The organism is Paenibacillus turpanensis (assembly GCF_011421635.1).
Taxonomy (GTDB): domain Bacteria; phylum Bacillota; class Bacilli; order Paenibacillales; family YIM-B00363; genus Paenibacillus_AK; species Paenibacillus_AK turpanensis.
This window is the reverse complement of sequence record NZ_WTLI01000020.1, coordinates 57672-109383: the sequence shown is the minus strand read 5'-3', so window position 1 is coordinate 109383 and position 51712 is coordinate 57672. Positions and strand designations below refer to the sequence as shown.

Genomic DNA, 51712 nt, shown 5'->3' with positions numbered 1-51712 from the left:
CCGCCGTTTCGCGGCCGGAATTACAATATATCAAATTTACTCATGCAATGCAACAGCATTTTTTTCCAAGAAGCAATTCATTCAATCATGAACTGCTTGGCCTCCAATCAATGAGGCCGGTTTGATTCGCCGTCTTGGCGGCGGAAAGCTATAATAACACGGCCCCCGAATCCAAGCAACGCATACATTTTTCCAGTCCAAGTTCCTTGCTCATTTTACTTGCCGTTAAGTATGCACCGCTTTGAACCGCCGTATTCGCACAAAAGCTCATGCCTGAATCACGCACTCAAACGCCTACTTAAACTTCCGCCAATCGTTTGAAGAATTGTTTAGAAGATATTCAAAGTCATTGTCGAGACGCTTTTGCTCTTCTTTCCGCTTTTTCTCCGCTTCAAGCCGCTTTTGTTCTTTCTCGCGAGCTTCCCGCTCCTTTATGTCATCCGCCTGTGACTTCAGCTTTTGGAGAACATCCGGACGCAGCAAATCTTTAAGTGTTGTTGGTTTTGGCTGCTGTTCCGCTGCGGGCTGCTGTCTCACTTTCTTTTTAGCCATTCTTCTATCACCTCATCCGCTTATTATAACAAGCCAACGTTCTTTTTCCTACAACTGTACCCCCAGCCTAAAATACCTGCCCAGATAAATGCCACGTCAAAAGCCGGAAAAGCCGAGAAGAGATCGTACCTCTTCCCGGCCGGCTTCAACCTTAATTATAAGATCCATTGCACAACATCTTCGTATTCCTTACGTGTTTTCGGGCGAGGCTCTTTGGATCGGTAACCGAAGGCTACCATTACAGCCGGAGCAAGATGTCCGTCTTCAAGCAGTCCCTCTTCTTCGAGAACCCGGTGAACCTCTTTATACTGGAAGCCTTCAATCGGACACGAATCGATACCGATTTGCGCTGCGGCGGTCATCATATTGCCGAGAGCGATGTAAGTCTGCTTCACCGCCCAATCGAACATCGTCCGGTCATTCTCAAGAAGGTTCAAATCGTCCTCCATGAACGTCTTGTAACGCTGCAGCGCACCCTCGAAAATCTCGTCCGGCCATTTTTTAACGGTCTTCATATGATTCGCCAAATATTCGGTGTTATACTTCGTATCTTTAATCGTGCGGGCAAGGATCACAACATAGTGGCTAGCCGTCGGCAGCTGGCCTCTAGCACCCCAACTCACTTCACGCAGCTTTTCTCGCAGCTCGGGGTTTTGCACAACAACGAATTTCCAAGGCTCTAATCCAATAGAGCTTGGGGATAACCTAGCTGTTTCTAATATAAAACGAAAATCATCGTCTGAAATTTTCTTCGTGGGATCAAACTCTTTGGTGGCATGGCGAAAATGAAATGCCTCCAAAATCGCTTGTTTTGTTGCCTCTTTATCCATTTTCCACTACTCCTTTATCAAAAAATTAATATATATCTTTACCTCCTAGGGCCATTTAGCCGCTTAAGAGTAAGAAAACGACTAAGTGTTACTGAAAATGTAACAGTTTGACCATAGAAAAAGCTGCTCCCTTGTGATATTAACCAAGCTGAGCCGCTTTTTTAAAGAAGTCACGAAGCGTTTCGCATTTCACTATTCTTTGCAATGCTTAATCCGCTGCAAAATCGAGCTGACGGTATGTCCATTTAAATACGTCTCCAACTGCGTCTCTGCATCTAGAAATACTTCATCCATCACATGTTTTATGTTGGATGAAATCATACAAGCCTGTTCGGAATCCCCCGAGCACCAGCCGGGCTTTAGGGTACCGCATGACACAGCCCGGTATACTTGCCCTAAGGTCACTTCGTCCGGATTGCAATCCAAAATATAGCCGCCGCCAATTCCTTCTTTGGTTTTGACAAATCCGTTCTTCCGTAAGCAGCTCATTACTTTCCGGATCCGTGCGGGATGCGTGCAGACATTTTCGGCAATCGTTTCGCTGGTAGCCATTTGACCAGGAATATAAGTCAGAAAAACGAGGCTATGGACTGCAATTATAAATTCACTGTTCACTGCGTTCAGTATCCTCTCGGCAAGGTTACTGTAATTTTATTCTATACAGTTAATGAAGTCAACCTCGTCACTGAATAAAAACCTCATTTTGTACCACGACGGGTACGGAATAGAAATGCTCCCCACGAGTCAAATTAAGCCAATATAAGACAAAGGAGGATCGAAGGTGGAATCTGCATCAACCGTTAAGCAATTCACAAATGTGCTGCAGGCCAATGTGGACAGCATCGCCTCCGCGTTTCATCATCCCTTAAATCAGGACTTTGTAGTAAGGAATTTTCATATTCCTGCTTTAGGTATCCAGGCATCTGCTCTATATTTGATCGGAATGGCGGACACTAAACAGCTTGAAAAGCAAGTGATTAGGCCGCTGCTGGATGCTTCCACTATAAAGCATCATGAACGTTCCGATTCATTAACGATGCTGAAAACCAAGCTTCTTACTGCGGCTTCTGTACATAGGATCACCGATTCGGAGCAGGCGGTTGATCAAATTATTAAAGGAAACACGCTGCTTTTGATCGAGGGCACGCCGGAGGCGCTCTATATCGAAACTACAGGCTTCGAGCATCGAGCCGTGGAAAAGCCAATTAATGAAAACGTACTGAAAGGTCCCCAAGAGGGATTTATTGAATCCGGCACCGTAAACCGTTCCTTAATCCGCAAACAGCTGCGCGATGCCAGTCTTGTCACCGAATACGTGAACATCGGCGATCGGTCAATGACCCAAGTATCCGTATTGTATATAAAAGATTTGGCGGACGATAAAATTGTGGAGAAGGTCAAGGGTCGAATTCGGCAAATCCAAGCGGATAGCATCCAGTCTTTATCCATCCTGGAGCAGCATATTGAGGATCGGCCCTATTCGCTTATTCCGACTGTACTTTGGACGGAACGCCCGGATCGGGCAGCCTCCTTCTTGCTTGAAGGGCATGTCGTGCTGATCATGGACAGCTCCCCAGCCTGCTTAGTTGCACCCGTGACCTTCTGGTCGTTCTTTCATACCGCAGAGGATATGTATGAACGATGGGCTTTCGGTAATTTTATACGCTTTATCCGTTTAGTCGCCTTCTTTGTTGCGATGCTGACACCGTCCATCTATGTGGCTGTGACAAACTATCACATTGAAATGCTGCCTACCGACCTGCTCTTGGCGATTGCGGCTACAAGAGAAAAGGTTCCGTTTCCGGCAATTATAGAGGTTTTCTTCATGGAGCTTTCGTTCGAGCTTCTCCGGGAGGCGGGAGTACGTGTACCCACCCCGATTGGTCCGACGATCGGCATCGTCGGCGCCTTAATCCTAGGACAAGCAGCTGTAGACGCCAATATCATTAGCCCGATTCTTGTTATCGTAGTTGCATTGACCGGACTTTCTTCCTTCGCGATCCCAAACATCAGCTTTAGCTTTCTTATTCGCATTACCCGTTTCATTTTTCTAGGATTCGCAGCACTAATGGGTTTTTTCGGAATTACACTCTTTTTAACAGCAGCCATCGCCTATATGAGCACAATCAAATCATTCGGTGTTCCTTTCCTGTCACCGCTAGCGCCGCACGAGCGCTCCTCCAAGGACTTAATCGCACGACCTCAGGTTTGGCGTCACTGGATTCGGTCGATGTCTACCCATCCTAAGGACCCGTTTAGGAAAAAGAAACCATAGGAGGACCTTGCTGTTTATGAAGCTGAGCGACGGCAAAATCGGCATTCGTGAATGTACGACGGTCATTATAATGATGATGGGAATCAAATTTTCCGATACAACCCCGGCACTCTTGTTTCAAGAGGGGAAAAATGCAGCATGGACCATACCGCTTATAAACGGGGCTGTCATGCTGCTCCCTCTCTTATGCTTACTCCAGCTCGTAAAAAAGCACAAGGATAAAGGGCTGATCGACATCATCTATCAGTTGACCGGTAAATACTGCGGATTCTTGATTAGCGCCGCCTTGTTTATCGTTTCTCTTATCGCTACCGCATTTAACAGCCGAAGCTACGCAGACATCATGGGCACGTTATTTTATCCGACCACGCCGCTCATTTTAATATACGTCCTTATTATCGGCTTCAGCTGCTACGTTGCTGTAACCGGAATCGAAGGAATTAGCCGTACCGCTTATATTACAATTCCATATATTTTGTTAACTACATTCGTATTGATTTTTTCTTTAGTGGACGAGCTGGAATGGAAATACTTGTTTCCACTGGCAGGACCGGGTATCCCCGTGCTGCTCAAAGAAGGTATCATGAAAAGCTCCCTCTTCGGAGATATCCTATACGTGGCGGTATTATTTCCGTTTGTAAGGAATTACCGGGATTTTAAGATTTCAAGCTACATCAGTTTTCTTTTTTCCATTGGAGCACTTGCGTTATTTTTAGCCGTTTACATTATGGTGTTTGATACACCGGGAGTGGAATTGATCGCATTTCATTATCAGGAAATAACGAGGTTTGTCAAAATCGGCGAGTTTTTCACAAACACGGAAGCTTTTTTCCTTATTTTTTGGGTCGTTGCCTCGATTGTTCATTTCGCCGTATATCTATTTATTACAACGATCATCTTTTCTCAAATGATTGGAGTCCATAAGTACAAGCCGCTCTTGGCTCCTATAGCTGGCCTAGTGGTCGCAATCGGTTTAGTTCCGGAAAATTATGTCCAAGCCATATTCATTGGAAGAAGCACTCTTCTCGATGTAAGCTCATTCTTTTTAATCATGCTTCCTCCACTTTTATGGATTCTTAGCCTATTAAGAAGGGGGACGAGCCCGTGAAAAGAATACGAGCGATGGCCACCGTTTTCCTTGCGTTATCCGCGATCGTAAGCGGCTGCTACGATCAAGCTCAGATGGAAGAGCAGGCTTTTGCAATGTCCATCGGAATTGACAAAGGAAAGAACGGAACGGTGCTTGTTACTTATCAAATCGGGAATCCCCAGGTCGGCTCCTCGGATAAAGCTCAGGCTGAAGGAGAGCCCGCATCGGAAATTGTATCCCTGCCTGCTCCGGATGTGTTAACCGCGCGAGATCTTGCAAATATTTCGGTTGCTCGCAACATTACCTTTTCACATACTAAGGTTCTTGTGATCAGCGAAGAGCTGGCTTCCAGTGATCATTTCTTAAATATTATGAAATCAGTCATACGCGATCGGCAAATTCGCAGAGAGATGGTCCTGATCATTTCAAAAGAAAAGGCATCCGAGTTTATAAGAGGCGTGAACCCCGCATTGGAGACGAGGCCGCATAAATTTTATGACTTAATGCAAAAACGGTGGAGACAAACAGGACTTGTTCCCATTTCGACCCTAAGCAATTTCTATACCTATACACAGGCCGACGCAGAGCTTTACCTGGCTATTTATGCCACAACGAAAACCGATCCTAAGAAGCCTCGCCAAGAGGATGAATATATAGCAGGCGAGGTCCAGATGAAGCAGCCTAACCCGGTGCAGGCGATTGGCTCCGCTGTGATTAAAGAGGGTAAAATGGTCGGAACGATGACCGGTGAGGAAACTCGAGCCGCTATGCTGCTGCAGCCGAACTCGAAGGTGGAGCAAATGTTTGTCACCTACAGTGACCCGCTGCATCCGGACTTTCTCGTGTCCGCCCGATTGCTAAAACAGGACCCGACCAAGGTTCGAATTAACGTAAATAGTGAGCCGATGGAAATCAAAGCAGAGGTGCCTGTCGTAATGGAGATCATCTCGATCCCCAGCTTTGAAAATTACGTAACCGATTTTAGTAAGCAAAAGCTGCTGAAAGAGCATATCGAAACACAGTTGGAAAAGAAAGCGGAAGGCTATGTGCGCCGCAGCCAAAAGGAATTTCAAGGCGAGCCCTATCATTGGTCGCTGGAGGCGCGCCGGCAGTTTTGGACCCTACAGCAGTACAAGCAATTTGATTGGATGGAAAAATACAGCTCTGCTCATGTAACGATCTCTTATGATGTTACTTTACAGCGGTTTGGCAAGCAGCTTCACCCGCTTAATCCTGCAAAGATAAAGGATTGATAAGGACCAATGTCACTCTTCTATTTGCTTGGCTACGTTGTCCTATTTCTTTACACCGTTAAGCATGGATGGTCCGTTTGGAAACAAGAATCGAGGCTCGCAGGCGCTTCCATCATCATGCTGGCGGGCTGCATTCTTCTGCTGCCGATTTGGCTGTATTTAGCGAAATGATCGCCATTGATGGTTTTAGCTGGAATCAGGGGAATGACAAAACCGGCCTTCAAGAGAAGGCCGGCCATCGATGCATCGTTTCGTTTTGTTTATGCCGCAAACGCCCGGCATTCTTGCGCGCAATGCAGGCAAACTTGGCTGCAGTGCTGTGAGTGCTGATCCCGGAAGCGCGCGCACTCTCTGCCGCACATTTCACAAATGTAGGCGCATACCCCTGCGATCATTTTGGCAAATCCACTGTTGCGGGATAGGAAGCACGCTGTTTCAGCACAGATAGAAGCGCAATCACGAAGCAATTGGATTTGTGTCGTGCGTGCCTGAACGTCAGGGTAAGAAAGCAGCATGGTGATCATTTGTTCACAAGTAGCGGCGCAATCATTGACGGTTTGCAGCAAGCTCGGCTCCATAGCCGTCTTTGGAGTGTAATACATATGGGGCACTCGGATTCCTCCCGAAATAAGTATGATCACCCCAGCATACGCCTAGATCACCGCAATAATGCCAGTACCTAAATTATTTTCCAGTTTCTACAAACCGTTCGATGCGTGAGCGAATGGAATCTCGAACCTCACGGAACTTTGCACTAATTTCTTCCTCCGTACCGGTCGCCTTCGCCGGATCGTCAAAGCCCCAATGCCACTTGATTGCCTTCGGATTGATAACGGCAGGACAGTGCTCATCGGCATGTCCGCAAAGGGTAATGACATAGTCCGCACGATTCAGCAGCTCCGGATCAATCACATCGGAAGTATGGCCGGAAATATCAACTCCCGCTTCCTTCATGATTTGCACCGCCCGCGGGTTCAGTCCATGAGCCTCAAGACCGGCGCTCCGGACTTCGTACCGGTCCCCGCCAAATTTTTTCAGAAACCCGTCGGCAATCTGGCTCCGGCAAGAGTTCCCTGTACAAAGAAAATAAACAAGCTTTTTTTCCATGGAAGAAGCTCTCCTTTTGTTATGAAATGATCGTTAACCATACATAAAGTCCTGTTAATGTAATGATCAGTGTAGGAACCGTTAATACAATTCCCATTTTAAAATAGTACCCCCAGCCGATCTTCACGCCTTTCTTTACCAGAACATGAAGCCATAGCAGGGTAGCCAGCGAGCCGATCGGAGTAATTTTCGGACCCAAATCAGAACCGATTACATTAGCGTATATCAAAGCCTCTTTGGTAACGCCTTGAATCCCGCTCGCATCGATCGCCAGCGCATCGATCATCACGGTGGGCATATTGTTCATAACGGACGACAGCAGCGCAGCGATAAAGCCCATGCCCATCGTTGCGGCGTATAATCCTCCCCCCGACACCTCGCGGATCAGATCGCCCAGCACATCCGTCAAGCCCGCGTTGCGCAGACCATAAACGACCACGTACATGCCAATGGAAAACACGACGACTGCCCATGGAGCATCCTGAATGACACGCTTTGTATCGATGACACCGGTTGCTTTCGCAGCAACCACAAAGATAATCGCAGCTAGACCGGCGATTAAAGAAATAGGCAGCGACAGCCACTCACTTGTAAAATAAGCAGCGAGCAATAGGGCTAAAATTACCCACGACAGACGGAACAGCCGCATATCCTTGATCGCTTCTTTCGGTTCGCGGACCTTGCGATCATCGTATCGCACCGGAATCTTTTTTCTAAAGAACAAATAAAGAACCGCTAAGCTTGCCAATAAGGAAAATAAATTCGGTACGAGCATCCGGCTTGCGTACTCGGCAAACCCAATGCCGAAATAGTCCGCAGATACGATGTTTACAAGATTGCTAATGACAAAGGGCAGCGAGGTGGTGTCTGCGATAAAACCGCTCGCCATAATAAAGGGCAGCACCATTTGTTCTTCAAAACGCAGGGCGCGCACCATGGCCAAGACAATTGGCGTTAAAATAAGGGCGGCCCCGTCATTTGCAAATAAAGCCGATACAGCAGCTCCGAGGAGAATCACATAAACAAACATAAGGACTCCGCTGCCCTTGGCAAGTCTGGCCATATGCAGTGCAGACCACTCAAAGAAACCGACCTCGTCCAAAATTAACGAGATGAGAATAATGCCGACGAACGCAATCGTTGCATTCCAAACGATTCCGGTTACGGTCCACACATCCCCCCAAGATACTACGCCGAAAAGCAGCGCAAGCAAGGCCCCGCCCATCGCGGAGTAACCGATGCCCAGCCCTTTCGGCTGCCAAATTACAAACGTTAATGTGACGATAAAAATCGCCGCGGCTAATGCAGCCATACATCCTCCTTCATGCTTCTCTTATTGACAACAATCATTTTTCAGCTGCTCCACCTGCTGCTGCATGGACGGCGCAAATTCCAAGGCGGCTTTAATATGCGGTTTATCTTCTAATGTCAACGAATAATAAACCCATTGGCCTTTGCGTGTTTCTGTAACGAGGCCGGCTGCCTTTAATTTTCGCAAATGCTGGCTGACACCCGGCTGTGATATGCCCAGAATGTCCACTAAATCGTACACGCACAGCTCCCTGACCTTAAGGCTTGCCAAAATGGTAAGCCTCGACTTATCGCCAAGCATCTTATACTGCTCCGACATGTCGGCAAGCTTCTCTCCCTTTGCTTGATTTTCTTCGATGCCTTTCTCCTCCGTTCTCCACAATATTCATACTGAATGATATTATCATATAATTATTTGATTATATGTCAAGAAGTAAAACACCCCGAAGCTTACTGCTTTGGGGTGGCCTGCTTTACGTTAATAACAATTTCATCCCCGTGATGGTACACTTCGTCTAATCCTGCGTGCACAACCCAGTGGCTGCTGCTCATTTCCACGGTATAATGAATTTCTTTTCCTTGATACTGAACGTTTACGATGCGTCCTCGCAGACCGTCAGCTCCAGGTTCCATCTCGTCCAGCCTGCTTATCCGCAGCTGATCGGGCCTCGCGGGGAACAGCCCCTTCTCTCTCAGCAGCGGCGAAACGTCGCCTCCATACCATACGGGCTGTGCTCCGTCCACCGCTTTTGGCCGAAAGAGCGAACCCTCCCACTGGCCCTCCACCATATTCGCTTTACCGACAAACTGAGCTACAAATTCTGTGGCGGGTGTTAAATAGACGTCCCGTGGAGTACCAACCTGCTCGATCCTTCCGTTGTTCATGACGACGACCTGATCGGCCATCGCCATCGCTTCGGATTGATCATGTGTAACATAAACGATCGATGCTCCGCTTAGTCGATGCAGGTTCTGGATCTCGCGGCGCATGTCGTGACGCAGCATGGCGTCAAGGCTCGACAGCGGCTCATCCATAAGCAGCAGCGATGGCTCGGCGGCTACTGCGCGGGCAAAGGCGACGCGCTGCTTTTGACCGCCCGACAGCTCATGCGGCATTCGATTTTCCAAATGGGCGAGTCCGACCATCTCCAGCACTTCCGCAATGCGCTGCTGATCGGAAGCGCCGGAGCCTCCGCCGGCGGCCATCCGTTTGCGCTGATGGCGAAGCGGATAACGCACATGCTCGCCCACGCACAAATGCGGCCAAAGTGCAAACGATTGAAACACCATACCGATATGTCTTTGTTCCGGCGGAACAAGCTGTCCCGCCTTTCCAACCGTTATTCCGCCAATTCGGATTTCTCCGCTTGTCGGTTCGTCAAAGCCGGCCAGCAAGCGGAGAAGTGTTGTTTTTCCGCAACCTGACGGACCCAAAATCGCAACAAATTGTCCCTCTTCAATCGTCAGCTGAATTCCTTTCAAGACTTCAACTGCGTCATACCGCTTCGTCACTTGGATCATTTCAGTGCTCATGACGTCCCTCTCTTTTCTTTGCCGCCTGTTCAATCCGCTCAAAAATAATCAGTCCCAGCAAAATCATACCAACGATTACACTGGAGAGCGCTGCGGAATGTGTCGTGTTGCCGGCCTGCTCAAAATTGAAAATAACGACCCCGATCGTCTCCGTGCCGGAAGACCAAAGCAAGGACGAGACCGTTAATTCTGTAAGCGCAGTTAGAAAGACCAGTACTGCACCTGCAGCTAAACCCGGCAGCGTCAACGGAATGAGGATCCGGCGCCAAGTGGTGAGGCGTCCGGCGCCGCTTATCCTTGAAGCCTCCTCAACCGAACGGTCCACCTGCATAAAAGCAGACATACTGCTGCGTACCTGCAAAATCATGAACCGGATTACATAGGCGATAAACAAAATGCTCATACTGCCATAGATTCCCGGATTCCAGCCCGGAATCGGCTCAATCCAAGTTAAAATCATGGCGAGGCTAAAGACGATACCCGGCAGCGCGTAGGGCAAGCTGATGGCAAGCTCAAGAAAACGCGAAGCCGCCCCGGGACGCTTTAACCGGTAATACGCAAACAAAGTTCCGGCCGCCAAGCAGATCACGACGGTTACCAGCGATAAAGTCAGACTGTTGGCGATAGCCTGCTTCGCTTTCATGTTGTCCAGCAGCACGAAGCGATAATGCTCCAAGGTCATATTGCTGTAAGAAAACGGAAGGCCGTACGCCCGCTTTAACGAAGTCATGACCATAGACACCAGCGGCAAAAACGTGATAACCGCTAAAAACCCCCATACGGCCGACGTATAAAGCTTCGCTCGCTTTCCGAGCGTGAAACGCGGCGCCATATCCTCGGCGGCCGTTTCCGAAGCCTTCGACCTGCGGACAAGCAGCCACTGCACGAAGGTTCCGCCGATGGCGATGATGCCGAGCACCACAGAGAGCGCCGAGCTTCGGGCAAACGCCGAAGGCCCGAAGCCGACGATCTGCTCGTAAATGAACGTGCTGAGCACTGTAATGTTAGCCGGGATTCCTAGAAACGCGGGAATCCCGAAATTATCGAGGCTGGCCAGGAAGGCAAGCAGCCCTCCCGCCGCAATTCCCGGCAGCGCAAGCGGCAGCGTCACCTCGCGAAAGGTCGCCCAGCGGGATGCTCCGCTCGCCCGGCTCGCCCATTCCAGCTCGCGGGGAATGCGGCGCAGCACGCCGACCGTGAGCAAATACACTAATGGGAAGTGATGGATTCCCATAACAAATATAATGCCGCCATAGCTGTACATGCTCCAGGGCATCGCCTCTTCCGAAAACAATCGCAGAATCGACGCAACCGGTCCCTGCGAGCCCATAAATGATGTCCAAGCGAGTGTAACCACATAAGAAGGAAGAATGAACGAGAGCAGCACAACCAAATGCAGCCATGATTTCCGCTTCATATCGCTGTATGCCATCAACCATGCTGCCCCAATACCAAGCAGCAGCGAAACAAGGGTAGAACCGGCTACAATCCATACCGTAGATAGCAGCGTCCTCCACGTTCGCGGCTCCCGCAGTAAATCGGCGTAATGCTTTAGTCCAAGCCCCGCTTCCGTTTGAAAGCTCATAACCATTAATTTAAAAATCGGAACGAGAAACAGTGCTGCAATAGAAAGCCCTGCAATTCCCAGCAGCACTTTGTTCAGCGGATGGCCGGAGGATAAAGAAAGGGCGCGGGAGAACGCCCCCGCCCCTTTTCTTTGAACCTCGTTCCTTTGGAGATTCATATTGGATTGCTTCATCGTCGTCTATACGCGTCCTAACTAAGATTATTGGCCGAACACATCGGTAAACTGCTTCTTGTCCTGCTCGCGTGCTTCCACAAGCTTCGTAATATCCCCTTCAAGCACCTTCATATCCGAGATCGACTTCAAGCCTTGCGGAGGCTGAACACCTTTGCGGATCGGAGTGTAACCAATCTCTGCAGCAAGCTTTTGGCCTTCTTCCGACAGCACATAGTCTACAAATGCTTTAGCCGCCGCCTCATTATCCGTGCCGTTCAAGATCCCTACCGGCTCGGTAATAAGCGGAACGCCTTCCTTCGGATACACAAGCTCCACCGGAGAACCCTTCGCCTTTTCACGCGGAACAAGGAAGTCGACAACCATTGCATATGATTTTTCACCGGAAGCAACCGCCTTGAGCACAGCCCCGTTTCCTTTTACGACAGACATTTCATTGGATTTCAGACCTTTGAAGAAGTCCCAGCCGAAGCCGTCCGTGCGAGTCATAACGCCCACATTATATGCTGCAGCACCGGAATAAAGCGGGCTTGGCATAATGCTCTTTCCCTTGCTTTCCGCCTCCGTCAACACCTTCCAAGAATCCGGGAGTGCTTTTACCTTCTGTGTATTCACCGCAAGAACTGTAGCCATCACCTTCGTTCCGGTGTACATTCCGTCCGGATCGGCAAGGTTTGCAGGGATGCTCGCCAATTCCGGCGATTTATACGAAAGCAGCAGCTTCTGCTGCTTCAATGATTCAAACGTAACCGAATCCGCTACCAGAAGAACGTCGGCCTGCACGCTGCCCGCCTGCTTCTCCGCCTGCAGCTTTGCAATGACCTCCTCCGTTCCAGAACGGAACGTTTCTACCTTTACATCCGGGTATTTCTTATTAAATGCGGTTACCAGCTTGGTCGCATCCTCTTCCGGCTGCGAAGTATAGAACGATAAAGTTCCTTTCACGCTCGCTTTCGCATCCGCAGGAGCGTTTGACTTCTCCGTTTGCGCTGCATTAGCGCCGCCTGCCGTCCCTTGTGCGTCTTTCGGGCTGACCGTCGTTTCCGATGTGCCGCAGCCACCAAGCATTACCGCTACAATACAAGCCATTGAAAAGGGAACCCATTTTTGATTGCGCATGAAATATTCCTCCGTCTACTAGGTTTCGTCCTATGAACTAGGGACATTGTAACCCTAGTCTATTAACACTATGTAAATCGAGGTTCATGGTTTTGTAAAAAAAGTAGAAGCTTCTAATCAAAGTTAACTATCCTATGGAAGCTCTAATTGTAATCCCGTTGAATTTAAGTTGAAAAGAGAACAAACGAATGCCCCTTCTATTTGTAAACCGGATACCAATTATCCAATATTAACAAAAAACAAACAACAAGTTGATGCTCTTTTAACAATTTGTTGTTAGTTTTTAAGTGAAGATGTCTATATCTTAAGGAAGATAATTAAGAATTTCACATCCTTTATCTATTTAAGCTCCAATGAACTCTAGACATCAAGAGAGAAATAAACATCCATGGATAGTAAAAAAATGATCTTTCGGTAGAGTCCAAACGAGAGAGGCTATTTGTTGGAATATGGATGTTCTTCAAGCTGGCGCCGCTTGATCAACATAAATCTAATTACACGTCAGGTGGGATTGTATTGTTTAAGAGAGCTTGTTTGCTTGTCGCTATCGTTGCTATGTTTGTCACTTCCTTCGCCGGCACTTCCTCTGCATACAACAGCAATAACTGGATGGGCTCGCTCAGCAACAGCACTTCTCTAACCGCTCTTTCGATTCCCGGAACACATGATTCCGGTGCCTTGTACGAGTCGATTTACGGTACAGCCAAAAATCAGGACCTCACGATCGCTCAGCAGCTGTCTATCGGCGTACGCTATCTTGATATTCGCACGAGACACTACCAGAACGCCTTCACCATTCACCATGGCGCAGTTTATCAAAATCAGAACTTTGACGACGTACTGAATGCGGTAATTTCGTTCCTGAACGCGAATCCAACGGAAACTGTCATTATGAGCGTGAAAGAAGAACACACTGCAGCGGAAAATACACGTTCGTACGAAGAGACCTTTAATTCGTATGTAAACAAAAATCCGAGCAAATGGTTCATGTCGAACCGGGTCCCTACCCTTGGCGAAGCCAGAGGAAAAATCGTTCTTCTTCGCAGATTTGATGCTGCCCAGCTTCCCAAAGGCATCGACGCTACTGCATGGAAGGAAAATACCACTTTCACTATCCAAAACGCAGCAAGCCTTAAAATCCAAGATTATTACAAAGTGACGGATAAGAACAAAAAGTGGACCGACATTCAGAACATGTACAACGAAGCCAATTCCGCGAACCCTACCTGGCTGTACATTAACTACACCAGCGGCTATAGCCCAGGCTTGTTCGGAATTCCTAACATTCGCACCATTAAGGATGAGATCAATCCGAAGGTAAGCCAATTCTTTACCGTGAATACGCGCGGTCGTTTTGGCATCTCTGCAATGGACTTTATTACGAGCGAGCATGCTTCGAAGATCATAGCAACCAACTTTTAATATGGTTCGTAAAAAAAGAACGCAGGAGACGGTGATTCAAATCACTATCTCCTGTGTTTCTGCCGTGACATATGAAATTTCATATCTTGTGTTACTCTATACTTTTTAAGGATTCGATCATATTAATTTTGGCTACCTTGTTTCGAAGCAGCAAGTTACATAATAGAGTAAGCACATATGCAAGTATGATAGCCACCGATATTACGGATATATGGAGTTGATCCGGGATTTGTTGATGCGAGCTCGACAACACGCTTGTTATCAGCTCAAAAACATAAAGGCTGATCGGTAAAGCGACGATGACCGCAAATGTGGTTAAGATGAAGTTTTCAGAAAAGATAAGTCTGTTTATTTTATGTTTTGGATAGCCTAACACCTTAAGTGTCGCAAGCTCGCGATTCCTTTCGTACATGTTTATGGAAGAGATCGTATAGATGGCGCCAAAAGAGAGAATGACGGCACTAATGATGAACATTATAAAAATAAAGCTATTTTGTTTAAGAATATATTCTGCTGATCGCTTTAGGTCATTCTTATCTGCAATGGTATCTACTCGATGATCTTGTTCGAAGAAATGACGGAGGCCTGGTATGTCTTCGGAGGATTTTGCTTCCACTACCAGCGAGGTTGGACTCTCGTTGATGCCTAAGCTCTTTATATACTCCGGTGTGCAATAGAACGATGGATTCGAATACTGAGTCGAGATGTGCAGCACCTTCATTGCTGCCGTTTTTTGTTCAAGCTCCGGTGCGGTGAATTGGATTTGGATCGTATCCCCTATTACAACATCATACTTATCGGCGTAAGACTTGGGCACCAGCACACCATGTTTCTCCAACGGTATTCGCTTGCCATACTCGTCAAAAAAATGAATGAGATGGTTTTCTTTTTCGGTCACAACCAAAGCGGCATTTTCTTTTTGTCCATCTTTGATGAATTCAATCGGATACGTCGTTAAAAAATAACTGTTTTTCATGCCTGTGGGTAGTTTCATCTGATCTGCTGTTGTTCCCATCGAATAATCTACTCTTAAGTCGTAGTGATGAACCTCTTCAATTTGATCTGCTACTTTGATCAAAGCCGTCTGCGTGCCAAAAGCAGTGATCAATAAAACGGCGCTAACCACTACGCCAACGGAACTCGCCAACGCTTTTTGCTTGTTCAACCCTATATTTCTCAAAATAAGTTTGGTGCTGTAAGGCAGACGACTCCATAACCCCGGAACTCTTTCAATAAATAGCTTTTTCATCGACTTGGGCGGTTTGGGACGCATAGCCTGAGCCGCATTTTCTCTTATGATGGCTCTGCCGCTTACGTAACAGGATAGGATTCCAAAAGCACTGGAGAAAAGCATAGGAGGAATGACGGAATAGACAGATAGAGAGAAGGTAATGTCCGGAACCGAGTAGGACCTTGCACTCGATGCCGTTACGAAAGGTACAAACACAAGATTGGCAATTACAAAGCCTAGGATGGAGCCGATCATACTCACCAGCACAGGGTACCCCATATAATGAAGCATGATGGCTCTATTTTTCACACCCAATGCTTTCATAATCCCTACTTGCTTTCTTTGCGAATCAATCATTCGCGACATAGCAAGAAATAAGATAATCGCTTCAATCACAAAAAGAACGAAAGGAATCACTTTACTCATCAGCTTGTTATTATAAATGGTTTCATTGATTTTCGAATAACTGAATGTCCGTTCTTTACTCACTTGGCTTACATAAGCAAGCTGCTTTTGTTTGGATTGTTCCTCTATGCTTTTTCCTAAGCTGTCAATATTGTAACCTTCCTTCGCATCGATCATCGTTTCATTATAGAAAAAGCCGCCTGCGATTTCAGGAATGGTCTCTTCGGCCATATAGGCGAAGCCATCATTTTTATGGTCTTGAATGTCGTTCTTTTTTACATACTCTACATTCTCAGCTAATCCGCTGACGGTAAACGTAATGTTCCGTTCGTCCATGCCGATAAGGATTTGATCACCGACGTCAATCTGATGTGCTGCTGCATAATGAGAATCTAGAATGATCTCATTCTTTTTTGTGGGGAGCTTGCCCTCAATGATCGTCGGCGTATTGATGTCATTTTGTACGGGGATCGAATGAATGTTTAGGGAGGCCTTACCACTTCCAAAGGCATGCGTAGCATCGAAAGTATAACGCCCTTCGATTTTCTTTATCCCTTCGATCTTACCTAAACCAGCCACGTCATTTTTAGAAATTTGATCGTAATACACAGTTAAGTCACTTAAATTATGTTTTTTAAAGTAATCCTCTGAGTACGCACTTAGATTATCACTGTATGTGACGAGCCCCGCATAGAAAAAAGCGCCCACTGCAATAACAAGAACAAAGGCGACAAATTGACCGATGGAATGTCTGATATCCCTTATGAGTTTTATGAATAGCTTCATCTCACCATTCAATCCCTTCAACACTCTGCTTTCGCTCATTCCTCGTTACGCTTTCAATTTTTCCGCTTTTCACCTTAATCACTTTATCCGCCATAGGAGAAATCGCAGAATTATGAGTGACCAAGATGACGCATTTTTTCGTATCCAAGTTTACATCCTGGAGCAGCTTTAAGACGGACTTTCCTGTCACATAGTCAAGCGCCCCTGTCGGTTCATCACAAAGTAAAAGCAGCGGATTTTTTGCAACGGCTCTAGCTATGGCTACCCGCTGCTGCTCTCCCCCTGACAGCTGGGAAGGGAAATTTTTGATCCGGTTCGTTAATCCCACCTTGTGCAATATTTTCTTGGCATTCAAGTGGTTTTTACAGACTTCTGTAGCAAATTCAACGTTTTCCAACGCATTCAAATTCGGAATTAAGTTATAAAATTGGAAAACAAAGCCTACCTTCTCGCCGCGATATGCGGTGAATTGCTTTTCGTTAAAACGTGTTATGTCCCGGCCGCCAACATACACTTGACCGGAGGTCGCCGTATCCATGCCGCCTAGTATGTTCAAAATCGTACTTTTTCCGGCGCCGCTTGCACCTAAGATTACAACGAATTCCCCCTCCGATATGGAGAAATCAACGCCATCAAGCGCCTTAATGGGCACTTCTCCAATTTGGTATTGTTTCGTTACGTTCTTGAATTCAATTAATGTGTTCACCTCTTACCTCTCCTCGTATCGTAATGGTTGAATTCCCTCTAGTTCCAAAATTTGTTTATTTTCTGCAGTCACATTGATTATACGAGGGCATGAGAAAACGAACACCATCCTGTAGACCAAATAAAAGCTGGACTAAGGTCGAGTTTAAATTCAGGGAAGAGATTGCTGTTTCTTTTGCGCAAAAAAACGACCGGAGCTATACTCTCGGTCGCCACGATTTGTACTCTTTCTTTTGTAATGCTTTTTCTACCCAATAAAAACTTGAACCCATTCGCCATTATAATAGGCAACTCCGATTTCGGAAAAACTGCCATTCAGGATGTTCGCGCGGTGACCTTGACTGTTCATCCATGAGTTCATGACCTCGGTCGCGCTTCTTTGGCCTTTGGCGATGTTCTCCGCTGCCGTGTTATACCTAATCCCGTATGAATTCATCATATCGAACGGGGACCCATAGGTCGGAGAGTTGTGATCGAAATAATTGTTGTTGTACATATCCTGCGCTTTATCCATGGCCATTCTCGAAAGCTCACTATTCATACTCAGGGAACTCAAGCCTGCTTTCGCTCTTTCCTGGTTCACCAAATCCAACACCTGCTGTGGAAATTGAGATGCATCCGCGGCCGGCTGTGGATTCGTGTTTCGAACTGGAGCCGGCTGCGGATTCGTGTTTCGAACCGGGGCCGGCTGCGGATTCGTGTTTCGAACCGGGGCCGGCTGCGGATTCGTGTTCTTAACCGGAGCCTGCTGAGGATTCGTTGTTTGAACCGGGGGCTGATTCGGATAAGCCACCCGCTCCTGTGGGGCACTTTGGAACCTATCACCGAGGTTAAACCAATCAAACCAATGGGTACCTTCATTTGAGGCCTGCTGCATTTGCATCGACGACTTTTTCAAATCTTCTGTAGATATGGATGACGCTTGTGTTAAGGTTGACCCCGTACTTTGGGCCTGCGCTCCCGCATTCGATTCGTTGGGAGCCGCTTGACGATTTGTGTCAGGAGCATTCGAACAACCGGCGGCGAGCAGCAATACGGTTAAAAGGATCCATTTTTTTGTTTTCATACAAACCACCTAACGGATTGAAATCATTACTTATCAGTCAAATGATTTGAAAAAACAGATCCGTTTATACATAATGGGACGCTGCAAAATGGCACGCCCGCTTCCCGTAATGAAAACGCAATAATGAGGAAAACCTGAGGGAAGACGTATAAGGAGGATGCACACCATGAGACAGCTGCTTGCGACAGTGATTGTCATCAGTATCGTATTCGTTATGACAGCTTGTGCGCGCGATCATACAGATGAGCTCCGGAATCAGGTTCAAACGGAAAACAGCACCGACAACAGACTTATCGATCCACAAATTGCTAACATGGACGTTCTTTTGAAGCAGGGCGATCTTGGAATGGGAAGGATGGATATTCATAACCGCTCGGCTCGCCCCTTTACTGCGCATTCGACCCTGCAGCAGGTCTTCCCTAACCCGGCGGTCCCCCCGATCAACGGCAGCTATGCGGAAAACGCCATCGCCACAGCTAAACAGTTTATTGGCGCTCCGTATCAATACGGTTCTGAGCGGGACAATCCGTCCTCATTCGACTGCTCGGATTTTACCCGCTGGGCCTTCTTATCCGGGATTGGCATGGATCTTCCGCTTGATTCACGCAGTCAAGCCCGGTACGTGCAAGCTTATTCCAATCGGCTTTATTACAATTTAAACGAAGCACGTCGCGGCGATCTGCTATTTTTCACTCCATTTATCGGCGTTGACCCCGATCAATACGAGCATGTTACGAAATCGGTTAACGCGGTCTCCCATTGCGGCTTGTACCTTGGGGATGGAAAAATGATTCACACCGCGTCGGCCCGGACTGGCGGCGTTCGCATCGACAACGTTTTTGGAAATCATCTGCAGTGGAGATTTTTCATGGGCGGCTCCGTGCTTGAGCAGAAGTAAGATGGTGTGGGGGGGCTGAAACGGTTAAATCCCCCTACCTTCCGTCTTCGGCATTCTAATCGGCGATATGTACACTAATGCGGCATAATCACGTACCCATTTGCCTTCCGAATTTCAAGAAATGAAATCAGCTGCTTCTGCAGTGAAGCATCACAGGACACCTCTACCATAACCTCACTTTTACGGCTCGAAGACCCTTTTATTTTCTTTTTACTAACAGCAAATTCAATTATTAATCCCAACAAAAACCCGCCTACTAAGCCAATCAGCCCCCAAATGATCGGTCCCCATTGCCATACAAATCCGTAGATAGCTCCTAAAACCGCAAAGATACTTCCGCCCATCATGGCCCCGTCCAAAACACTTCTGCCATCAACCCGATGAATCGAGTCAATCATATGAATTTTTGCATCCAAATTCTCCATAGGCAGTGCAACGATATTCCGTGACGGCACACCCAGCTTTTCAAGATCATGAAGCAGCATCTCTACAAAAGGCGAATGATCAAACGTAGCGATGATATGCACTGTATTGCTTTCGATTGTGTTTGTATGTCCCAAGTTTTCAGCCCTCACTCTTAGGTATCGTATTTGCTCAATATCGTATAACGTATTACTTTCATTTACCGCTGCATAGGCCTGATAAATCGCAAAAACATACATAGAGGGCAAGAAAAGAAACCACTGCCAATCCACAATTGCAGCCACGCTGCTAAAATCCCCTATAAATGAATAAAGCAGAGCACGAACGGCATTGGCTTTATAACAAACAAAGATCCACCATGCCAAAACAAAAGTTCCAACAATCGTACTTCCGCCATACAATTGCCCCAAGCCAGGGGATAATGCCGACCACGCCATCCCCACCCACGGATTTTTTTTCTCAAGGATGACCACATCAAAAAAGCTCACGTCGGAGGGTGGGATCGGCGCGTCTTCAACTTCAGACAACATGTGGCTTTTTTTAATCTCAACTGCACATCGATAGCTGTCCCAAATACTGTATACATATACAGCAATATAAAGCAGAGCCCAATCCTGGTTCAGGTGAGCCTTTGCCTCATCGAACCTGCCAAGAAAGGATAACGCAATTCCCATATTTAAACTGGATTTCCCGTTGACCACAATTTCCCATATGATCAGTATAAATCCATGCAGATATTTACCAATAAACATGTGCCCAAAACCTGGAAAAGCAGCCGACCACCAAGCTGTAACCCAAGGAATGCGGGGATATACCGAGTTAATCCCAAATACGGATATCTTCCCTTTGGGATAGCGGGGTTTTATGTCAGAGGACTGGAACCTTTGATGTGGCATAAGTTATATTCTCCTGGAGATTGATCTCACAGAAGTAATATTTCCAGCAAATTACTTTACTATTTACAAAAAGGAAATAAAAACAGCCGAACATTTTGCCCGGCTGCATTGTTTCTTTTTATTTTAGGATTGATTGGATTGTGTCGTCTCGTTCATGCCTCCTCTTAAGTAAGAGGTTCAATCGTTCCGAGAACAGCAGCATGGCGGAAGCCATAATGACGATGTAGATCGGGAATATACCTATACTTGAGAACCCCGCCAGCATCCCAAGCAGCGGAGGCATCAACGTACTTCCTGTATAGGCAACGGCCATCTGATAGCCCATAATCCGCTGCGCGTGCGCCTCGCCGAAACGAACAGGCGTCTCATGCAGCATGCTAGGAAAAATCGGCGCTAGCCCCAGTCCCGTAATGAGCAATCCGCTGAGTGTGAAGCCGGTCGGGAGCGGCAGCAGAAGAAGCAGCGCACCGGCAAGCGCCGTGATCTGTCCAGCACGGATCAACGGTTGATTGCCTATTTTGAATGTGACAAATCCGGTGATCAATCTTCCGATCGTTATTCCCGCAAAATAAATCGAAACCCAGAATGCGGCTTCATCGGCGGGCAGTCCTTTTATTCTTACCAGATAAGTACTGCCCCACAAGCCCACCGTTGTTTCGACCCCGCAGTAGAATAAAAACGATGCCAAGGCATATTTAACACCCTTCGCGTGCTGCGGTTTACGCGCCCCTGCGTCATCTCGCAATGGTTGCGCCTCCGCTTGCTCTCCACCTAAGCCAGCGTTGTGTTTCCCATCGACGCGCCCCCACAGCGGAAGTGTGACGAAAAGCAGTAGAACTAACGCGAACTGCATTCCGGCTACGGCTAGATATCCGCCCCTCCATGAGGCGTTTCCGGACAAGAACGCGGCCATAATGATCGGACCAGCCGTCGCTCCGACACCCCAAAAGCAATGGAGCCAACTCATGTGATGAGCTTTGTAACGGGCTGCTACATAATGGTTGAGCCCGGCATCCACTGCTCCTCCGCCAAGTCCGAGCGGGATGGCACACACGATCAGCCAAATTATCGATGGCGCATAGGAAAAACCTAGTAGAGCGCCGGCGGTCATGATGCAACTAACCAGGGTAACGCGTCCCGTACCAAACCGGCGAATAATGGCTCCGCTTACTAAACTGGAAGCAATCGTGCCAACGGTAATCGTCATCGACAACAACCCCGCCGTTCCCATTGCTGCTCCCAGGTCCGTCCGCATGACAGGCCAGGATGCACCGAGCAAGGAATCGGGTAAGCCTAGGCTGATAAAGGCCAAATAAATGATTAATAACAAAATTGTACTCATCCGTGTGCACTCAACTATCGTTCAAATTTTACAATCCTAAATTTTGAATTCGATTAATCAAGCTCGTGATATCGTTAATCGTTGAAATGATGGGTGAGTTCTCCAGTTGATCCAATGCTAAATGACCATCTGCCAATACATTATTGATCTCTTGCAGCAATTCTTTATTTTTATCTACCAATTGTTGATGCAGATCCTTTGCAATCTGAGGAGCGTTAATCAAATTAAACTGTTCGATATCCTTTTTCAACTGTATCAACTGAGCTTCAAGCTTCTGCTTCGCCTCGGGATTCGTTAAAGCTTCTTCAATCATTTGCGGTGCTTGTTCTGCGAAATTCGTCAATTTATTAAGATGTTCCTTTGCCTGCTCTGCGTATTGTAAGGATTGGTTGGCCCCTTCTAGAAAAGAACAGGCACTCAATGACATGGACGAAAGAATTAGCAACAAGATCATCATTTTTTTCATTCCATTATCTCTTCCTTCCATCATTAATCATAACGTTTATAATACGCAGGCCGGGATTTAAGGTTCCAAATGCATGAGGAGCAAAAAAACGCCGCAGCCCGGAAACGATCCCTCCTCGTTTCACGAAGCCGCAGCGGCCTTCACTCTATTTTTCTATTTCTGTTCCTCCAGCCAAAGAATGCTGGTTACTCCGCGCGGATAGTATTTGCTGCCCGCAATTTCACCCGAAATAATCTGATCGCTCCAGCTCCAGATGGAAAGCGTCGGGTGCGTGAGCCATTTGACGTGTGCGGCATCCGCCGCAGCTCCGCGCTCATCCCACTCCAGACCAAGGATGTGCCTAGCGATAAATTGGCACAAATAAATTTTGCTCAGCCAGGAATTGTTGCTGGTTGAGGAGATTTTCCAGCCGCCATCCGCAAACAAGCAGATTCCGTCCTGCAGCACCGTATCCAAATGACGTTTAAGAGCGGCAATATAATCGGCATAAGCTCCATTCGGATCAAGCGCTTCACGGCAATCGGTGAAATAAGGGAATACGAGTCCCTCGATGGCCGGAATAATTTTCGAATCGTTGCCCTCGCCGATGACAGCTGGAATATAGCCGCCTTCCGTCACATGGCTGACCATCGTATTCGCGCATTTGCGGGCCTGCTCGCCGGCAGACTCCGCTAAGGCGTCAAGGCCCTGCCCGCGGAACAGCTTTTCCAGTGCTACATACGCAGCCCAGCATTTGCCCGCGAGATAAATATTGTTGCGCGCCTGTCCCAAGGACACATCCAGACTGTCGTAGGTGGTGATTTCCGCTCCGCCCATGACGCGGCTGCTGTCCAAGCCCATGATGCCATTTCGCTGCGCCGGATCGGGATGATCGCGGTTCAGCATGCTTTCGAAGCAGCGCTCAAAGATGGATACGTTCGACTTAAGCCAAGTCTGATCCCCCGTCTGCGTCACATACACTGCTCCGCACAGGATCCAGTTGACCAGCTGCTCATGAGTCATATGCGAAAAGCAGCCGTCGATGCCGTACAGCTCATAGGAAGAATAATGCTTGCGGGACAGCGTATTCGCTACGCCCATATCATGCGTGAAGCTTAGTCCGCCTGGATATTCCGTTTCATCTCCCGGGAAGCGGACCTTATCCTCGTAACTGTACCGCTCAACGAACATATCCAGCTCGTTTTTCACCGTCCACGGGTTCACCTTCAGCTCATAAAACAGCTGATCGACGGTTAAATCGAACGTGTTCATCATGCGGTACTCGCCTTCATTAACAATCCAGAACGGCTTACCCTCAGCTTCAAGCAGCTGAGTAGAGCCGTAGTAGCTGCGTATTGAATGAGCCAGCATAAATTTTTGGTCTTCCGATAGTCCGGAATCGTCGACGAGAGCATTGGACTGCTCCGCCAGAGCTTTGATCTCATCGAATCGCTCAAGCGAATACGTCAGTACCTCTTCGATATTGCGGAAGTAACGCGTGTAGTAATACGACGCGTCCATGCCGGCCGTCACGTAGCCCGAGCGGTGGAAACCGATCGCGAAGCGGTAAGTACGGCACTCTCCGGCAGGCACATCCATCACCAGCGCGCCGACGGCGCCCAAGCCAAAGGTCCAATTCTCCTTGAGCGGGGTCAGCAGTATGTTTTCCAGGCTGAAATGCAGAGCCGAAGCCGTCTCGCCGCTCGAAGCTGCAATGCCGGTGAGACGGCCTTGCCCTACCCCGCTAAGCGCTTCGCTGGTGTCATCGAGCCGACGCATCGAGCTGTAAGGATCGCTGCCCTGATAGCCAAAGAACGCCCGGCGGCTCGCAGTACCGCCCGTATTATCGATCGTTAGCTCGGCAAGCACCGCAGGCACAATCGCGAGCTTGAGCTCCTCATCGGATGCGGAAGCCGGATTGGGTACTCCTTGTACCTTGGAGTAAATCGTAAAGATAACGTCTCCGGCTTTCCATGTGTCCGTGCCAAGCCGGAAGTCACGCTGAACGTCATCCTTGGCAAAAGGCAGGATGATCTTTGGTTTGTTGGGCTCCGGATCGGGATTCTCGATGTCGTAGCGCTTGCTCTCATCCTCGACATATTCAAAGAACGGCAGCGCTTCATAAATTCCCGCTTGATCCTTCGACTCTACGCCGATATATACATTTTGCTTCGGCGAGCGTCCCAGCTCGAGGTCAAGCCCACCCCCATTGCCGGGAAAGCCCAACGTAAAGCTGCTGAATGCTCCGATTGGAGCGTGATGCGCGTTAAAAAAACGATTGGCTGGCATAACTCCATCTCCTTTATAAGCATAATACGAGGCGCGCTCTGGCCTCCCAGGTTTTTATCCCTTGACCGAGCCTGCGGCAATGCCTTCCACGATCCGGTTGCTGAGCAGCAGGAACGCTGCAAGAATCGGAATGATGCTGATCATCAGCGTGGCGCCGATGGCTCCCCAATCCGTCGTATACTGGCCGATGAAGTTTTGGATGCCAACCGTCAAGGTCTTGTAGCTGTCAGAGCTGATAAACGTGTTTACAAAAATAAACTCGTTCCAGTTGTAAATCATATTGATGATCACGGCTGTAGAAATGACCGAAGCCGTGATCGGCAGCGTGATGCTAAAAAACATGCGGTTTATCGAGCAGCCGTCCATGACCGCCGCCTCCTCGACCTCGCGCGGAAGCGTATAATAAAAACCGAGCATAATCATCATCGTAATCGGCAAATTGAAGGCAATGTAAGTCAGAATGACGGAAAGCGGATGGTTAATGAGCTGAAGCTTATTAAACAAGCTGAACAGCGGAATGAGCGTGGAATGCACCGGAATCATCAACCCGATCATAAACAGCCCCAGCACCAGCGGCTGCAGCTTCCAGCGCATACGCGTCACCGCGAAGGTAACAAAGCTGCCCAGCAGCACGGTCAGCAGCACCGAAGCCGCCGTCATCCATACACTATTAAAAAAGTAAAGGCTAATATTCCCGGAGGTCCAAACCTTCGCGTAATTTTCCCAACGGAATTGTTCCGGCAATGCAAAGGGCGCCAAATTAAAAATTTCTTGATTATTTTTAAGCGAAAACAGCATGAGCCAAACAATCGGCAGCACCTGCAGCAAAGCAACTGCCGTCAGTATGATGTACAAGACGCCGTAGCCAAGCCGCCCGGGTTGCTTCTGCTTCGAAACCCCCGCTGCCGTTCTATTCCCAATTTGCTGCGTTACCATGCCCAGCCTCCTCCCTTCCATTTACGAATATTGAATATTGTCCTTCGTTGCGGTTGCTTTGCGAATGAGCCAGGTCACCACCAAACAAATCAGCAGCAGGAAAAAGCCGATTGCACTTGCATAGCCGAAGTCGTAGCCGCTAAAGGCCTTACGGTACATATAAGAGGCCATCACCTCACTGGCGCCGTTCGGTCCTCCACCCGTCATCACATAGATGAGGTCAAAATACTTTAAGGAGCCGACGACCGCTAAGACAATCGTTACCTTGATAACCTCCATGATCAAAGGGACTCGGATGGAAAATGCAATGCGCCACGGCCCCGCACCGTCAATTCGCGCCGCCTCAACCAGGGAGGTAGGCACATTTTTCAGAGCCGCATAATAAATCAAAATATAAAAGCCCGCATACTGCCAAAGCACCGGAATAAAAATGGCGTACAGCACAATGGAAGGATCCGCCAGCCATGCGGGAGTATTTTCAAACCCCAGAGCCGATAGCGTATGATTCAGCACACCGTTTGTCGGATGGAAAATTTTCAACCATAATTGTGCAATCGCTACCGACGAAAGCAGCATCGGAATCAAATAAATTTTACGGAACGTATTTGCACCGCGGATTTGCCCGGAAAGCACGAGAGCGACAAGCAAATACAGACCGAGGCTGAGCGTCGAAAAGACCGCTAACAGAAACGAATGCTTCACGCTATTCCAGAACAATTCGTCCTGAATGAGATTTTTGTAATTTTCAAGACCGATAAAGGTCATCGGACTGACCCCGTCCCATTTCATGAGACCGTAATAACCCGTTAACACAATGGGCATATAGATCAGGGCCAGGACAAGCAGTAAAGCCGGCAGTACATATAAGGCGATAATCCCTTTGTTGGACATCACTTTATCCATGGGTAGTCTCTCCCCTCTCTCCGCTATTCCAATATTCTCCGATATAAGAAACGGACATATCGCGTTGGTTGATATGCCCGTTCCCCCTATGTTTCTGCGACCACCCGCACAGCCCACTGCAGCCGGCGGTTTGCCGCTAATCCGCTTGCTTCAGGTTACTTCGCGTCTTTGGCTAGAGCCTCTTCATGCTTCTGAACAAAGTCCTCCGGAGTGACGGCTTTGCCGTACAGCGCTTGAATCATGTTCAGATGCACTTCTGCGGAAGCCGGCTTCATTTGCACATCGGCGAACAACGTAATGTTGCTTGCCTTATTCAGCTCATTCAGCAAATCGATATACATTTTTGGCAGCTGTACCTTGGACGTATCCACCTTCGTAGCAGGAATTACACCCGCTTCGGTAATCGCATGCTCGCCCCACTTCTGGACAAAGAAGCTGACGAATTTTTTCGCTTCTTCCTTTACCTTCGAATTGTTGGAAACGAACAAGCCTACGCCCGGACCGCCAACCCAGCTTTCAATGTTTCCTTTACCGCCATCCACTGTCGGGAACTTGAAGAATCCGATTTGGTCCTTAAAGTCCTGAGGAACGTCCTTATTCGTCGTATAGTTCGGCAGCTCCCACGTGCCCATCATATACATCGCAGCTTTGCCGTTCATGAATTCCGCTTTTCCTTCATCATTCGAAAGACCGTTAAAGCCTTTGTTAAAAGCGTTCGTGTCGACAAGCCACTGGATTTCCTGAGCGGCTTTAATCAAGCTCGGATCATTAAAGGAGCCGCTGCGGTCAATCGCTTTCTTCAGCGTTTCCGGTCCGCCGATCCGGTCGGCCAGATACATATACCAGAGCGATCCGGTCCAGCGGTCCTTATTGCCGAGGGCAATCGCCGTCACCTTGTTGTCACTCAGCGTCTTCACGACATTTTTAAATTCCTCGTAGGTTTTCGGTACCTCCAGGTTGTACTTCGCGAAAATACCCTTGTTGTAATAAACCGGAACGATATTCAGCTCAACCGGCAGCGAGTACGTTTTTCCGCTAAACGCGTATGCATCCGTTGTACCCTTCACGAACTTGTCCTTGAGGTCGCCCTGCAGCAAATCGTCAAGCGGGGCAAACATATCCCCTTTTACATAAGGCTCCATGTAACCGGCTGCCCACGTAAAGCCGACATCCGGAAGCTGATTCGAGGTGGAGAGGACCTTCATTTTGTTTTTGTACTGCTCGTTTTCCAATACCTCTTGCTCCACCGTCACACCGGGATTTGCCGCGGTGTATTCCTTGATAATGTCATTTACGATTTTATTTTGTGTCGCCGAGCTGCCCTGCGGCCATAGATGCATCATCTTGATCGTTGTTTTCTGCGCCGGCTGGGCACCGCCTGTTTGACCGCCAGTTTCTCCGCCCGTCTGACCGGATTCCTTACCGCCACAGCCCGCCAATACGGAAGCCATGCCCAATGTTAGGGCAAGCAGTGTTGTAACCGCTTTTTTTGACATTTTCTAATTCCCCCTAAGCGCTTTATTGTAACCGTTTTTATTGTAGCGCTTTCATCAATCGGAAATAAGGTAACGACCATCGGGTAAAGTTCCACAATTTTTAGATTTCGTCGTCCTCCTGCTTCAGCTCCTTGCGAAACTGGCTCGGGCTTTTCCCCTCGTATTCCTTAAACAGCTTTATAAAATATTTCGGCGTCTGATACCCGACCTGCTCCGCAATATCGCTGATCGGCAGCCTTGTCTGAAGCAGCAGCTCCTTGGCCCGCTGCAGGCGGCTACGCGTAACATACTCACTGAAGGTGAATCCCGTCTGCTCCTTAAACAGAGCACTGAAATAGCTTGGATTCAGATGAATGTGCATGGCTACCTCACGCATGCCCAGCGGCTCCTGCAAATGCTGCTCAACATAACGCACGGCCTGCTGCACCGGCTCGCTGTATTGCTGGGATTCCAGCTTCGCCTGAAGAAGCTGCGGATCGGCCATTCTCTCGAGCGTCTCTACACGCTCCCACTCCTCTTCAATCTGCAGCGCCCCTTCCACTGCTTCCAGTAGCTTTCGCTTTTGGATCGGCTTCACCAAATAATTCACGACACCCAGCTGGAGCGCCGATTGGGCATAATGAAAGTCGGCGTGCCCGGAAATGACGATCACTACCGGCTTCTGCCCCCTCTTCTGCATCGATTCAACCAGCTGAAGTCCGGTAATTTCGGGCATTCGGATATCGGTTATCAGCAGGTTTATGACCTGGCTGCGGATGATCTCAAGCGCTTCGGCCCCGTTATCGGTCGATAATATCTTGTATTTTCCTGCTGACCATGTCTCCAGCGTCTTGTGAATGCCGCTGCGTGTTAACGGCTCGTCATCCACGATTAGAATCGTTTTTCCTGTCCCCAGCATACGTATCCTCCTCTGTAACCGCGATATGGAAACTCACCATCGTGCCTTCACCGGCGCGGCTCTCTATGCGTAAACCCGAAGCCTGCTCCGCCAAGGAAGGGTAAGATAGCTGCACCCGCCGATGTACATTCGTAATTCCCATGCCGGTGCCTTTGGCAGACTCGGCTGCACTTTTATGTTCCAAGCAAGCTTGAAGCGCTTGAAGCTTTTCCGGAGTCATCCCCGGTCCATTATCCCGTACCCGCACCCGCAGGCAGTTCCCCGCCCCCTCTTCGGTTACCGGTTCAATGCGAATTTCAATCGTACCGCCCCCCATTTTGCCTTCGACTCCATGAAGGATCGCATTTTCAACAAGCGGCTGGATCAAAAGCTTAGGGATACCGATCATCCGGTATTCATCCGGCGCGTGAATCGACCACGAAAGCCGTTTGCCGAACCGCACGCTCATGATTCGCAAATAGCGCTCAATATGCTCAAGCTCCTTGCCGAGAGCGACCCATTCCTCCTCTTTGCCCGGCCGGCTTATGACGTACCGGAACAGCTCGGACATCGCGATTACGAGCTCCGCCAGCTCCTCCTGGTCACGCACCTGCAGCGACCAGTAAAGAGCCTCCAAAGTGTTGTATAAAAAATGAGGATTGATTTGCGCCTGCAGGGCCTGCATTTCCGACCGGCTTCGCAAAACCTCTTCTTCGTACACTTGTTTAATGAGACCGTTCATATGATCAACCATCTGGTTGTAGGTCGTATTCAGATCATTCAGCTCCGCTGTAAAGGACGGATGCGGATTCGGCGTGAGGACGCCCTGCCTTGTATTCCGCATCGCTCGCATCAGCCGCAGTATCGGCCGCGTGATCATCGTAGAAAGCAAAAACGTTAATATAAACGACAGCAGCATCCCCAAGCCGCCCGAAGCAAGCACCGCCGAGCGGAGCACCGTTATGCCGTCGGTGATAGCGCTTACCGGATACAAAATCATGAGTGTCCAGCCCGTCCGCTCGGATGCCTGCCTAACGACAACATACTGCTGCTCTCCCAGCGTTACCGTTTGAGATTCCGCATGCAGCAGCTCGTCCAAATGATAAGCATGGCCATCCCCGGTTAAGATAGGATTGGAATCGCGGTCCACCAGCAGCATCATCTCCGGATGGTCCGCACTCGAGGCTAGCGGAGATTGAAGATTAAAGTACGATGGATTCAAACGGACAAGCAAGTAGCCGCCATTGTTAAACCAGCGGTCGACCAGATTGATCCGCCGAATCGCCAGCACCGAATCCGGGTCTTTGGGATCGATCCCGATCCACACCAGCCTTCCCTTTTCCCGGTCAGCCACGTCAATCCATTCCCGTTCCAGCCGATCCGTCAGGCGCTGCTCATCGAGAGGAAAAAGCCGCCTAAAATCACTCGTAAACAGCTCCACACTGCTCACCCCATGTGAATAAGCTTGGATATTATTCGCAAGCTGCAGCAGCGCTTGGCGTTGATTAAAGCTTTCCGGGTTTCCGTTCGCAATGGATAGCAGCAGCTGCTGCAGATAGGAGTCGTTAACCGCTTGTGTCGTTAACGTTTCGATCTGATTGAGCAGGGCTTCCAGCCGCCCGTTGGCTTGCACCGCCGTTTGCCTCATCTGCTTCTCCGCTTTATCTTTCAGCAAATTCGAGACGGAGCTGAAGGTGACCACCCCGACGCTCAGCAAAACAACCATCATCACAGCCACAAACCCAAACAAAATTTGATTGCGCAGCGTGTTCCACTGGAGAATTTTGTTCCACATAGGATGCCCTCCACCTCGCCTTTTGGAAATAAAAACGATTACATAAATGCCACACCACTATAATCGCCCTGCGTTTTTCCGTCAACTAGAAATGATTTCGAATGGAATGATACCGAAAAAAAAGATGAAACTCCTTCTTTCACCTTGAAGCTTAATAAAATTTATAAAAACAAAAAAACCGGCGGTGATTCACCGGCGGCTTAGCTGAGCAATTTTCATGATCACTTACAATAATTGTTCCACGATACGTTCAAGCACCAACGTCTCTCTTAGAATTGAAAACCCCATACTCGCTTCCTGTTTCCGCATCACTTCTTGATTATGGCGAAGCGCTTCGTGAATATTGATCCACACCGCACTCATCCCGTTGGCCACCTCATAATCCTCCAGCGCCGCATTCGCGAAATCCGCCTTGATTCTGCAAACATAATAATATGAAAGCATATGAATGAGCTCATAGTCCGGCTTATGGTGAGGCCGATATTCGTCGATATACCCGAACTCCTGCAGAACCTGGATCTCCTTCGCTCCAGTTTCCTCCTCCAGCTCCCGTTTCAGTCCCTCGATAAGGTCCTCGTTTGGCTCCACTCCTCCACCCGGAAAACTATAATCGTTATAACGTTTCGTATAAAGAAGCAGAATGTTGTCTCCGTCTAAAATGACTCCTCTTGCGGATCTCCGTTCAAAGGTTCTCCCCTGCACCCCTTCGGCTGCCGGATGCGTTAGCTTCGCGATTAACTGCATACTTGCCCCTCTTTCTTTTGTCTATTTTTTTCTGCCGGCAAAAGAACCTGGTATTTTAATTCTTTCGAAACGGCCGAACAAGTAAGGCAGAACGTAAACGAAGGCGACTGCCAATATCGAATAGCTCAGCGTCAAAACGTATGGATTGTCCGTGAGTACCCTAAGGGCTTCGACTTCCCGGAAAAGGAACCCGATCAGCAAAAAGGCCAGCGGATGATACAAATAAATCGTAAGGCTGTAATTTGAATATTGATCGATGATCCGCTTGAACAAGCGAACTTTATAAAGGGCCAAATATAGCGGTTTGCCTAGTGACGCCACTCCGAAGGCCCCAAGACAAAACATCAAAAACATGAAATTAGGCGGAAATTTATTAAGCTGCATATCGAGAGGGTATTGGCCCGCTGCTGATAACCAATAAACGGCGTACAAAGAAACCCCTGAGAAAGACAGCAGCACCCATTTGGCAGCCGAAGCTTGTTTCAAGATCGGATAGAAAAAACCGAGGTACACCCAAAACAAATAATAGGAGGCATACTTGATATACGCAATCTTCCCCACCCACGGTCCATGAAGGTCTGTCCAATATACGAGCCCGGCTAACAGAAGCAGCGGCACAGCCTTAAGCAGCCCCTTCATCTTTTCAAAAAGCTTATAGGCGTGGGGGATTAACAGCGTGACGACCAAATAAACGGGAACGAACCAGCCATGCCAGTTAATATAGGCAATATTGGCAGGGCGCTTGCCGAAGGGGTTCAGCCACTCCAGTATAAGCGCGGTTTTGGAATAACCTGCGGGCAGTTCGTTTTTCAGAGCTCCGTTTACGAAGAGCATCAGCAAGCAAATGACACTAAAGATCAAATAAGGAATTAATATTCTGCTGAAGCGTGTTATATAGAGGGATAGCAGCGACTTGGGACGGCTCATCGTGTGACTCGCCCCGGTAACGAAAAATATAACGGCCATCTCAAATAGAAGAAAATATTCAACAGTGATTGCAAACGGCTGCAGCCAAAAGATAACGTGGATGACCCCGACAATGTAAATCATAATAAGCCCACGGTAAATATCTAGGCTCTGGTCTCTTGTACCCAATGAATTCCATTCCTTCCCTTGTGCAACTCAAGCGAATTAAACTCTCCCTATTTTATCCAAAGTACCCCATGTACGCATAAATATCAACGTGAGCATGCATTATGCCTGAACGATGGCTGCGAAAAGGACATAAAAAAGGCTATCCAGAAGTCTCTGGATAACCTGATTATACGAAAGTATCCTCAGCAGGCATATTTCTGACGATCATTATAGGTGCCGCTTCGTTGTGAAGGAAAAAGTGACAGCGTTTTTGAGGGCTCTCATCAGTTGATGTAACAGCTTGCTCCATTTTACTGCTTCTGCTCTTAGCTCTTCTACAGTCTCTTCACGGGACAGCTCCCATGCCTGCATCGCTTGCTTTCTATACTTTGTTTCGTTCACCATATGGAATACCTCCCACATTTTCAGATCAATTGAAAACGCTTTCGGATATAATCCTAGTATATGTCCGTTTGTTGTGAATGTACATAGATGATATTTGAATTTTCTGAATATTATTTGTGAAAAAATCAAAAACGGCTGCCCTCCCCAAAATGGTGGGGGAAGGAGCCGTTCGGTTCGGAGATCCTTTCGCTAAAGCCGCTTTTGCAGTTGTTCTGTCATGGGTAGGTTATTCCTTCGGTTCCACTCCCCAAATCAGCTTCCCGTTTGAATAGAGCGTTACTTTTGACCAATCTGAAAAGGTGGTTTTGGCTGCATCGAAGGAATAATCGTTCGACTCGTCTAGATTGGACCAATCCGTCTTCGACATGCGCAGCTGGATATCGCCGGACTGACCTCCTGCCGGAATCGAGCCTGCATCGGATGTAAAGCTGAGCTCGACATAGTCTTTGCCAAACGTTCTTTGAATGCTGCTGCCCCCTACCTGCGCCCAATCAATCCATGAGTTCATATCCGCAGTGCCTTCTTTTGAAAAATAGTAGCGGATGGTTAAGCTGCTGAGCGCAACATCGGAATCCCCGTTGTTTTTAATGTTGAACTGGGGCTTGATCTGGTTGTCATTTGCATTCGTATCACCGGCCCGGTACTGGAGCACAAGCTCGGAGCTTGGCTGTGGATCCGTCGGATCTGTTGGGTCTGTCGGATCCGTTGGGTCCGTTGGGTCTGTCGGATCTGTTGGATCTGTTGGATCTGTTGGATCTGTTGGATCTGTCGGGTCCGTCGGTTCCGTTGGATCCGTCACCCCGCCCAGAACAGCTTCTTTATCCTGCATATATCGGGACACCCAGACCAAGGGGGCGTTCCAGTTAATCGTGTTTTCCTTTGATGCCCATGCGTCGGGCGCTGTATTTTTTGGCGCATAAGATTTGGCGGCCGGCCGCCCGCCCGGAGTCGCCGGATCGTTAATTAATGCATTGTTCGGCCCGCCCGAGAGCCATCCCTTCGGGTAAGCGGCCCCGCTTTGGTATTTACCCCAAGCCCAGCGGTCATGAAGGTCCGACTCATGATACTCCCCATACCCTGTAATGTACGAAATTTTCATAGCGTTATTCCCCATAAGATAGTCCATGGACCGATGCATTGCTTTTACATACTTTGCATCTCCGCTTATATCATGGGCGTAGCCCATAAGGAGCATTTTATTAACGATAAAAGAGTTGGAGCCCCAAGGATACTCCTCACTTCCTGGCAAAGGAACCGGGTAGCCTTCTCCATCCATCGTGTTTAAAATCTCGTCCGCATGCAGGATCACATTGCTCTTCATTTCATCAAGGGTATGAGCCGGCAAGTCATTTTCCGCGGAAAGAAGTGAAAGAGTCCCGGTGGAGGCCACTTCAGCCCAATCAAAATGACCGACTTCTTTAAAATGCGGCGAACCGGTCACCGCATTCCGATAAGAGGATAACTGGGTATCCTGCAAAGCATAGGCGGACAGGTACATCTCCACAGCGGCTGCATAATGATCATCGCTGTTTTTGCTGTCCCCATAATCTCCTCCGCCTCCGGCATCCGGCGTACCACCGCTGTAATCTACATTCGGATTCGCCGCTGCGCGTGTCCATGCATCTTTGGCCGTCGTCCACAACTCCGCCGACGCCCCGCTGTCATAAGGCTGAAGCAAGCGGGCCAGCTGCGCCAGATTTCTTGCAACAGCGTAGGTCGCATTCGTTGATGGGGGCTGCGCTTGACGAGTCATTGCATTTTCCGCATCGATATTGATCAACGGGAACGCGCTCCAATTATCGTTGTGCACTTTGTGCGAGGCAAGTCCTCCGGAAGCCGGAAGCATCCCCTTCATAAAGGTCGAACCAAAACGCACCTCATCCAAAATATCCGGTATACCGTTCGCTTTTTCAGGAATATTCAGTGAACCGTCTTGAAACGCCTGCGGATATCGTTCATAGAAATTAAGCAGTGTCCAAGCGGATATCGCATGGTTCACCGCATATATGCCAAAATCCCCGGCATCAGCCCATGAATTTTTTACATTAAGCACACTTCCGCCGCACCAATTGTTAAAGCAGCTGATTCGTTCATCTCCGGGGTGCAGCGCTTTATGAGCAAATACCGGATTGTTCAGGTACTGCGCCTCAATATCGACACCCATGCGGTGGAAATAAAAATACTCCATTGCTTCCTTCGGCAAATTCGGGTAAAGGCTTGACCCGATTACAAAAGGTACGCTCGTTCCCGTCCCGGCAACGCTTAAGGTGTACGTGCCCGACTGCGAAACGCCGGAAAAATCAGCCCGGTGCACATGATCACCCGAGGCACGGTCGTGGCCGTACACCGTCGTTTTGCCGTTTGCGACGGTATTGCCTGAGGAGTCCAGCAATGTCCAATTCAGCGGGGATGTGGAATTGGACACGATTGTAGCGACTTTATCCGCCCCCGGCAGGTAGCCGATTTGATTCACCCTCACATTGCTTGTGTCAAAATCCGCGTTCGCGGTCGATGTAAATATCGAGCATGCCAGGGACAACGATAGTAAAGTGAGACCCGCTTTGCGTTTCATATCAATTCCCTCCTACGTATATTTTTTTCATAGAATGTAAATCGTCAGATCAGGCAGTTACTCTACGATGCAGAGCACTTTCCAGCAGGGCGGACGCTTGTTCCTTCCGGGAGAAACCATTCACTCTATTACCCTATCATTCTTCGATTGGTAAACAAGGTTCTTTTTACCTTTATTTTGCAAGCTATCAAACAGGAGGTTTCCCCTATTTCTTTGTGCCTTTAGAAATAGGGGAATAGGATTCTATTAGACGAGCTACTGGATTCGTAAAAACGGTTTATTACTGAGGCTCTTTCCCCCAGACCAGTGTTCCATTCACGTACAAGGTCACATGTTCCCAATCCTCGTACGAGGTTTTAGCGGCATCAAATGAATAATCGTTTGTTTCGTCCAGGTTTGACCAATCGTTTTTCGACATGCGGAGCTGGATATCCCCGGACTGGCCTTTTGCAGGAATAGAACCGGCCGCAGCGCTAAAGCTTAGCTCGACATAGGTATCCGTAAATGTCTGCTCAATATTACTTCCGCCTATTTGGGCCCAATCGATCCACGAAGCCATGTCCGCCGAACCTTCTTTGGTAAAGTAATAACGGATTTTTACGTCACTCAAATCTACCGCTTGTTCCCCATTATTTTTAATGTTAAATTGCGGCTTCATTTGATTATCCTTAGCGTTGGTGTCCCCAGCACGATACTGCAGTACTAGATCCCCTTGAGGAGCAGGGTCTGTCGGATCCGTCGGGTCCGTTGGATCTGTCGGGTCCGTTGGGTCCGTCGGGTCCGTCGGGTCCGTTGGGTCCGTTGGGTCCGTTGGGTCCGTTGGGTCCGTCGGGCCACCCGGATTCGTTGTGTCGGCAACCAAAATACCCCGCCCGTTCGTGCCCAGGTAAACGCGGCCATACACCCGCGGGTCGCCCGTAATCGCGGCGTTCGGTATACCGTACTGGTGCAGGTCGTCATTGATCCGCACCCATGACGCGCCCGCATCGGTGGAGCGGTAAATTCCGCGTTCCCCATCGATTTTCGCCGTAATATAGAGCGCCATGTAGCTCTTGCCCGGCGCCGCCTTGCCGAAGCCGATCGTATCGGCTTCCTCCACATTGCTCAGCTTCGTAAACGAAGCGCCTGAGTCTGTGGAGTGCCATAAGCCGTACACGCCGCTCGTTTGGCTGCCGCCGGCAAGCCAAATTTCACCTTCACGTCCCGGCATGGCCTTAAAGTATCCGGTGCCTTCCGTCGGCAAGCCTGCGGCCGCCGTCTTGCTGAACGTGGCGCCGCCGTCCGTGCTTACATAAAACGCCCCCGCATGAAAAGCGTAAAACTTGGTTTTGTTCACACGGTCAGAACGAACCTTGGCGCCCGTGGGAACCCCCTCACTTGCCGTCCAGCTGTTGCCGCTAGAAGTTGAATAAAACACCCCCGCATCCGGCGTGCTCCAAACGATGGAGCTGCCGTCTGCCGCGAGCGCCACCGTCCCTCCCCCCGCTGTACCAGCAGGGTCGGAATTCGCCGCGTACCAGTTCGATCCAGCGTCACGGGAAAACCCAATCGCTTTCGCTCCGGAGGCGGTGGAAGAAGAATCGACTTGCCCGACGCGCACGATAAAGCTAGGTTCAAGCTCGGCAAAATCCATGCTGGACGTGGTGTTCGGATTGGTAAACATTTTTGCCGGAGCCTTCGTTACATCATCATGTCGGAAGCCCGTGACATCCAATAACCCGCTAAGCAGCGACGGTCCCGCCGGCAAGCTCAGCAAATCCTGCACCGCCATCTCCTCAATGCCTTCGGCCATAACGGAAATGTCCACGGTGCCTCCCGCGTCCCACGCCGTCAAGTTATCCGAGCCATAGATCGTAGCTCCTGTGCCGTACATCATGCGATCCGGGTTAAACGGGTCGATCTCCAAGTCCCCGATCATCCAGCCAAGCTTCGGGGTAACCTCCGGCGGAACCGGATTTTGCCCGAAATCGAGCCATGGTGCTGCGGAAATGTCCATTTTGTAGCGCAGCGTACGATTCGGGTAGCCCGCCCACTCCCAAATGGGGGACCAGCTTGCTCCGCCATCCGTGCTGCGGTAAATGATCGCGTCCGGCCACCACGAATTCAGCGTTGCGACCATTAGGGTATCCGGGTTTTGCTCGTCAAGAGCAAGCCCGCCGTAACCAAAATAATTGTCACTGCTGCTGCTCGGGATCGGGCTAATATTCGTCCACTCGCCCGTCGCCGTATTCAGCTTCCAGACGTCCCCTTTGGTTCCGTCATAAGGCCCAATGCCGTCGCTGTACGTAATGTACAAATTGCCATTGTCCGACAGCTCTCCATGATGCGGCAAATAACCGGCCGGCTCTCCCGGCACCGCTTCCCATGTTACTCCCCCGTCCGTGCTGCGGAACACACTATTTTCCTTGTCCGCTACGCCGACATAAATCGTTTGGCTCGCCTGTCCGATGCTGCCCGATCTTGGATCGATGGTGATCCAGGCGATCCCCATAATATCGCTCGTATAAGGATTCGTCGGATCCTGTACGTACGTGCCCGTATTCGTAAAGCTCTCCACCTTCGACCAAGTTGCGCCGAAATCGGTACTTTTCCAAAGCCCGTTCCCGCTCCGCGCGCCAAAATACAACGTGCTGTTTTGGTTCGGGTCAATCGTAAGCCGCTCCCCCATCGAGCGCCCAGGCATATTGCCTCCCACTTTAAAAGGAAGCTCCGTCACTTCCCAAGTGTCGCCCTTGTCCGACGAACGCAGGATTGCCCCGTTATTCGGGTCCCAATCATTCGTGTAGGTTCCAACGGCCAAATATAAACGGTTCGGATCTACCGGGTCAGTCGCCAGCGCATCGACACCGGTATAGCCCCAGTTGTCCCAGCCGACAAAATCGAGAAGCGGGGTCCAGGTTTGATCTTTCGGGTTCCAGCGATAAGCGCCTCCGATATCGGTACGGGCATAAATTAAATCCTTTTGCGTTTCGTTAAAAATGATCCCTGGAATGAAGCCGCCTCCCCCGCCGGTGTGTACATTTTTCCACTCGTAAGCTTCACTTGGCGCCGCGAGCGTTTGTGGGGAAAACCCGATAAAGGTAGTGCCGACAACAGCACCGATCAACACAAAAGACCCGATATTTTTTAAAATCGAATTTGTTTTCTTCACCTTTTTCTTCGCCATGCTCAAAACCTCGCTCTCCTCATTGATTTGGCTTCGGTATGTTCACTACTGCGAAAAATCGGAGGCGGGGATAAAGGAAGCAAAGCCCCTTTTACACCTCCGCCCGGATCTTCATCAAACATCGATGGGTTCACAAACATTCACAGGTGTCATAAGCAAACGACGCTTTTTCAACCGTTTCCGCGATTACGGCTCAACACCCCATACAAGTTCTCCGCCGCGGTACAGCGTGATCCGATCCCAGTCCGTATAGGAGGTTTTTGTACGGTCAAAGGAATAATCGTTTGCCTCATCAAAGTTAGACCAATCGGTCTTGGACATGCGCAGCTGAATGTCACCCGACTGCCCCTGCGCTGGAATGGAGCCCGCTTCGGAAGAAAAGCTCAGCTCCACATAATCTTCCGTGAATGTCCGCTGGACATGGCTTCCGCCAATTTGCGCCCAGTCCACCCACGAATTCATCGCTGCGCCGCTATCCTTCGTGAAATAGTAGCGGATGCGAAGCTCACTCAAATCAACTTCAGCCGAGCCATTGTTTTTAATGTTAAATTGAGGCTTGATTTGGTTATCGCTTGGGTTCGTATCACCGGCGCGATATTGAAGCACAAGATCGCCCTCCGGCTGCACAGCCCCTTGCGGCGTCACGCTTACCTCCGCCGAGCCCGCGCTTTCCCCGGCACTGTTTACCGCTGTAACGACGTAATAGTATGTCGTACCGTTGATCAGCCCGGTGTCAGCGTAGCTTGTGCCCGCTACGTTCGAGGCGACGACCGTGTAAGGCCCGCCTGCCTTAGCGGCGCGCTTGACGGTGTAGCTTGCAGCTCCAGCCGATGCGCTCCACGTGAGCGTCGCTTCGGACTCGCCGCCCGAGGCGCGCAAGCCGGCCGGTGCCGAAGGGACGGTTACAGTCCCGCCGTCATCGTCAGGTACCGGCACATAGCCCGCAGTCGTGTAAATGCCGCTCAGCAGGGAGGTCGCCTTCAAGCCCTGCGGCCCATGTACGACGCTGTTTCCCCATTCCGTCAAAGCCCCGGCCGGGCCCTCGGCAAGATCAAGGTACTCCACCCCTCCGCTGTTGCCGTACCAAGACCAAGCCAGCCAGCCGACCTGCTTTTCCTCGGCGTAAGCCATGATGGCCTCCTCGGCAACATCACCGCTTGAATGCTTGTGGCCAAACTCGCCGATAATGACCGGAATGCCGATTGCCAGCGCGTTGTCGATATTGCTTTTGACCGTTTCCGCCGTGCCTCCCGAATATTCGTACATATGAATCGAGAAGATCGTGTTTTTCAAAGGATCGGCATCAAAAACCGCTTTTCCGCTTGTAAAGATTGAGTTCGGATACTGGCCCCAGCCCGCAGCGTCAACCACCAGCGTGTTTTTGATTCCCGCGCTGCGCAGAGCCGGAATCGCCGCCTGATAGCCGCTCGTCCACCCCGCCGTTTCCCAGGCGCCGAACCATTCGTTGGCGATATTGACGATGACGCGGTCCTCCTTGCCTACCAAGGCGTCCTTTATGCTGATCCAATAATGAACCGCCCGGTTCAGCGTATCCGCACTGTTGGAGCCGGTAGCATCGTGCACCTCCAGCATAACGGTGAGCTGATACTGGTCGCACAGCTCGATAATGCCTTTTACCGAGTCGACATCGTCCCTTGTCCATTGGCCGCCATCCGATAGCACAATGCGCACCGTGTTTGCGCCGGTTTCAGCAATGGCCGGAATTGCGGCCGCCAGGTCCTGCTTATACCACGTATGCGCATGATTCACTCCCCGCATGACAAATGGCGCCCCTGTTGCATCAAGCAATGTCGTGCCGTCCACGGTGAAGCCCTTCACATGGCCGATGACGGCTTGTGCCGCTTGCTGAGACTTCGCCTCCGTGCTAAGAAGCACAGTGCTTGAAGCCGCTGACGAAGCGGATGCCCCCGCCACAACTCGTTCATCCCAAGGAATCGCCACACAGATCATCGCAGTGACGAGACTGATTGCAGCCGCTTGCACAGCGGCATGTTTACGCCTGGTGTTCTTGCTTTTCATAAATTCATTCCTCCTTTGTCAACAACGGTTTTTATAAAACATGAAGCAATGAGTATCCACACCCCAAACAAATTCGCCGTTCCGGTATACAGCGAAAAGATCCCTGTTCTCAGCCTTCATATAGTTCCTTATCATTACATAAAACGGGGCATCCGCAGATGCCCCGTTACCGCAAGTCTCACCGAGGCTTAGCGTTCCATTTCGTTATATACAGCGAAAGTCAGCTCCCTGCAGCAACACGGCTGATTACGGCTCGATGCCCCACACGAGCTCGCCATTTTGATAAAGCGTGACCTTATCGAAGTCCGTGTAGGACGTCACCGCTGCGTCGAAGGAGTAGTCGTTCGACTCGTCAAGGCTGGACCAATCCGTTTTTGACATGCGCAGCTGAATGTCGCCGGTCTGTCCGCCTGCGGAGATCGAACCGGCTGCTTCCTTGAAGCTCAGCTCGACGTATGAATCCGTAAACGTTCTGTCGATATTGCTGCCGCCAACCTGCGCCCAATCGATCCAGGACGCCATCGCCGCATCTCCTTCTTTACTGAAGTAGTAACGGATCGTCAGCTCGCTCAGCTCTACCGCCGCTGTGCCGTTGTTCTTAATGTTGAACTGCGGCTTGATTTGGTTGTCGCCTGCATTCGTATCCCCTGCGCGGTATTGAAGTACAAGATCTCCCGCAGGCGGCGGTGTTACTACATCGCCTTTCGGCGCTGCGCTTGCCTCCGCCGAATTGGCGCTTTCGCCGGCGCTGTTTACCGCACTCACGACGTAATAGTATGTCGTCCCGTTTGCAAGCCCCGTGTCCGTGTAGCTAGCCACCGACACGTTCGACGCTACCGTCGTGTACGGGCCGCCGCTCGACGCTGCACGCTTCACGTTGTAACCCGTCGCGCCATCCGCAGCGCTCCAGCTCAACACCACCTGCGTGTCGCCCGCCGCGGCCGTCAAGCCGACAGGCGCTGCCGGCACTGCCGCTCCCGCCTTAGGCGTCACCGCAACCTGCGCGGAATTGGCGCTCTCACCGGCGCTATTCACCGCGCTTACGACGTAGTAGTACGTCGTCCCGTTCGTCAGGCCCGTGTCCGTGTAATTCGGCGCTGACACGTTCGAAGCTACTGTCGTGTACGGACCGCCGTCCGACGCTGCCCGCTTCACCGTGTAGCTTGCTGCGCCGCTTACCACATTCCAGCTCAACGCTGCCTGTGCATCGCCGGCAGCCGCCTTCACTCCCGTCGGCGCCGCCGGTTTTACCGGAACCGGGGAATCGCCTGCCGGAATGACTGGATAAGCGTTTTGTACTAGCATGACAAATTGATCATGGAACCAGTGGCCGGAAACCGGCGCATTCGGCAGCGCTCCGGACAATACGCCCTCCGGCGTCATATACGTAGGATCGCACATCCGGTCGAAGCCTTTGCCTTCATCGTTCGGGATCAGGGAGCTGGAGCCGTCGGACTCACCCGGAGGCTTTACCCAGACATAAGCATCCAGGTGCGATGCCGGGAACGTGCTTGGCGCCGCCTGAGGAGCCATCCCCATACCTGCTCCCGCATTGTTGCACCACAGCCCGCGATGCTCACGGCGGTCCACGCGTCCAGAGTTGACGTAGCTGTTAATATCCGAGCCTACCGCGCTCGTCGGGCGGTTCGGCCCGCCCCAGCCGTTGCGGGACGTGTCAATCAGGAAGCCGATGTCCGCAGGCCAGCCTGCAGCTACGAAATCCGCATACAATGCCGCGGTGAAATCCGACTCGTCAAAATACGGATTCCACTCATAGAAATCCGAGGAGCGGATCGGACTGCCGTTCACCGTCAGCCCGGAGTTCGGCAGATTCGGCTCTTCGAGCGGCGTGGAGTTCGCCGTATTCGTGATAAAGCCGTCTACACTCTTAAGACCTGCTGCAGTCCCTTTTACCGTATTGGTATACAGCTGTACCGCTCCGCTCCGGTTGTTATCCCAGCCAAGCCAGCCGGAATGCCCGATATCGAGATACGTGTATACGTTCGGGATGGCATGCAGCTTATCGATCGCGTATTGAATCGCAGATACATAAATGCCAGTGGAGTTCGCCTCCGCACACTCGCGGTCGCTTAAATTCGTAACCAGGTTCGGCAAGCCGTCCGGCTCAATGACCGTTACAATGCGGATATCCCGATATTTCGGGTCGGCGAACACCTTCGTAATTTCGTCGATATACTCCGTCTTGTAAATTTGCAGCCCTTCCTGCGTCAGCGGCAGCTCGCCGTTAGACGCCAAAGCATGGCAATCGCGTCCCGGCATATTGTAAATGACGAATTGAGCGGTAATCGGCGTGTCGCCCTGCTTTTGCGCAAGCGCGGTGTCCAAATGATCCGCGAGGCTGCGGCGACCGCCGTTCGCATCTCCGCCATGAATCGCCACACGGCGATCCAGCCATACCGCGGTCGGATACGACTTGATCGTCTCCATCTTCGCCGCAAGCTCAGGATCATTCACCTTGGCAATGGAAGTATCAATTAAGGACGCATAGTCGGGATTCACATAAGCCGTCGCACCTAAGAAAGGATTGTCGACATGAGCTTCCGCCGCTTGCCCCGTACCCGTGTAGCCGAACAAGCTCGCCGTCAGCGCCATAACGCAGGACATGACGCCCAAACGTTTTCTCACATGCTTTAACACTACAATCAGCTCCTTTTCACAAAATAATGAACATCCCACAATTCCTCAAAAGGCCACGTGCGTGCCCAACCGAGCTTAACCCTACCCTGTTCCCGGCCGGGCACCGCAGCGTGGTAATGCCTTCTTACGGCTGAGTACCCCATACGAGCGTGCCGTTCTGGTAAATCGTCACCTTATCGAAATCCGCATAAGACGTCTTTGTCGCATCGAAGGAATAATCGTTCGACTCGTCCAGGTTGGACCAATCGGTCTTCGACATGCGCAGCTGAATGTCGCCCGACTCTCCGCCTGCCGGAATCGACCCGGCAGCTTCCTTGAAGCTCAGCTCGACGTACGAATCCGTAAACGTTCTGTCGATGTTGCTGCCGCCGACCTGCGCCCAATCGATCCAGGACGCCATGTCCGCCTCTCCTTCTTTCGTGAAGTAGTAGCGGATTTTCAGGTCGCTCAGCTTAACAGCCTCGGTGCCGTTATTTTTAATGTTGAACTGCGGCTTGATTTGGTTATCGCCTGCATTCGTATCCCCTGCACGATATTGAAGCACAAGGTCTCCTGTCGGAGGCGGCGTTACTACATCGCCTTCCGGCGTGGCGCTTGCCTCTGCCGAATTCGCGCTCTCACCAGCGCTGTTCACCGCGCTCACGACGTAATAATACGTCGTGCCGTTCGTTAAGCCCGTGTCGGTGTAGCCAGCTGCCGCAACGTTTGACGCTACCGTCACGTATGGACCGCCGCTCACCTCCGCGCGTTTCACGTTATAGCTCGCCGCGCCTTCCACCGCGCTCCAGCTCAGCTCCGCCTGCGCATCGCCCGCTGCGGCCGTCAAGCCCGCCGGCGCAGCCGGCACCTCCGCGCCCGCCTGCGGCGTAACGCTAACCTGCGCCGAATTCACGCTTTCGCCGGCGCTGTTCACCGCGCTCACGACGTAGTAATACGTCGTGCCGTTCGTCAAGCCCGCGTCCGTATAGCTGGCGGACGTCACGTTCGCCGCTACCATCGTGTACGGACCGCCGCTCACTTCCGCGCGCTTCACCGTATAGCTCGCGGCTCCGCTCACCGCGTTCCAGCTCACGACCGCCTGCGCATCGCCCGCTGCGGCTGCTACACCGGCGGGAGCTCCCGGAATCGTGACGCTGCCCTGCTCGCCAAGCAGCCGGTCATATTCGGCATACGCCGTAGCCATATCGACCTGCGACCAGAAGCGATGATACTTAAAGGTCGGTGTGCCGTTTTCCCACTTCTTCGTTGCCGGATTCCACGATGAATTGTACAGATTTTCCAAATACGACCACTGCGGGTCCTTCTTAATATCCGGACGCAGCTCCGCGTAGCTGATATACACGCCGTTTCCGCCCTTCGCCGGATCGGACGGTACGCCGCTATTGCCCGGAATTGTATTGCCTTGACCAAAGAGGCCGCTCCAGCCGTTCGGGAAATAAATTTCCTTCGTAAAGTAACGATGGTAGTCGCCCCGCGCTTCATTTGTAGCGATGCCGACACCGTCATTGTAGTTCCAGCCCGTATCCAGCAGCTTATCGGCAAGCTCTTTGGCCTGCGCTCCCAGCGCCGAATAATCGCCGTTTTCTTCCTTCGTCGCCGCCGCAAAGAATACAAGTGCCTTTACGTAGCTGCCGAGCACACCTACGTCCTGACTTGGATCCTTCGTTACCACGTGATAGTTCGGGTTGCCTGTAAAGCTTGCGAACCCGTTCCACGAATCCGGCTGGCCGATCCACTCCTGCGAGCCTGGCAAATAAAATTCGCCCGGAGCTGCAACTGTCGCCACCTGCGGATTGTCACCGCCCATAATACGATTACCTTCCGCATCAAGATAGTAACCGCTTTCATCAGTGACCGGCTTTTCGTCAACAAAAACGTAATCCATGGACCAGTCGACCCATTTCGAAATGACCGTTTTTGCCATTTGGAAGTTTTCTGATGAAATGTCTCCGCTCTCGGCCAAAATGTAATACATCTCGGCTACGCGCTCCAGCGGCCACGCTTGGAAGCCGAACCACGTGTTCGAATTCGGGTCGTGGTAAACCGGCGCTTCGTCATACGCCATGCCGTAGAAGGTGCTGACTCCCGCCGGATACGCCTTATATGCGCCGTCCCAGCTGTTGGTCGCTCCTCCGCCGACTGCACCCTCCGAGGACAGCAGCCAGGTATAGAACTCCAGCTGACGCTTCAGCGACGCATTCCAATCTTCCTTGGCCGTCGGCGATTTCGGAATTAAACCGCCTTCCGCCGTGGACAATGCATACGCAGCGACCGGGTTTTGATACGCCTGGTGTACATGGCTTGCGCCAATCCGCCACGCCCAGTTGCCCGAACCGTTTTCGCCTAGACCTCCGCCCCAAGCGGTATACCAGCCGAGCAGACTCATGCTGGAATCCTTGCCCGTGCCCGGAGACGGTGTACCGTCTGCCGCACTGCCAATTTGTTGGAAGTATTTATCGTAGAGTCCGTAACGAAGATAGTCGCCCATCTTCTTCGCCTTATCCAGATAAACCGGGTTGTTATAGCCCAGCTCCTTGGCCCAGTACAGCACTTGAACGGCACGCGCATCCGCATCCGTTGCATTCGTATAACGCCACTGAGCGGCGGGTGCTGCGCTTTCTTTTGTAAATAAGGACATAAAGCCTTCATTCGGCTTTCCGAATTTCTTATTGTCCTGCGATGGATGCGGAACCGCTTCCCACACCGATTCCTGCTCGCCGCGCTGGAATGTGTTTACATAGGTCGCCGTATGCGACGGATTCAGCAGATTGCCGAACTTATACCAGTTATCCACATCGAGCAGCCAGTGCATCAGGTACGTCTGATTATCTCCATAGGTCGCCTTCAGCTCCGCGTCAATCGGGTCCCTTCCTGCAGGATACTTCGCTCCAATCGAAGAAGGGTACTGATCCGGGTACGGCTTTTCATCCGCATAGGTAGCCGGGCTGCTTGGATTGTAGTAGCTCATGGTCGGCTGCTCTTCCTGGCCGTCCCCTTCATTTATTGGGATAATGTACGTTTCCATGTTGTCCCACGCGGCCTCGAGCTTGCTCCAATCGCCGGTATGGTAGCCGTACAGCGCTTCCAGCCACAGCCAGTAGCTGTACGCTTCCGATGTACTCATATGCCCGTAATCCGGCGCTTCGCTCATCAGCGTTTCCACTGCATGATAAGGAATACCTTCCGGGGAAAAATATCCGTTTGCCGGATCTTTAATTTGGTTATAAAGCTGCATGAACCTCGCCTTATGCTCGCCTTCCTCCGTTGCAGCAAACGCCGTAGAGGTAAACATTTTCACATCTCCAACACCCGTAAACGTAATCGTTGCGGCTAGAGCCATTACGACTCCTTTGGTTAACACTTTGCGCAGCATAACATCGTCCTCCTTATGATTTTAAAATAAAATCGTTCCTTTTCGTGTGAGTAAACGAGCCTGCTCAACTGCCTTTCCGTGGATGGTATCAGCTAAAATGATTACAGTGATTGCTAGATGGTTTATTCTGCTGTAAAAGATGATCATGCGGGCTGGAGTAGAGCGACGATTATTCCGAATTGGAAAGTGAGGCTGTCAAGCTGTCATTGAAGAGGAGGATTATGCGGTCGCATCTACGAAATGTGTTGAAACAAAAATGCTTCGAAATCGCTTTTCTGCATCAAACATCTGAGGAGAATTCAATGGGGTCGAGGAGTATTTCCATAAGCTTCGATTCTCGGGGCGGTCTAGTCATGGATGCGGGAGACCACCTCCTTTTCAAAATCACTTCTTTGAATATTAATTGCATTAAATACAAAATAAGCTTTATCTACCTCCAATCCATTTGAAAATACTTACATTTCCATTATACGTTAGCTTTTTGCTAGATTATAGGGGGACAATCTTCCGATTTAACGTTGAAATTTTTTGGGAAATGGAAGAAAACGCCAAAAAGAATGGCCCAAGCAGCTGCTTAGACCATCCTTTTCCTATATTATTTTTTACTCTTGGCGTACGCTTCCTTATATTCCTTCATCATGGTCTCGCCGCCGGCTTTCTTCCACTTCTCCATTTCCGCCTTCCAGCCGGCCTCGTCGATCTTGCCCATAATAAACTTCGTCTGCGCGTCCGTAATGATCTGCTCCAGCTCCTTGCCGCGTTCGGCGTACGTGCTGGACAACAGGTTATGCGCCGGATTCGGAACGATAAACTGCTCGTTTTCTCCGCCGATTTTCGAGTTTTTGCGGAATAAATCCGGCTGCTTTGCCGGCTTGGCAATATTGTACTTTTCGCCGCGGTGCGGGAACGTATCGCGGTATGGCTTTACTTCCTTTGCGTCGGCATCACGATCGAGCACCTCGGTAAACTCTCCTTTATCGGCCCAGTGCTTGCCCTCTACTCCCTTAACGAGCAGTGTCGCCGTCGTCGGGTCCATCAGCTGGTCAATAAACGTCATTACCCGCTTCAGCTCCGCCTCCGTCTTCACCGTTGCCTTCGGGATTGCCCAGAAGCCGGCATTGCCCGGCTCGCCCGGAAGTCTTCTTCCGTTCGGGCCCTCCAGCGGCGCCACATCCACGACAGCCGTCGGCACAACTTTAATCAGCTTATCCTGCAGCGACTGCGCATTGCCTCCGGACAACAGGATCCCTCCGCGTCCGGATTCGTAAATTTTCGAAATTTCCGTACCGTCAACCGCAGCAAAATCTTGGTTAATCAGCTTTTCATCATACATGCGCTTAAACATCTGCATCGTTTGGAAATAAGGCTCCGTCATGAAGTCCGGTGTAAACTCCCCATTTTCCACCTTCCACATATTCGGTGCGCCCTGCGATACCGCAATTCTCGTAAAGGTCGAGGCTGCGCCTTGATTGTACTTTTTGTCGAGCAGTAGGCCGTAGGTGTCGTTCTTGCCGTTTTTATCCGGGTCGCCCAAGGTCAGCGTCTTGGAGATGTTGTACCAGTCATCCAGTGATTTTGGAGTGGACAGCCCTGCAGCGTCGAACCAATCCTTGCGATAGTGAACGACAGCACGCCCCAAATCGCGGTAAAGCGGGATCCCGTACAGCTTTCCTTCCACCGTCAAATTGTCGTAGAACACTTGGTTTTGCGCGGCAAGGTTCTTATATTCCTTGAGGTAAGGGCCGAGCTCCCAAAATAAGCCCGCTTGTATTTGCCCGATAACAGGCGCAGTATAATTCAGCTTGATAATGGTCGGCAGCTCGTCAGCAGCCACCATCACATTCACTTTCTCATCGTACGTGGAGGACGGAAGCCGCTGAATATCCAGCTCTGTCTTCGTGTACGCTTCAATTTGCTTCTCCAGCTCATTATCCGCCGGCGGGATTTCCCCAACCTGATTGACAACCATTTTAATCGGAAAAGGCTTATTATCCTCCACCTGCGCCGCGGCCGGCTGACCTTGCTCCGGAGCCGTATCCCCGCATGCCGAAAGCATGGAGGACGTGACCAGGACTGTACCTAACAAAAGCGCTGCATGTGTTTTCATCGTTCTACCCCTTTTCGTTAGAAATGTTTATGGAAAGCCCGCTTTCTCCGCCAATCCAAGAAAACGGACTTACTCACCCTTTTACCGAACCCAGCAGGACGCCTTTGGTAAAATGCTTTTGCAGGAACGGATACACGAACAAAATCGGAACTGTTGCGAAAACAATAACCGCCATACGAATCGTCAAGGGCTGAATCTCAGCTTCGTCGATGCTGGCGTCGCCAATGCGGCTTTGCGCCAAAATAACGATTTCGCGCAGCAGCACCTGAATCGGCCATTTGGTATTGTCGTTAATGTACATGACGGCATTAAAATACTGGTTCCAATGCGAAACCGCGTAGAATAGCGCAAAGGTTGCTATGGCCGGCATGGACAGCGGAAGCACGATGCGGAACAGAACGCCAAGATCATTGCAGCCGTCGATTTTCGCCGAGTCCTCCAAGCCGTCCGGAATTTGCTGAAAAAAGTTTTTAAGCACGATGAGATTAAAGGCACTGATCGCCCCCGGAATCATGAGAGACCACAGGGTGTTCGTCAGGCCCATCGCCTTAACCACAAAATAGGTCGGAATTAAACCGCCGCTGAAGAGCATCGTAAACAGCACGGCGAGCAAAATAAATTGCCTTCCCTTGATGTGAGTTTTGGACAACGGATACGCCATCAGCGAGGTCATGAGCAGGTTAATAAACGTTCCCAGCACCGTGACGTACACCGAAACTAACAGACTGCGAAGCAGTGTATCGGTCGAAAAAATGTAACGGTACGCGGCCAGCGAGAATTCCTTCGGGAATAGGATCATGCCCCCTTTCGCAACCTCCGCCGGACTAGTAAACGATACCGCCAATACATATAGAAAGGGCAAAATGCACACGATCGCGAATATCAGCAGGAAGCCGTAATTAAACAGGTCGAAGAGACGACCGCCCCACGTTTTGTCATATGTCATCGGATAAGTCCCTCCTTGTTTTATCCAAGCAATTCATCAGCGCTTTCACCCGCATATTAATACACGCCTTCCTGCCCGAAACGTTTGGCCAGCCAGTTGGAGCCAAGCACAAGCACAAGGCCGACCACCGATTTAAACATACCGACCGCCGCACTATAGCTGTACTGCGCCTGCGTCAAACCTTTGGTGTATACATAAGTATCGAACACCTCGCCTACCTCGCGGTTCGTCGGAGTGATCATCAGGAAGATGTGCTCAAAGCCGGAATCCAAGAAGTCTCCAAGCCGGAGAATAAGCAAAATAATAATCGTGCTTCGAATCGCCGGAAGCGTAATATGCCATAGCTGCCGCCAGCGGCCGGCTCCGTCAATGCGCGCCGCTTCATACAGCTGCATATCTACGCCTGAAAGCGCCGCCAAAAAGATGATCGTCCCCCAGCCGACTTCCTTCCAAATCGATTGCGATACAATCATCGTACGGAACCATTCCGGCTCAAGCAGAAAGGCGATTTTTTCCCCGGTCAGGGCGTAAATCAGTTCATTAACAATCCCGTTCTCAGTCGTGAACAGCATGTAGAAAATGCCGACGACTACGACCCATGACACAAAGTGGGGGACATAAACGAGCGTTTGAACGAAACGCTTGAACCTCTCACGCCGCAGCTCATTCATCATCAGGGATAGAATGATCGGCAGCGGAAAGAAAAAGATCAAATTATAAAGCGCGATTAACAGCGTATTGCGAAACAGCATGCCGAACGACGGCTCGCTAAAGAAGCGCTCAAAATGCTTCAATCCGACCCAGGGACTGCCGAAAAACCCAAGGTGCGGCTTATAATCCTGAAAGGCCATCGTCAAACCGTACATCGGTACGTATTTGAATATGAAGAAGTAGGCGATTCCAGGAAGCAGCATCAGGTAAAGCCACTTGTCCCGCAATAATGTTTTTGGTACGATCCCGCGTCTTGGTTTTGCCGTTGGCCCGCGGGGAGCATCCGGCTGCAGCGTCACATCTGCTTTCATGAATGGCACCTCCAAGTCACTTGCTTACGCCAGATTATGCCGCACAGCCTTCATGACCGGCTATACCTTCGGCTTAACCAATTCGTTGTTTTGTGCCCGTTTCAACTTCAATAGCTCCCAAGCAACCGAATATGCAGCAAACAAAAAACCCTTGATTTCTCAAGGGTTTTCGCATGATTATGCGCGCTGTCTGCGGTATACTCCGTCCTACTTCATCTTCTTGCGGTACGCTTCCTCATACTCGCGGATCATTGCGTCGCCTCCGGCTTTTCTCCACTTTTCAATTTCTGCTTTCCAACCCAGCTCATCGATTTTACCCATAATAAATTTCGTTTCCGCATCTGTAATGAGCTGCTCCAGCTCCTTGCCCCTTTCGGCGTAAGTCTCCGATTCCAGAGTATGCGCCGGATTCGGAACAATATAGCGTTCGTTTTGCTTTCCGATCAGCTGATTTTTACGGAACAGCTCCGGCTGGAGCGCTTGCTTCAGGGCAGGATTTGTCTCTCCGAGAAACGGGAGCGTGTCCCGGTACGGCTTCACCTCACGCGAGTCGAGCTCCCTGCTGACAATTTCCACATACTCCCCTCGGTCAATCCAGTGCCTTTGTTCTATTCCTTTCGAAAGAAGGTTTTGCATTTCCGGCTCCAGCAGCTTATCGAGAAAGGCGAGGATGCTGCGCATTTCCGCTTCCGTTTGTACCGTGTCCTTAGGAATAGCGAGAAATCCGGCATTCCCCGGCTCTCCCGGAAGCCGTATTCCACCCGGTCCTGCAAGAGGGGCAACATCAATGACTGCATCGGGTACGATTGGCTCCAACTTATTCTGCCAGCTTTGCCCGTTTCCGCCGGAAATCGTAATCCC

40 protein-coding genes (1 of these 40 running past the window's edge) are annotated in these 51712 nt (G+C 50.2%); 6 read left to right on the top strand and 34 right to left on the bottom strand.

Annotated elements, in window-relative coordinates; all coding sequences use genetic code 11:
- Window positions 1-294: 294 nt before the first annotated feature.
- The 3 genes from GQS10_RS17955 to GQS10_RS17945 all read right to left on the bottom strand — a co-directional run bounded on the left by GQS10_RS17955 (window position 295) and on the right by GQS10_RS17945 (window position 1997).
- Entirely contained in the window at window positions 295-552 is a 258-nt protein-coding gene (locus GQS10_RS17955) for a YqkE family protein (RefSeq protein ID WP_166244743.1), read from the bottom strand.
- A 155-nt stretch (window positions 553-707) separates the two neighbouring features.
- The gene (locus GQS10_RS17950) at window positions 708-1382 is read right to left on the bottom strand and encodes an NAD(P)H-dependent oxidoreductase (protein WP_166244728.1); all 675 of its coding nucleotides are present in this window, start codon (window positions 1380-1382) and stop codon (window positions 708-710) included.
- 192 nt (window positions 1383-1574) lie between these two features.
- Window positions 1575-1997, bottom strand: a complete 423-nt coding sequence (locus GQS10_RS17945; RefSeq protein WP_166244726.1) for an Rrf2 family transcriptional regulator — start codon at window positions 1995-1997, stop codon at window positions 1575-1577.
- Between the two features lie 166 nt (window positions 1998-2163).
- Between GQS10_RS17945 and GQS10_RS17940 the strand changes: the two genes are divergently transcribed.
- From GQS10_RS17940 to GQS10_RS17925, 4 genes are all read left to right on the top strand, one after another.
- On the top strand, window positions 2164-3657 hold the full coding sequence (locus tag GQS10_RS17940) for a spore germination protein (RefSeq protein ID WP_166244723.1): 1494 nt from the start codon (window positions 2164-2166) through the stop codon (window positions 3655-3657).
- A gap of 16 nt (window positions 3658-3673) precedes the next feature.
- Window positions 3674-4765, top strand: coding sequence for a GerAB/ArcD/ProY family transporter (locus GQS10_RS17935; RefSeq protein WP_166244714.1), 1092 nt, complete (start codon window positions 3674-3676; stop codon window positions 4763-4765).
- The gene (locus GQS10_RS17930) at window positions 4762-6000 is read left to right on the top strand and encodes a Ger(x)C family spore germination protein (RefSeq protein ID WP_166244712.1); all 1239 of its coding nucleotides are present in this window, start codon (window positions 4762-4764) and stop codon (window positions 5998-6000) included. The genes GQS10_RS17935 and GQS10_RS17930 overlap by 4 nt, the downstream gene beginning before the upstream one ends.
- 68 nt (window positions 6001-6068) lie before the next feature.
- Window positions 6069-6323 carry a hypothetical protein gene (locus GQS10_RS17925; protein WP_166244710.1) on the top strand — a complete coding sequence of 85 codons (255 nt, stop codon included), beginning with the start codon at window positions 6069-6071 and terminating at the stop codon, window positions 6321-6323.
- On the opposite strand, the gene GQS10_RS23850 is transcribed toward GQS10_RS17925, so the two are convergent.
- From GQS10_RS23850 to GQS10_RS17895, 7 genes are all read right to left on the bottom strand, one after another.
- On the bottom strand, window positions 6261-6515 hold the full coding sequence (locus tag GQS10_RS23850; protein WP_481850126.1) for a four-helix bundle copper-binding protein: 255 nt from the start codon (window positions 6513-6515) through the stop codon (window positions 6261-6263). The two genes, GQS10_RS17925 and GQS10_RS23850, sit on opposite strands and share 63 nt — an antisense overlap.
- 169 nt (window positions 6516-6684) lie before the next feature.
- Complete coding sequence (gene arsC / locus GQS10_RS17920) at window positions 6685-7107, bottom strand: arsenate reductase (thioredoxin) (protein WP_166244708.1); 423 nt, start codon at window positions 7105-7107, stop codon at window positions 6685-6687.
- Window positions 7108-7126: 19 nt separating this feature from the next.
- Window positions 7127-8419 carry an arsenic transporter gene (locus GQS10_RS17915; RefSeq protein WP_166244707.1) on the bottom strand — a complete coding sequence of 431 codons (1293 nt, stop codon included), beginning with the start codon at window positions 8417-8419 and terminating at the stop codon, window positions 7127-7129.
- Window positions 8420-8440: 21 nt separating this feature from the next.
- Window positions 8441-8737, bottom strand: coding sequence for an ArsR/SmtB family transcription factor (locus tag GQS10_RS17910; protein ID WP_166244766.1), 297 nt, complete (start codon window positions 8735-8737; stop codon window positions 8441-8443).
- A gap of 131 nt (window positions 8738-8868) precedes the next feature.
- The gene (locus tag GQS10_RS17905; protein ID WP_166244705.1) at window positions 8869-9951 is read right to left on the bottom strand and encodes an ABC transporter ATP-binding protein; all 1083 of its coding nucleotides are present in this window, start codon (window positions 9949-9951) and stop codon (window positions 8869-8871) included.
- The gene (locus GQS10_RS17900) at window positions 9941-11695 is read right to left on the bottom strand and encodes an ABC transporter permease (protein WP_243735246.1); all 1755 of its coding nucleotides are present in this window, start codon (window positions 11693-11695) and stop codon (window positions 9941-9943) included. The genes GQS10_RS17905 and GQS10_RS17900 overlap by 11 nt, the downstream gene beginning before the upstream one ends.
- A gap of 42 nt (window positions 11696-11737) precedes the next feature.
- Entirely contained in the window at window positions 11738-12829 is a 1092-nt protein-coding gene (locus GQS10_RS17895) for an ABC transporter substrate-binding protein (RefSeq protein WP_243735245.1), read from the bottom strand.
- A 516-nt stretch (window positions 12830-13345) separates the two neighbouring features.
- On the opposite strand from GQS10_RS17895, the gene GQS10_RS17890 reads away from it, so the two are divergent.
- Window positions 13346-14251, top strand: a complete 906-nt coding sequence (locus GQS10_RS17890) for a phosphatidylinositol-specific phospholipase C (RefSeq protein WP_166244701.1) — start codon at window positions 13346-13348, stop codon at window positions 14249-14251.
- A gap of 91 nt (window positions 14252-14342) precedes the next feature.
- Here the strand turns inward: GQS10_RS17890 and GQS10_RS17885 are convergent, their stop codons facing one another.
- The 3 genes from GQS10_RS17885 to GQS10_RS17875 all read right to left on the bottom strand — a co-directional run bounded on the left by GQS10_RS17885 (window position 14343) and on the right by GQS10_RS17875 (window position 18444).
- A complete protein-coding gene (locus tag GQS10_RS17885) occupies window positions 14343-16673 on the bottom strand; it encodes an ABC transporter permease (protein WP_166244762.1) in 2331 nt (776 codons plus the stop codon).
- A 1-nt stretch (window position 16674) separates the two neighbouring features.
- Window positions 16675-17379, bottom strand: coding sequence for an ATP-binding cassette domain-containing protein (locus tag GQS10_RS17880; RefSeq protein ID WP_166244699.1), 705 nt, complete (start codon window positions 17377-17379; stop codon window positions 16675-16677).
- Window positions 17380-17625: 246 nt separating this feature from the next.
- The gene (locus GQS10_RS17875) at window positions 17626-18444 is read right to left on the bottom strand and encodes a CAP domain-containing protein (RefSeq protein WP_166244697.1); all 819 of its coding nucleotides are present in this window, start codon (window positions 18442-18444) and stop codon (window positions 17626-17628) included.
- A gap of 166 nt (window positions 18445-18610) precedes the next feature.
- Here GQS10_RS17875 and GQS10_RS17870 point away from each other — a divergent pair, with 166 nt between their 5' ends.
- Window positions 18611-19342, top strand: coding sequence for a C40 family peptidase (locus GQS10_RS17870; RefSeq protein WP_166244695.1), 732 nt, complete (start codon window positions 18611-18613; stop codon window positions 19340-19342).
- A gap of 74 nt (window positions 19343-19416) precedes the next feature.
- Here GQS10_RS17870 and GQS10_RS17865 read toward each other — a convergent pair whose 3' ends face one another.
- The 21 genes from GQS10_RS17865 to GQS10_RS17765 all read right to left on the bottom strand — a co-directional run.
- Window positions 19417-20661: a hypothetical protein gene (locus GQS10_RS17865; protein ID WP_166244693.1), complete on the bottom strand. Its 1245-nt coding sequence runs from the start codon at window positions 20659-20661 to the stop codon at window positions 19417-19419.
- A gap of 118 nt (window positions 20662-20779) precedes the next feature.
- Entirely contained in the window at window positions 20780-22003 is a 1224-nt protein-coding gene (locus GQS10_RS17860; RefSeq protein ID WP_166244691.1) for an MFS transporter, read from the bottom strand.
- Between the two features lie 28 nt (window positions 22004-22031).
- Window positions 22032-22469 carry a DUF6376 family protein gene (locus GQS10_RS17855; protein WP_166244689.1) on the bottom strand — a complete coding sequence of 146 codons (438 nt, stop codon included), beginning with the start codon at window positions 22467-22469 and terminating at the stop codon, window positions 22032-22034.
- 153 nt (window positions 22470-22622) lie between these two features.
- Entirely contained in the window at window positions 22623-24737 is a 2115-nt protein-coding gene (locus GQS10_RS17850; protein WP_166244687.1) for a glycoside hydrolase family 52 protein, read from the bottom strand.
- 54 nt (window positions 24738-24791) lie between these two features.
- The gene (locus GQS10_RS17845; protein WP_166244685.1) at window positions 24792-25673 is read right to left on the bottom strand and encodes a carbohydrate ABC transporter permease; all 882 of its coding nucleotides are present in this window, start codon (window positions 25671-25673) and stop codon (window positions 24792-24794) included.
- A gap of 21 nt (window positions 25674-25694) precedes the next feature.
- On the bottom strand, window positions 25695-26576 hold the full coding sequence (locus tag GQS10_RS17840) for a carbohydrate ABC transporter permease (protein WP_166244683.1): 882 nt from the start codon (window positions 26574-26576) through the stop codon (window positions 25695-25697).
- Window positions 26577-26731: 155 nt separating this feature from the next.
- Window positions 26732-28072 (bottom strand): extracellular solute-binding protein, encoded by a 1341-nt coding sequence (locus tag GQS10_RS17835; protein WP_166244681.1) that lies wholly within the window; start codon window positions 28070-28072, stop codon window positions 26732-26734.
- A 100-nt stretch (window positions 28073-28172) separates the two neighbouring features.
- Window positions 28173-28970, bottom strand: coding sequence for a response regulator (locus GQS10_RS17830; RefSeq protein ID WP_166244679.1), 798 nt, complete (start codon window positions 28968-28970; stop codon window positions 28173-28175).
- Window positions 28933-30744, bottom strand: a complete 1812-nt coding sequence (locus tag GQS10_RS17825; RefSeq protein ID WP_166244677.1) for a sensor histidine kinase — start codon at window positions 30742-30744, stop codon at window positions 28933-28935. Before GQS10_RS17825 ends, GQS10_RS17830 begins: the two co-directional genes overlap by 38 nt.
- A 225-nt stretch (window positions 30745-30969) precedes the next feature.
- Window positions 30970-31488: an NUDIX hydrolase gene (locus GQS10_RS17820; RefSeq protein ID WP_166244675.1), complete on the bottom strand. Its 519-nt coding sequence runs from the start codon at window positions 31486-31488 to the stop codon at window positions 30970-30972.
- A 21-nt stretch (window positions 31489-31509) separates the two neighbouring features.
- Window positions 31510-32583, bottom strand: a complete 1074-nt coding sequence (locus GQS10_RS17815) for an acyltransferase family protein (RefSeq protein WP_166244673.1) — start codon at window positions 32581-32583, stop codon at window positions 31510-31512.
- Window positions 32584-32790: 207 nt separating this feature from the next.
- The gene (locus GQS10_RS17810) at window positions 32791-32967 is read right to left on the bottom strand and encodes a hypothetical protein (protein ID WP_166244671.1); all 177 of its coding nucleotides are present in this window, start codon (window positions 32965-32967) and stop codon (window positions 32791-32793) included.
- A gap of 226 nt (window positions 32968-33193) precedes the next feature.
- On the bottom strand, window positions 33194-35539 hold the full coding sequence (locus GQS10_RS17805; RefSeq protein ID WP_207952331.1) for a glycoside hydrolase family 9 protein: 2346 nt from the start codon (window positions 35537-35539) through the stop codon (window positions 33194-33196).
- 280 nt (window positions 35540-35819) lie between these two features.
- Complete coding sequence (locus GQS10_RS17800; protein WP_166244760.1) at window positions 35820-38705, bottom strand: cellulose binding domain-containing protein; 2886 nt, start codon at window positions 38703-38705, stop codon at window positions 35820-35822.
- Window positions 38706-38891: 186 nt separating this feature from the next.
- Complete coding sequence (locus GQS10_RS17795) at window positions 38892-40745, bottom strand: cellulase family glycosylhydrolase (RefSeq protein ID WP_166244669.1); 1854 nt, start codon at window positions 40743-40745, stop codon at window positions 38892-38894.
- A 246-nt stretch (window positions 40746-40991) separates the two neighbouring features.
- Complete coding sequence (locus GQS10_RS17790) at window positions 40992-43370, bottom strand: glycoside hydrolase family 6 protein (protein ID WP_166244758.1); 2379 nt, start codon at window positions 43368-43370, stop codon at window positions 40992-40994.
- A 157-nt stretch (window positions 43371-43527) separates the two neighbouring features.
- Window positions 43528-46776 carry a glycoside hydrolase family 48 protein gene (locus GQS10_RS17785; protein WP_166244668.1) on the bottom strand — a complete coding sequence of 1083 codons (3249 nt, stop codon included), beginning with the start codon at window positions 46774-46776 and terminating at the stop codon, window positions 43528-43530.
- Window positions 46777-47371: 595 nt separating this feature from the next.
- Window positions 47372-48883, bottom strand: a complete 1512-nt coding sequence (locus GQS10_RS17780) for an extracellular solute-binding protein (RefSeq protein WP_166244666.1) — start codon at window positions 48881-48883, stop codon at window positions 47372-47374.
- Between the two features lie 73 nt (window positions 48884-48956).
- On the bottom strand, window positions 48957-49829 hold the full coding sequence (locus GQS10_RS17775; protein ID WP_166244664.1) for a carbohydrate ABC transporter permease: 873 nt from the start codon (window positions 49827-49829) through the stop codon (window positions 48957-48959).
- Between the two features lie 56 nt (window positions 49830-49885).
- Window positions 49886-50851, bottom strand: a complete 966-nt coding sequence (locus GQS10_RS17770) for an ABC transporter permease (protein ID WP_166244662.1) — start codon at window positions 50849-50851, stop codon at window positions 49886-49888.
- Between the two features lie 207 nt (window positions 50852-51058).
- On the bottom strand, window positions 51059-51712 hold the 3' end of the coding sequence (locus GQS10_RS17765; protein ID WP_243735244.1) for an extracellular solute-binding protein. It continues 948 nt past the right edge of the window; the window shows 654 of its 1602 coding nt (coding positions 949-1602); its start codon lies beyond the right edge, outside the window; its stop codon occupies window positions 51059-51061.

What these genes read in the sequence shown, in the direction of transcription:
- GQS10_RS17855 (WP_166244689.1), bottom strand. Translation starts at nt 22,469, where the DNA reads ATGAAAAAAATGATGATCTTGTTGCTAATTCTTTCGTCCATGTCATTG.
- GQS10_RS17840 (WP_166244683.1), bottom strand. Translation starts at nt 26,576, where the DNA reads ATGGATAAAGTGATGTCCAACAAAGGGATTATCGCCTTATATGTACTG.
- GQS10_RS17795 (WP_166244669.1), bottom strand. Translation starts at nt 40,745, where the DNA reads ATGAAAAGCAAGAACACCAGGCGTAAACATGCCGCTGTGCAAGCGGCT.
- GQS10_RS17885 (WP_166244762.1), bottom strand. Translation starts at nt 16,673, where the DNA reads ATGAAGCTATTCATAAAACTCATAAGGGATATCAGACATTCCATCGGT.
- GQS10_RS17870 (WP_166244695.1), top strand. Translation starts at nt 18,611, where the DNA reads ATGAGACAGCTGCTTGCGACAGTGATTGTCATCAGTATCGTATTCGTT.
- GQS10_RS17875 (WP_166244697.1), bottom strand. Translation starts at nt 18,444, where the DNA reads ATGAAAACAAAAAAATGGATCCTTTTAACCGTATTGCTGCTCGCCGCC.
- GQS10_RS17900 (WP_243735246.1), bottom strand. Translation starts at nt 11,695, where the DNA reads ATGAATCTCCAAAGGAACGAGGTTCAAAGAAAAGGGGCGGGGGCGTTC.
- GQS10_RS17850 (WP_166244687.1), bottom strand. Translation starts at nt 24,737, where the DNA reads ATGCCAGCCAATCGTTTTTTTAACGCGCATCACGCTCCAATCGGAGCA.
- GQS10_RS17950 (WP_166244728.1), bottom strand. Translation starts at nt 1,382, where the DNA reads ATGGATAAAGAGGCAACAAAACAAGCGATTTTGGAGGCATTTCATTTT.
- GQS10_RS17780 (WP_166244666.1), bottom strand. Translation starts at nt 48,883, where the DNA reads ATGAAAACACATGCAGCGCTTTTGTTAGGTACAGTCCTGGTCACGTCC.
- GQS10_RS17800 (WP_166244760.1), bottom strand. Translation starts at nt 38,705, where the DNA reads ATGGCGAAGAAAAAGGTGAAGAAAACAAATTCGATTTTAAAAAATATC.
- GQS10_RS17915 (WP_166244707.1), bottom strand. Translation starts at nt 8,419, where the DNA reads ATGGCTGCATTAGCCGCGGCGATTTTTATCGTCACATTAACGTTTGTA.
- GQS10_RS17805 (WP_207952331.1), bottom strand. Translation starts at nt 35,539, where the DNA reads ATGAAACGCAAAGCGGGTCTCACTTTACTATCGTTGTCCCTGGCATGC.
- GQS10_RS17790 (WP_166244758.1), bottom strand. Translation starts at nt 43,370, where the DNA reads ATGTCCTGCGTTATGGCGCTGACGGCGAGCTTGTTCGGCTACACGGGT.
- GQS10_RS17785 (WP_166244668.1), bottom strand. Translation starts at nt 46,776, where the DNA reads ATGCTGCGCAAAGTGTTAACCAAAGGAGTCGTAATGGCTCTAGCCGCA.
- GQS10_RS17935 (WP_166244714.1), top strand. Translation starts at nt 3,674, where the DNA reads ATGAAGCTGAGCGACGGCAAAATCGGCATTCGTGAATGTACGACGGTC.
- GQS10_RS17825 (WP_166244677.1), bottom strand. Translation starts at nt 30,744, where the DNA reads ATGTGGAACAAAATTCTCCAGTGGAACACGCTGCGCAATCAAATTTTG.
- arsC (WP_166244708.1), bottom strand. Translation starts at nt 7,107, where the DNA reads ATGGAAAAAAAGCTTGTTTATTTTCTTTGTACAGGGAACTCTTGCCGG.
- GQS10_RS17830 (WP_166244679.1), bottom strand. Translation starts at nt 28,970, where the DNA reads ATGCTGGGGACAGGAAAAACGATTCTAATCGTGGATGACGAGCCGTTA.
- GQS10_RS17910 (WP_166244766.1), bottom strand. Translation starts at nt 8,737, where the DNA reads ATGTCGGAGCAGTATAAGATGCTTGGCGATAAGTCGAGGCTTACCATT.
- GQS10_RS17775 (WP_166244664.1), bottom strand. Translation starts at nt 49,829, where the DNA reads ATGACATATGACAAAACGTGGGGCGGTCGTCTCTTCGACCTGTTTAAT.
- GQS10_RS17770 (WP_166244662.1), bottom strand. Translation starts at nt 50,851, where the DNA reads ATGAAAGCAGATGTGACGCTGCAGCCGGATGCTCCCCGCGGGCCAACG.
- GQS10_RS17905 (WP_166244705.1), bottom strand. Translation starts at nt 9,951, where the DNA reads ATGAGCACTGAAATGATCCAAGTGACGAAGCGGTATGACGCAGTTGAA.
- GQS10_RS17955 (WP_166244743.1), bottom strand. Translation starts at nt 552, where the DNA reads ATGGCTAAAAAGAAAGTGAGACAGCAGCCCGCAGCGGAACAGCAGCCA.
- GQS10_RS17895 (WP_243735245.1), bottom strand. Translation starts at nt 12,829, where the DNA reads ATGCGCAATCAAAAATGGGTTCCCTTTTCAATGGCTTGTATTGTAGCG.
- GQS10_RS17810 (WP_166244671.1), bottom strand. Translation starts at nt 32,967, where the DNA reads ATGGTGAACGAAACAAAGTATAGAAAGCAAGCGATGCAGGCATGGGAG.
- GQS10_RS17860 (WP_166244691.1), bottom strand. Translation starts at nt 22,003, where the DNA reads ATGAGTACAATTTTGTTATTAATCATTTATTTGGCCTTTATCAGCCTA.
- GQS10_RS17845 (WP_166244685.1), bottom strand. Translation starts at nt 25,673, where the DNA reads ATGGTAACGCAGCAAATTGGGAATAGAACGGCAGCGGGGGTTTCGAAG.
- GQS10_RS17835 (WP_166244681.1), bottom strand. Translation starts at nt 28,072, where the DNA reads ATGTCAAAAAAAGCGGTTACAACACTGCTTGCCCTAACATTGGGCATG.
- GQS10_RS17925 (WP_166244710.1), top strand. Translation starts at nt 6,069, where the DNA reads ATGGTCCGTTTGGAAACAAGAATCGAGGCTCGCAGGCGCTTCCATCAT.
- GQS10_RS23850 (WP_481850126.1), bottom strand. Translation starts at nt 6,515, where the DNA reads ATGCTGCTTTCTTACCCTGACGTTCAGGCACGCACGACACAAATCCAA.
- GQS10_RS17865 (WP_166244693.1), bottom strand. Translation starts at nt 20,661, where the DNA reads ATGCCACATCAAAGGTTCCAGTCCTCTGACATAAAACCCCGCTATCCC.
- GQS10_RS17820 (WP_166244675.1), bottom strand. Translation starts at nt 31,488, where the DNA reads ATGCAGTTAATCGCGAAGCTAACGCATCCGGCAGCCGAAGGGGTGCAG.